The sequence below is a fragment of the Marinomonas ushuaiensis DSM 15871 genome, from assembly GCF_000521805.1.
Lineage (GTDB): Bacteria > Pseudomonadota > Gammaproteobacteria > Pseudomonadales > Marinomonadaceae > Marinomonas > Marinomonas ushuaiensis.
Genome location: NZ_JAMB01000008.1, coordinates 1 through 57,671, shown reverse-complemented (window position 1 = coordinate 57,671; position 57,671 = coordinate 1). Strand labels below are relative to the sequence as shown.

Sequence of the window (57,671 nt, the reverse complement as noted above, 5' to 3'; positions counted from 1 at the left end):
ATCCTTTGGCAACCGGTATGTTGCCATTGTGTTTGGGTGAAGCAACCAAGTTTTCGCAATTCCTTTTGGATGCAGATAAGCGATATATAACCTGTATCCAGTTAGGGAAAAGAACCACTACGGGTGACCGTGAAGGTGATGTATTAACCGATGAAGCAATACCGACACTGACTGATGAAGAACTTGAGTCAGTATTAGATCGCTTCCGAGGGGAAATAGAGCAGATTCCACCTATGTATTCTGCATTAAAGCATGAAGGTAAGCCTTTATATGAATATGCTCGTCAAGGCATTGTTATAGAAAGAAAGCGCCGTCATGTCACTATTTCTAATTTAACGCTGGTTTCTAGAACAGAAGATACCTTGACGTTAGATATTCAATGTACCAAAGGCACTTATATTCGAACCATAGGTGAAGATATAGGCGAAGCGCTTGGTTGTGGTGCTCATTTGCATTCTTTGCATCGAGTTTCTACGGCAGGTTATTCCCCTGAAGGTATGTTGACACTGGAAGAATTTGAACGCATTGCCGAGCAAGGTGAAGCAGAGTTAGGCACTTATTTAATGACGATGGATACTGCTGTTGAGCATTTGAATAGAGTGGAATTACTTTCGGAAGAAACAAGAGAAATGCTGTTTGGTCGCAGTGTGAATAATCTGACCTCATTTGGTGATGGCAGCTTAGTTAGACTCTACGATCAAGTTTCGCAGCGATTCCTGGGGTTGGGGGTGTTGAAAGGCACAATCATTAGGCCTCATCGGCTCGTAAATACAAGTGAGTTAACTAATATTTAATGTTAGACTAGCTTACTTAGGATGTCTGAAAATATGCTCGGCTATCCTTTATTTTTAAATAGCATATTAATTTGGAGATATAGATTATGGCATTAACTGCAGAATCAAAAGCAGCGTTGGTTAAAGAGTTTCAAGTAGCGGAAGGCGACACTGGTTCTCCTGAAGTTCAAGTAGCATTGTTGACTAAGAATATCGAAGCTCTTCAAGGCCACTTTAAAGCTCATATCCATGACCATCACTCACGCCGCGGTCTAATCCGCATGGTAAACCAACGTCGTAAATTGTTGGATTACCTTAAGCGTAAAGATGCAGCACGTTATACTGGTTTGATCAAAAAACTAGGTCTACGTCGCTAAGACTGAAGAGGGGCCATAAATTATTATGGCCCTTTTTTTTATAGGTTTCCCAAGGGACAGCCTGTACTTCATATGTGTTTTTCTTTTTGTTAGCGGTCAGAAATTTTAGACTAAACATAAAAGATCTAAAGAGTGCATATGAGTACTGGCTTAAAAAGAGGTCTTTGGGAGCAAGTAATTTTTTTAATGAGAAGGAATACGTGTGAGTATTACGACAAAAACTTTCCAGTTTGGTAACGATACAGTTACTCTAGAAACAGGCCGCATTGCTCGTCAAGCAACAGGTGCTGTTTTATGTACTATTGGTGATGCACAAGTGCTTGCTACAGTTGTGGGTGCTAAAACAGCACGCGCTGGCCAAGACTTTTTCCCACTTTCTGTTCATTATCAAGAGCGTGCTTACGCTGTTGGTAAAATTCCTGGTGGTTTCTTGAAACGAGAAGGTCGCCCTTCTGAAAAAGAAACACTAACTTCACGTCTAATCGACCGTCCTATTCGTCCATTGTTCCCTAAAGGCTACATGAACGAAGTTCAGGTTGTTTGTACTGTTATGTCGACCAACACAAACTTAGACGCTGACATCGCGGCTATGTTGGCAACGTCTGCTGCATTGACGATTTCTGGTATTCCATTTAATGGTCCAATCGGTGCTGCTCGAGTTGGCTTTAATGATGAATCTGGTTACGTACTTAACCCAAGCTACGCTGATCTAGATGGCTCTTTACTAGACATGGTTGTTGCAGGTACGAAAGACGCGGTTCTAATGGTTGAATCTGAAGCGCAAGAGCTTACTGAAGATGAAATGTTAGGTGCAGTTCTTTACGCTCATAAAGAAATGCAATCTGCCATTGCAGCAATCACTGAATTCGCTGCTGAATGTGCTAAGCCTCGTTGGGAGTGGGAAGCTGAAGCTGTAAACGTTGCTTTGACTGACGCTTTATCTACTGGCTACGCAGCACAAATCGAAGAAGCGTACGGCATCAGTGAAAAAATGGCTCGCTACGCTAAATTAGGTGAAGTGCGTACAGCAGCAATCGCAGCTCTTGTAACGGAAGAGGGTGAATTCTCTGAAGCTGACGTTACTGGTGCTTTTGCTAAACTTGAAAAACGTACTGTTCGTCGTCGTGTTATCGATGGTCAGCCTCGTATCGATGGTCGTGATAACAAAACAGTTCGTCCGATCAATGTTGAAGTAGGCTTGTTGAGCAAAACTCACGGTTCTTCTTTGTTCACACGTGGTGAGACTCAATCGATTGTAACTTGTACTTTAGGTACTAGTCGTGATGCACAAATGTCTGATGGCTTGGCTGGCGAAAATAAAGACAGCTTTATGCTTCATTACAATTTCCCTCCATACTCTGTCGGTGAATGTGGTCGTATGGGTGGTGTTGGTCGTCGTGAAATTGGTCACGGTCGTCTTGCTCGTCGTGGTGTCCAAGCAGTATTGCCAAGCGAAGACGAATTCCCATACACAATTCGTATCGTATCTGAGATCACTGAGTCAAACGGTTCAAGCTCTATGGCATCCGTATGTGGCGCATCATTGTCTATGATGGACGCTGGTGTTCCTCTTAAAGCACCTGTTGCAGGTATTGCAATGGGTCTTATTAAAGAAGACGACGGTTTTGCTGTATTGACTGACATCTTGGGTGATGAAGATCACCTAGGTGATATGGACTTTAAAGTTGCTGGTACTGAAGAAGGTATTACAGCACTTCAAATGGACATTAAAATCGAAGGTATCAATGAAGAAATCATGGATATCGCACTTAGCCAAGCTATGGAAGCGCGTAAACACATCTTGCGTGAAATGGCCGCTGTTATCGGTTATGCACGTCCTGAAGTTTCTCCAAATGCGCCTTCTATGGCAACGATCAAAATTGATCCTGAGAAAATTCGTGACGTTATCGGTAAAGGTGGTGCAACAATTCGTTCTATCACAGAAAAAACAGGCGCTTCTATCGATCTAGATGATGACGGTACTGTTCGTATTTACGCTGCTGATAAATCGTCTTCTGATGCTGCCTTGTTGTTGATTCATGAAATCACTGCAGAAGCAGAGATTGATAAGCTTTACAAAGGTAAAGTGGTTCGTCTTGCTGAATTTGGTGCTTTCGTTAACATTTTGCCTGGTAAAGACGGTTTGGTTCACATTTCTCAGATCGCTGAAGAGCGTATCCGTGCTGTGACGGACTTCCTTTCAGAAGGCCAAGATGTAATCGTTAAAGTTCTAGATGTTGATGCGCGTGGCCGTATCAAGCTGTCTATGAAAGATGTGACGGAAGAAGAAAAAGCAAATTACACTGAGTAATTGTTAGTGTAGTTTGATAAAAAGGGTGCTATTTATAGCGCCCTTTTTTTGTGTTTAAGGGACTAAATACACTAAGATAGAACGGTCTTGTCAAACTAACTTCGTTGTATTGCATCACTAAGTCGTTATTAAAGGAAAATAAAATGAAATTGAAACTTGTAAGTCTATTGGTATCAAGTGTTGTGTTGGTTGCATGTAGCAAAGATGTCGTAAATACGCCTGTTGCTGCAATTCCTGATTGTGTTTTTGCTGATGGCTCTAATCAAGCTGCACCTGATTGGGTTTGTGGTGCACCTATTGAAGGCGTAGCTTTATCTGCTGTTGGTTACAGTGAAAAGTCAGCTGCCGGTCCAAACTATATGAAGCAAATGGCGGCAACAGCAGCTCGAGTTGAATTGGCTCAAGTGCTTAGCGTTGATTTGCAAAATATGGTGAAGCAATACGTTGAAACGACGGGCGCTGGTGATGCGGAAACTGTGGATCGAGTTAATAGTGTGGTGACCAAGCAAGTGACAGAGCAGCAATTGATTGGCTCTCAAGTGGTTCGCCAAATGCCAACGCCATCAGGTGGTTTGGTGGTGTTAGTTGGCTTAGACCCAACCCAAGCAGAAGGCGTTGCAGAAAGTATTTTGCGTACTTCTATGAAAAATGAAGCAGCTTTGTTTCAAAAGCTAGAGTCTGAAAAAAGTTTTGACGAATTAGCGGAAGAAATCGCTAAGCGTTATTCTAACTAATTTATTATTTATTTAGTTTATCGGTGATGAGTGATATTTAGGTTGCTCATCACCGAAGATTTTTATGAACTTATACTTTTAAAGAAAGCTTTCTTCATCGAAAATTGGTGTTGGTTTTTTGTTTTCGTCAACGGCAACAAAGTTGAAGTGCCCAGTGACAGCTTTTGTTCGTTTATCACTGTCTAATTGTTCAAGAAAAATAGAAACCTCTACTTTCAGTGATGTTCGTCCTACGTGAACAACGCGAGCAATCAATTCTACCAAGATGCCAGAAGGAATCGGCTGTTTGAAGTCGATTTGTTCTGTTGATATCGTCACCATAGATTTTCTTGAAAAGCGTGTTGCTGCAATGTAAGCAACTTCGTCCATCCATTGCAGTGCAATGCCTCCAAATAATGTATCGTAGTGATTTGTGGTTCCAGGGAAAACCATTTTGGCAACGCGAGTTTCGGAGATTTCTTCACGCTTTTGAATGAGTAACTTGTTCATGTTAGTAAAACCTTTTCTTTCTATGATTCTGTTAAGTGGCATTATACTCGTTGGAGTAGGAGGTTGTGACACGCGTTTTAAGGCGGAAGCCGTTTTATCTCAATATGTGATGGATTTAAACCGTTCGCAGTTCTTTGTTATTGATTCTCCAGCAATCATAATGCCAATTAGTTTGCCTGCCTTGCGTGACCGTCAGCAAAAATTATCAAATTTTGATATTGGTTTGCTCGAATTTTTGTCTTTGCAACAATGTGATGTTGGGATTGTCGCGGGAAAAAAGAATAGTATTCTAGGTAAAGTCATGCCTGACAGTCAGCGTTTTCTGTATGAACTGGATATTATTCGAGCAATTGAGTCTTGTGATATTGACGATGACGCTTTAGCAAGTGAGCTACAACTTGTTGCAGAGAAAAAACGTATAGAGCTGCCTATTGCCTTTGGTAATGCCATTTTTAATGGTGAAGAGAGTAAAGAGTTCTTTAGCATATCAAATGGTTTTTTTCCGCTCAATGATACCACTGAGAATCAACAGGAGCTGATTAGCGCATTGAATCGATTGGTCGACATTGGGGAGCGCCTTGCTGATTTACCTAATATAAATGGTCAGGTGTTTGAAAATGATTTAAGAGTATTAATGAACAGTGAATATGCAGGAAAATTACTTTATTCACTGGCGCAGTTAACAAATTACTTGTCTCTTGTTTCGGGACAGGTTGGCACCTTAAATAAAGAAGTTTGTGGTGCACCAATGACGTATTTGAAGCAGCAGTTTGATGTTCATTACGTTGAAAAAATTCAACCTTACATGGGGCGATTAAATAGCAGTGCCTACCAAGTTTTACCTTTGCTTAATCGATTGGGAGAACTAAGTTCATCATTTAGCGTTGATATGAGACGATTTTTAAAACAATTTTCATTGAGAGATGAACATAGTGAGTGGTTACGTTATCAAAGAGCTTCTCAAATGCATGCCAAACAATGGAGTGCGTTATTTAAGTCTTGTTCTGTATCATTGAGATAGTGGTTTTAAACTCTACTGTTGATTTGTTTCTCTAAACTTTCCACGACATCGTATTGGTAAGCTGGGCCTTCTGCTAATGGTTCGAAACTTAGCGCTTTTAGGAGAGCAATATTGGCAACAGGATTTTCTCCAATATGATTAGAAAACTGCATTGATCGAGTTAGGGCGTGAGGCTTATGTTCATTTAATGTGTCTGGCGCCGACATCAATGAAGGCCCTGGTTGGCTAAATAGGCTCATCATTAATGCAAAATGAGCATTGCCTGACACTGGGTTGCCCGCTTTACTGCTTTGGGTTACCTGTGTTTCAACAATTTCTCTTATATTCATCTGTTGGCCTAGTCAGTTGGTTTACGATAATGCTATCGGCATAGACGGCTTTTTCTTAAAGAAAACAGTGAATTAATTAAATTTATTGTTATTTGAATTTGGTTGGCTGTTGGCGTTTTGTCTAGGTTGTCATTATTTTGCTTGTCGACTGATCTTAAAATGTAAATTTTTGTATGTGTGCATGCCAATTAGCATCAGGCATATAGCTCAAATTGTTCAAGCAACGTACTATAATGAATTGCAGATTATTTAATCGTCTGTATCTATATTGGGAACGGTAAGCTGCCTAACAGGTAGCGCGTTAGGGCATATAATGCATGCATGATATCAACGAACTGATAAGCAATGTTAGGAAAAACGAAGAGATAGCTCGAAAGTTTTTTGAAATTGAGCGTTGTATTTTGTCGATTGGACGTTGTGATCAGTTCGTTTCTACTTTAACCAAAGAAGTTCAAAAGCAATTTAATGTTCCGTATGTTTGGGTGAACTTGATTAATGAAGCACCTTTATCCCACCTGATAGAAAGTCTAGAAAAAGTGCCAGATTTGCTTGATCGGGTATTATTTACGCGACGTCGATCTATGATCGATATCATTAAGTCGAGTAATAAAACGGTTTTGGTTAATACTAATTTGAGCCATTGCCGTGAAATTATTCCTTCTGTTTACCGAGATATTATTTCTTCTGTTGCCATTTCACCATTAACAATTGATGGCGAGCTAGTTGGTCTATTTTGCCAAGCTGATGCGGATAGTTCACGCTATGACCCTACAACCAAGGATACTTTTTTATTGGATCAATTGGCGATTAAAATATCCATTTGTTTAAGTAATGTTACAGCAAGAGAAAAGCTTGAATATCTGGCGACACGGGATCCTTTGACAGGGCTGTTGAATCGTCGACAGTTAGAGCTAATGCTGGACCGAGAGTTTCTAAGATCTAGACGCCAGGAACGAGATTTAACCGTCGTGTTTATTGATTGTGATGCTTTCAAGTCGATCAATGATACCTTGGGGCATAATTGTGGTGACGAGGTGTTAGAATATATTGCTAAGCGTTTGTTGAAATATGTACATAAACAAGGCCTAGCTTTTCGTTTTGCTGGGGATGAATTTGTTTTTGTTATGCCTGGTAAAAGTTATGATCAAGCCATCTTGGTGGCAGAATCAATTCAAGAATATCTTCAATCTAACCCGTTAATGTATAAATCTAACCTAGTACCTATTACTATTAGCTACGGTGGTGCGAGTGTAATATCCGATGCACCGAATAATTATAAGAGTTTATTAAAATTAGCTGATGAGCGACTCTATGATTATAAAAATAACCGTAAAAGATCTGTGCCAACTAAGGTCTTTAAGTTCTTAAATAGACTTAGATAATATGTAATTTTATTACAATAATTTGTTTGTTTTTCTCGGATACAGTATTTTTCACGTCTATTTTGTTGTAAAATTTCAAAAAAATATTCATTAGGGTTCGTTTATGTCCCATGCTTTAATCGCCGACCTTGGTGGAACTAATGCTCGTTTTGCATTGGTCCCCATCCATCAATATGAGCCTCTAGAAGTTAGGGTGTTGCCTTGTAAAAACTACGGTAATTTTTTTGACGCGGCAGCAGATTACATCGAAAATTGTAGTATCAGTATGGATAAAATTGATGCTGTTGTTTTAGCGATAGCAGGCCCTGTTAACCAACCTGTGATACATTTCTCTAATAATCCTTGGCATTTCACTCGTGAAGAGGTGCAATCTTACTTTGGTGAAAATAAAGCTATTGCCTTATTAAATGATTTTGATGCGGTTGGGCATTGCTTAGAAGTGCTTTCATCAGAAAATAAAGTGGTTGTGGGTGATCATTCAGAAGTTGATCCTAACGGTGCTTGTTGGGTTATTGGTGCAGGTACAGGGCTGGGTATCTCTTGTGTTGTACCACAAGATAATGGACCAAATATAATTTTGCCTGGAGAGGGTGGTCATGTAGACCTTTCTGCTTGTAATGAAATTGAAGACGATATTTTAAAATTTCTTAGAACGCGTCATAAGCGAGTGTCAGCAGAGCGAGTTCTGTCTGGAATGGGCTTAGAAAATATTTATGAAGCTCTGGCTCTGCGTGAGGGTGTTGAAAAACGGTTAACGGCATCGGAAATTGGTGAAGTATTAAAATTTGGCGATGATCCTATAGCAATCGCTACTTTAGAGCAGTTTTTTGTATTTTTAGGTCGGGTGATTGGAGACCTTGTGTTGTCTGTGGAGTCTCGCGGTGGTGTTTATATTGCGGGGGGGATTGTCCCTCGATATTTAAATGATATTCATCTCAGTGGTTTTCGTGATGCAATGCAAGACAAAGGCCGTATGAAGGCGTTTGTTTCTCCTATTCCAACCTTTGTTATTATGTCTGAATATCCAGGGTTGATGGGTTGCGCTTGTTACGCGTCTTATCTTGTGTCAAAAGACTAGTTTAGTTGGAGAGTAAAGAATGAAGGCAAGTTTAAAAGCCTGTGATGTAGTTATTTTCGGCGGCGGTGGAGATCTTGCTATGCGCAAGTTATTACCTGCTTTATACCATCTTGATATGGATGGTTTGCTCGCTCCAACAACACGTATTATTGGTGCTTCGAGACGAGAAGTAAGCACAGAGGAATACCAAGAAAAAGTACGTACTGCGCTTGATGAATTTGTTCCTTCAAGCATTGGTGATGAGAAAACCTGGCCGCGCTTTAAAGAGCGTTTAGGTTATATTTCTGTTGATGCCCAGCAAGAATCTGATTTCTCTCGATTAAATGACAACAAAGTCGGTGGTGATGATCGCGATGTTGTGTTTTATCTTGCTACATCGCCTGATCTATTTGGTTCTATTTGTACGTCTCTTGCGACGCATGGTTTAAATGCAGAACGTATGCGAGTTGTGCTAGAAAAACCGCTTGGCCGAGACCTTGTTTCGTCTCGTGCAATTAATGATGAGGTAATGAAAAACTTTACCGAGCAACAAGCATTTCGTATTGACCATTACTTAGGTAAAGAGACAGTACAAAACTTGTTAGCGATTCGTTTTGGTAATACGCTTTTTGAACCTTTATGGGACAGTGCGCATATTGATAATGTGCAAATTACTGTTTCTGAAACAGTGGGTGTTGAAGGTCGTTGGGGGTATTACGATAAAGCTGGTGCCATGCGTGATATGGTGCAAAACCATTTGATCCAGTTGTTATGTTTGGTTGCTATGGAACCACCAGGACGTATGGACGCAGATTCTGTGCGTGACGAAAAAATTAAAGTGCTGAAAGCATTGCGACCGATTGCTGGTGCAAATGCCTATACCAAAACGGTACGTGGTCAATATGCGAAAGGCATGATCAAGGGTAAAGATGTACAAGGTTATTTTGACGAAGAGGGCAGTAGTCCAGATTCTCGAACTGAAACTTTTGTTGCTTTACGTGCGGATATCGATAACTGGCGTTGGGCTGGCGTACCATTCTACTTAAGAACGGGTAAACGTTTAGGTCAACGTTATTCAGAAATTGTTATTCAGTACAAAGCCGTACCGCACAGTATTTTCAGTGATGAAAGTAATCGTCAGTTACAACGTAACCAATTAATTATTCGCTTACAGCCAGAAGAAAAAATTTCTTTGACTGTAATGAACAAAGTGCCTGGCGCAAGTGAAGGTATGAACCTTCAACCTGTTGACTTAAATCTTAGTCTAACTGAGGCCTTTAACGATAAGCGTAGCCCAGAAGCTTATGAGCGTTTGTTGTTAGACGTGATGCGTAATGATGCGACTTTATTTATGCGCTATGACGAGGTGGAAGCTGCTTGGAAATGGGTGGATGGTATAATGTCTGCTTGGAGCCAAACGAGCGAACGGCCTAAAGAATATGCCTCTGGCTCTTGGGGACCTGCTGCCTCTATGGCCTTACCAATTAAAGATGGTCGTAACTGGCACGATTATTAAGTTTAAAAACAAAAGGAAAATACGATGACTACTTCTTATACTGCAGAGCAGGTAATGACGGCGACGCCTGTTGTTCCAGTTATTGTTGTTGATAATGTAGAGCAGGCTGTTGCTCTAGGTAAGGCTCTTGTTGCAGGCGGCGTGCCTGTTCTAGAAGTTACATTGCGTACACCAGTTGCCTTAGAAGCGATTACTGCACTTCGTAAAGAAGTGCCAGATGCTATTGTTGGTGCGGGAACTGTATGTTCACGTGCTCAATACATTCAGGCGATTGAAGCTGGCTCACAATTTATTATTAGTCCTGGTATGACAGCTGACTTATTGGCTGTTGGGAAAGAATACGATGTTCCTTATTTACCTGCTGTAGCGACTATCTCTGATATTTTGTTAGGGATGGAATACGGTTATGATCGTTTTAAATTCTTCCCTGCAGAAGTTAATGGCGGCGTAAAGGCTCTAAAAGCATTTGGTGGCCCATTGTCACAGATTAAATTCTGCCCAACAGGCGGTATTGGCGCGAACAACTTCCGTGAATATCTGGCCTTGCCAAATGTGCTTTGTGTTGGTGGTTCTTGGATTGTTCCAACGGATCTAGTGCGTGACGGTAAATGGGATGAAATTACGGCATTGGCAAAATCTGTCTCTCAGTAAGTTTTAGACCAAATAAATTTTAAAAGGGAAGAGTTAGAGCTCTTCCCTTTTTTATGGCCTATTTTTTACTTTTTGTCTAAATAGCCATGAGCTTCTTCTGGTTGTTACAAATTTTCTTCTGCAAACTCAGCAAGTCTGCTGCGCTCTATACCATTCACATGCATTACACTGGCGTATTTAAAAGATTTTGATTTCTCTACTAAATAAGTCAATCCAGAGGTGAGTGGTGTAATGTATTTATTATCAATTTGTGCCAAGTTTCCTAAAACGATGATTTTTGAGTTGGTACCGATTCGAGTGACAATGGATTTCAATTGGAATTGGGTGAGTCCCTGAGCTTCATCTATTATGATCAAGGCATTATTAAACGAACGGCCACGCATAAAGTTTAATGACTTGAACTGAATGTTTGCTTTTTGTTTAACGTAATCAATGCTGCTGAAAGAGTGTTCATCTGCGCCGTGGAGGATTTCTAAGTTATCGTCAAAAGCCGCTAACCATGGCGCCATTTTTTCTTCTTCTGTACCAGGCAAAAAGCCAATGTCTTCAGCCATAGGCGGTGTTGATCGAGCCACAATGATTTTATTGAAGCGTTTTTCTTCCATCGTGACTTGAAGCCCATAAGCAAGAGCCAGTAAAGTCTTCCCTGAGCCTGCTGGGCCTGTCATCACCATCAGGTCTGAATTCTCATGGCGTAATAAATAAAACGCCATAGCCTGCTCTAGGTTACGAGGGTGAATGCCCCAAAAGTTCTGATTCATCAAGTGTTGCTTATTGATGTCGAGTAAATAGACGTGTTCTTGATCAATATTGACAACAAAACCTATGAAATCTTCATCGTCAATGACAAACATATTTAAATAGATGTTAGGAAGGTGGTTTTTATTGATGACGTGAACTGTGTAGCGTCCATGAGCTTCTGTTTTTATGCTGTCCAGTGTGGACCAGAAGCTGTCAGTAAACTGAATATAACCTTTACTCATTAAATCGAGATCATCGAGCACTCGATCTTTTCTGTAATCTTCTACTTTCTCCAGTCCAGACCCTTTTGCCTTGATTCGCATGTTGATGTCTTTTGTGACTAAGCATACAGAAGATCTAGGGTGAGTAGCTTGAAGGCTTAAACCAACATTTATAATGCGGTTATCGTTGACGTGATCATGGTTACCGTTTAAGAAAGGGATGTTGTCCGTTAGCGTTATCTGTTGGTCTGGAAAAACAGCTAAGGAGCCGGCACTGTGTTGGTCGCCGTCATGATCATTATTTGCTGTTTGAATTGGAACGCCAGCTTGCAGTTCTTTCGGTGTTGCGTCGCCGACTATTTTATCTATGGTGTTAATGGCGATGCGAGCTTCGCGGCTGACATCTTTCTCACGCCTATCTTTAATAACATCGAGTTCTTCGAGAACCGTCATGGGAATGACAACTTTATGTTCGGCGAAGGCGTAAATGGCTAAAGGGTCGTGTAGTAATACATTAGTATCAAGTACGTAGATTTTTTCCATAGAGCATGACTCCTGTTGTGAGCATGAAGTTTTCTTTTGAAAAGGAAATGAACGAATGAGATAAGAGATGCTGAGCGTGCAGAAAGAGTTGTTAGATGGAATGTTAAGTATTTAATTGGGGCAGTGTTGTTCCCGATTGAGGCGGGTAAGTGAGCAATATTTTGGTTGGTTATGGTTTTTTGCAAGCTATACCTCACTGTCATTATCCATAATCTAATTAAAGTGTATGACAGTTGTGTTGCTTGTGCTTGTTTTAAGAGAGGTTTTTTAGATTTTTTTAGTTATAAAAAAGCCGCTGTTTGTGGCAGCGGCTTTTCGAAAGCTATTTTTGATGAACTATTCTTATGACTTGAATAAGTACTTATTCGTCAAGGAAGCTTCGTAGGTGCTCTGAACGGCTCGGGTGACGAAGCTTACGTAATGCTTTTGCTTCGATCTGACGAATACGCTCACGAGTTACATCAAACTGTTTGCCCACTTCTTCAAGTGTGTGGTCAGTATTCATATCAATACCAAAACGCATGCGCAAAACTTTCGCTTCACGAGCAGTTAAGCCAGCAAGAACGGTCGTTGTGGATTCACGTAAGCCTTCGATCGTTGCGATATCAATTGGAGATTCAGCGCCATCGTCTTCGATGAAATCACCCAAATGGGAATCTTCATCATCACCGATAGGTGTCTCCATCGAGATAGGTTCTTTCGCAATTTTTAAGACTTTACGAATCTTATCTTCAGGCATGTCCATACGAGCGGCCAATTCTTCAGGCGTCGCTTCGCGTCCCATTTCCTGGAGCATTTGACGAGAGATACGATTTAGTTTGTTAATCGTTTCAATCATGTGTACCGGGATACGGATAGTGCGAGCCTGATCGGCAATCGAGCGAGTAATCGCCTGACGGATCCACCAAGTAGCATAGGTCGAGAACTTATAACCACGACGATATTCGAACTTATCAACCGCTTTCATCAAGCCGATATTACCTTCTTGGATAAGATCCAAGAATTGTAAACCACGGTTTGTGTATTTTTTAGCAATCGAGATAACCAATCGTAAGTTTGCTTCAACCATTTCTTTTTTGGCGCGACGAGATCGAGTTTCACCGATAGATATACGACGGTTGATCTCTTTTAATTCTGCAATTGTTAAGCCAGTGTCTTTTGTCACAGCGCGAAGTTTGCGTTGACTGCGCATGAACTCAGATTCGTTTTCTTCAAGAGCTGCGGCGTAGCTTGCGCCGGATGCGATTTGCTCTTTTAGCCATTCAGAGTTGGTTTCGTTGCTTGGGAAGCGTTTTAAGAACTCAGTTCTTGGCATTCCAGCTTTACGAACACAAACTTGCATGATTAAACGTTCTTGATCACGTACTTTTTCCATACGAGAGCGAACGCGATAAACAAGATCATCAAATATTTTCGGAACAAGCTTGATTGGAGCAAAACTGATGCTTAGCTCTTCTTGTTTACTTTGAACCGCAGGGTCTTGTCTGTTACTGTTTTCTAGTAAGACTTTTAATTCGTTGTAAATGCGAGCGATATCGTTGAAACGTAGTGCGGTCTCTTCAGGATCTGGACCGTTATCTGTCTCTTCTTCTTCGTCATCATCTGAATCGTCATCATCTTCAGTATCTGGCGTTTCTTCCTCTACTGGCTCTTCAACAATGGCTTCTTCGAAAACGGGCTCTTCGCCATCTCCATCAATGAAGCCACTAAAAATGTCGCTTAAACGTCCTTCCTCTTCCAATACTTTTGCGTAAGCATTTAGCAATACATCAACAGCACCAGGGAAGTAAGAAACAGCAGCCATGACTTCACGGGTGCCTTCTTCAATACGTTTTGCAATGGCAATTTCGCCTGCACGAGTTAATAGCTCAACCGTACCCATTTCACGCATATACATACGGACTGGATCGGTTGTTCTGGTGATATCACCTTCTACGGCTGCTAGCGCAGCAGCAGCTTCTTCGGCAGCGGCTTCGTCTGTAGAATCACCTTCTTCCATCAGAAGGCTATCTTTATCTGGAGCAACTTCAGAAACAGTAATGCCCATGTCATTGATCATGGCAATAATTTCTTCAACTTGCTCCGGGTCTGAAAGGTCATCAGGGAGGTGGTCATTAACTTCAGCAAAAGTTAGGTAACCTTGTTCTTTACCCTTGGCGATCAGCTCTTTGAGACGTGACTGTTGAGTGTCTGGCATTCGACAACCTATCGTTAGAAATTCATTTGAGAGTTTAGCAAGCCGCGGATTATACCAAAAATAATCACTTTTATCTAGAAAATCATAATTTATTTGAATGAAAACTACGTAAAAGAATCATGATTTTTTTTGTCTAATTAAATCCATTAAATTACGTAGCTCTTGCTTGCTGCCATTATCCTTTATGGATTCATTGCCCTTACTTTTCAACCGTGCGATGCTGCTATTTAAGCCAAGATTTTTTTCCATGGCTGAAATCATATCAAGCACTTCTTGCTGTGCATTGGTGATTTTTAGCTTAGTTGTTGCATCCTGATGGTTTAATAATGCATAAATTGATGAAATTGTGGCTTGATCTGTCATTTCACCAAGTAAATGTCCTGTGTTTTTTTGAGGATATTTCGAAAAATATCGCCATATTTTGCAAAATATTTGTAGCTCGTCGTTTGCCTGATTGACTAAAGGGTCAGGTAGATCGATTTCTTTTGCTATATGCGGATGAAATAAGATGCAAAGAGATGCTTGTTTGATCCGGCTGAGACTTGTTGGAGCGGGTGGAAAATAAACCTCTTTTTCTTTGAATTTATTAAATTTCCCACCTTTTTTGAAGGCTGATTTTTTATTGCCTTCATAATGGCTCGGCGCACTTGTGTATTCATTGTTCGAATAGTTGTCGTATTCATCGTAAGCGGGCGCGTAATGCGCTTCATCTTGTCCAATGTGTGTAGCGTGTTCGTTTGTTGTCGTGTTTTGGGTGTCGCTCTGGTTGTTAGCTGCCGGTCTTTGCTTTGGAACGGATGTGTTACCGAGTGTTTCACTATCAATACCAGATTGCTCACTTAATTGGCGAATAAGCACAGAGCGAAATGTCAATTCTTTCGGGATCTGTTGGATCATGCTCATTGCATTGCGTGTAAATTGAGCTTCGCCTTCCTCATCACCAAGTGTGACTTGATTTCTCGCGTGATCGAAAAGTACGTGAGAGAGTGAAGAGGCATCTTCTAATCTATTGTTAAAAGCTTCTTTGCCTTCTTTTCTTACCAGTGAATCTGGGTCCTCACCATCTGGTAAAAATAAAAAACGGATTTGTTTCTCGTCTTTCATTACGGGGAGGGCAGCTTCTAATCCGCGAATTGCCGCAGAGCGTCCGGCTTTATCACCATCGAAGCAAAGCACTACCTTGCTAACCAATTTGAATAGTTTGCGGATATGTTGGCTGTTTACTGATGTGCCAAGAGTGGCAACAGCATTGGTAATGCCGTGTTGTGCCAACACGATGACATCCATATAACCTTCGACAACGATTATTTGGTTGAGGACTGGCGTATTTTGTTTGGCTTCGAATAGCCCATAAAGCTCCTGGCTTTTTTGAAAAACAGGTGTTTCAGGAGAATTTAAGTATTTGGGTTTTTCATCCCCAAAAGCTCGTCCGCCAAACGCAATAACTCGGCCACGAGAGTCTCGAATAGGGAAGATAATGCGATCACGAAAACGATCGTAATAATGACCTGGCTGATCTTTTTTCTCGATCAGCATGCCACCATGAAGGAGTTGCTCTTGGCTTTCCGCTCTTGTGCCAATACGTTTTAATAGGTTATCCCAGCCAGATGGGGCATAACCAAGGCCAAATACTTTTGCTATTTGACCTGATAAACCTCGGTCTTTTGAAAGGTAATCGGTGGCTTTTTTCTTATCTGGGTGTTGTGTGAGTTGCTCTTGGTAAAATTGTGAGCTTTCTGATAAACGCTTTAGTAATTCGGCGTTTTGTTCGTAACGATCTGGTGCACCTTGCTCTCTCGGAACTTCCATTCCTGCGTCTTTGGCGAGCGTTTCTATAGCATCAACAAAATCAAGATGATCGTGTTCCATGACGAATGAAATGGCATTGCCGCCAGCACCACAGCCAAAGCAATAATAAAACTGTTTGTTAGGATTTAGGCTAAAAGAGGGGCTTTTTTCATTGTGAAAAGGGCAGAGTGCACTGTAATTTTGCCCTGTTTTTTTTAAGCTAATACGAGACGCAACCACGTCGGTTAAGTCGGTTCGAGCTAAAAGCTCATCAATAAACTGATCAGGAATGCGTCCCGCCATCGAATTAGCCTAGTTGTGCTTTTACTTGTTTACTGATTTGCGCCATGTCGGCACGGCCTTGTACTTGAGGTTTTACAATGGCCATTACCGCACCCATTTGTTGCATTGAGCTAGCGCCTGTTTCTGTAATTGCCGCTTTGACAATCTCACCCACTTCGTCATCAGTCAATGGTGTTGGCAGGAACTCGCTGATAATGACCATTTCTTCTTGTTCGATTTTGGCTAGGTCTTCACGGCCACCATCAATAAATTGTTGGTTAGAGTCTTTGCGTTGTTTATTCATTTTATCTAGAACAGCCAAAACTCGAGCATCGTCTAGTTCAATGCGTTCGTCTATTTCGATTTTTTTGCATTCAGATAGAATCGTGCGAATCACAGTCACACGTTGCTTTTCTTTAGCGCGCATTGCTGTTTTTAGCGTATCTGAAATGTGTTTTTTTAATTCTGACATGAGATCCTCTTTACTTTCTAGTAGGCAAATATATAAACAAAAAAAACGGCTAGTTAATTAACTAGCCGTTTTTATAAGCCTAAATGCATTGTGCGTCTAGGCAAACATTTGTTTTTTAGCAAATTGCCAAACGGCAGATCGACCTAGTACAAACGTTGGAATTTTTTCTGCTCACGAGAAACTTTCTTAGCGTGACGTTTAACTGCTGCTGCTGCTGCACGTTTGCGAAGAGTAGTTGGTTTTTCGTAGCATTCACGACGACGAACTTCAGCTAAAACACCTGCTTTTTCACAAGAGCGTTTGAAGCGACGTAGAGCGATGTCAAATGGTTCGTTATCTTTTACTTTTACTGCTGGCATGTTTTTACCTTCAAATATGTTTTTTTAAGTTTAAGTATTCACAAAAACGGCGTGAATCATACCCGTATTTAATGGGCTTTCAAAGCGCGCTTTTGTTGAACAGAGTGAGATCTATAAAAGATCGATTTTTCTTACTCTGGACAGACTGTGGTCGCGTCTGTAACTGTATATATTTTTTCAAGAGTTGTGTTTGATCCACCATATTTGCTTACATTGGAAGCTATGTGTCAAACGAGAAAAATCACCTGCCTTTTAATTTAAACATTGAAAACGCGCGCATTATAATGCTTCTGGCCTGTCTTGTCTAACTTCATTCACGATTACTCGTTTTTAAGTGACTTTCGACTCTGCAACCATGTCGACAGATAAGGTACAATGCGGCTAAATGACTAATGAGATTACTCTGATGAAAGTGTTGGGATTAGAAACCTCTTGTGATGAGACCGGAATCGCGATTTATGATACCGAAAAGGGTTTGTTGGCTCACAAAATATATTCTCAAATTGCCCAGCATGCTGAATACGGCGGTGTGGTACCTGAGTTGGCCTCCCGTGATCATGTTCGAAAGACCTTACCCTTGATTGATGAAGTATTGGTTGAAGCTGGTATGAAAAAATCAGAATTAGATGCCATAGCTTATACAAGCGGACCGGGTTTGGTTGGGGCTTTGATGGCGGGTGCAACCATTGGACGCTCTTTGGCTTATTCGCTGGAGATTCCTGCCTTGGGTGTTCATCATATGGAAGGTCATCTATTGGCGCCAATGCTAGAAGAGTCCCAACCTGAAATGCCATTTATTGCTTTGCTTGTTTCGGGTGGGCACACACAATTAGTACGAGTGGATGCCATTGGTGAATACCGATTATTAGGGCAATCATTAGATGATGCCGCTGGTGAGGCTTTTGATAAAGCCGCAAAGATGATCGGTTTACCTTATCCTGGTGGGCCTCAAATTGCGGCGCTAGCAAAACAAGGTAACCCTAAGTCCGGTTTGAAGTTTCCTAGGCCGATGACAGACCGTCCAGGTTTGGACTTTAGTTTTAGTGGTTTAAAAACGGCATTTTTAACCGCTATTCATGCTGCATTAGACGAAGACCGTTGTGACGAACAGTTTAAAGCTGACGCGGCTTTAGCATTTGAAACGGCTGTTGTTGAAACTTTAGTTATCAAGTGTCGTCGTGCATTGGAGGCGGAAGGGTTGAAACAGCTTATTATTGCCGGCGGAGTGAGTGCCAACCAACGTTTACGTGAGCAACTTGAAAACCAGTTGAAGAAAATGAAAGGTAATGTTTTTTATGCACGACCTGAATTTTGTACAGATAATGGTGCCATGATTGCTTATGCAGGCGCTCAGCGCCTTTTGCATGGACAGTCTTCTGCGTTAAGTCTATCGATTCGTGCTCGCTGGCCTTTATCCGAATTACCACCATTAAAGGCGTCTTAAAATGAAAGATTTAGTGTTTATCGAAGGTTTAAAAACTCAAGCGGTTATTGGTGTTTATGATTGGGAAAAGAAAATCCAACAAGAGTTGGTGTTTGATTTAGAAATGGAGCACGACAATCGTGTTCCTGCCGCGACGGATGATCTTTCAAAAACATTGGATTACGAAGCTATCTCAAATTTCATTTTAGCATTTTGTGCTGAGCGCCAGTTTGAGTTGATTGAAACCTTGGCAGAGCGACTGGTTGCTGAGTTGATTGAAAACTTTACGTTAAGCGCAGTGGCGCTGACATTACGCAAACCTGCTGCGGTGCCGGCTGCCAATGCCGTTGGTGTGAAAATTTGTCGACGAGTTTAATTTACTAGCGGAGAAAGTGACTTATCTAGCGCATCTATTCGAGATTGTTTTAATGCTTGCCCTAGTTCTGAACCACTGTAGCCTTGTTTCATTAGGGCGGACGCGTTAATCGCAGCAATGGTTTCGCGAAGCGTTTGCCAGTCTTCTATTTTGCTGTTCGTTAAATTGCTTAGAACCTCAATTAGTAACACAAATGGTTGAGGTTTTTTTATAGCATTGACTGACATTAACCAATTTTCCCAGTTCTCTGCGCTCATCGGGATGTGTTGATTCTCAAGGAAAGAGCGTACTTGTTCTGCAATAATCTTAAATTGATTTGGACTGCGTATGCGTTGATGTAATTGTCCAAGCGCTTCTTGTTGTGTGTGTCTTCCAAGAACTGCCCAGCGTTGAGCTGGAGTCCATTTATTCTGATTGAGTATGTTTGTTTGCTCGGTGCTGCTTATCCAAATCAGTTCAGGGAAAAGCTTATTGAGTGCGTTTGCTTCTTCAAGGACATCAAAAAAAATATCAGCGTGTTGAGTGTTCAATGCTTTTTCAAGTTCTTTCCAGATTCGTTCTGCACTTAATGTGGCCAGTTCGCCTGAGGCGCTGATGGTTTGCATTAGCGTCATGGTTTCTGGTGCAATTTTGAAATCTAGGTGATGAAAGCGGGCTGAAAAGCGAGCGACACGTAATACACGTAAAGGGTCTTCCACAAAGGCATTCGAGACATGGCGTAATAGGCGATCTTCTAAATCTTGCTTGCCACTGAATGGATCAATCAGCGTGCCGTCTTTGTCTTGTGCAATGGCATTGATGGTCAAATCCCGTCGTTCTAAGTCTTCTTCTAGGCTGATGTCTGGGGAAAAGTCGCATATAAACCCAGTATAGCCTTCGCCTTGTTTTTTCTCTTTACGAGCAAGGGCGTATTCTTCTTTATTGATTGGGTTTAGGAAGACGGGAAACTGTTTACCAACTTGTTGATAACCTTGTTGTTCAAGTTGCTCAGGTGTGGCGCCAGTGACAACCCAATCGTGATCATCGACTGGAATGTTGAGCAATTGATCTCTCACGGCTCCGCCAACGAGATAGACTTGATAAGAGGTCATTATTTAGGGGTGGCCCATTTCACATTGTTCTGGAAATGTGGCGCACCATTGGCTAAAGCCACCATTTAATGAATACACTTCTTTAAAGCCTTCTGCGGCAAGGTATTCTGCTGCGCCTTTACTGCTGTTGCCGTGGTAGCAGCAAACAATGATAGGTTTAGTTTTATCTGTGCTATCAATAAAGCTTTGAACGTTATCGTTTGTTAGGCTGATAGCATTGGTTACGTGGCTTGTTTGAAAGCTCGCTAGATCACGAATGTCGACAATAACGGCGTTATTTTCAATGATAGGTAGGGCGTCTGTAATATCGATGCAAGTATAGGTCATGAATTTTTCCGATTAATAGTGCAAGGTGTACTAAAACGTTGCATATCGTCTAGGCGTAAAGCGGTTAAACTTCCTCCCCAGACGCAGCCTGTGTCCAGTGCATGAATATGGTCTTTTTCAGTATTACCTTCGAGGGCAGCCCAATGTCCAAATACGACATGGCAACCTTCTGGAATTTGAAGTGGATAATTAAACCACGGTTCGTAGCCTTTTGAGGCGGTGTTGATGGCTTCTTTCGATTTTAAATCCAGTTTGCTTTTTACGTTACAAAATCGCATACGAGTTAAATAATTGGTGATAGATCTAAGGCGATCCATACCTTTTAGGTCGTCACTCCATTTGTTTGGTGTATTACCATACATGGCGGAAAAATATTCATCAACACTGTCTGATTGGAGTTTGTTTTCAACTTCTTTCGCAAGTGCTTGAGTGGTGTTTAGATCCCAGCAAGGTGGGATCCCAGCGTGTGCCATAGCAACATTGAATGTTTCATCATAATGAAATAATGGTTGTTGGCGAAGCCAGTTCATTAAATCATCACGGTCGCTTGCTGTGAGTATTTCGGTCAGCGTGTCACCGCGTTTCAAATTGCCATGTCCATAAGCCACTGCGAGTAGATGTAAATCATGATTGCCGAGTACAGTGATGGCGCTATCACCAAGTGATTTTATAAAACGTAAGGTTTCGAGTGATTCTGGGCCTCGGTTAATCAAGTCACCAGCAAACCAGAGTGTATCTTTTTCTGGTTGGTAGTGGATTTGCTCTAGAAGCTCGATGAGTGGCGTTAAGCAGCCTTGTAAATCGCCAATCACATAAGTTGCCATAAAAACCTCAATGCACCTGATTTGGAACAAATAAAGTGAATGGGCGCACGAGAGCATCAAATTCAGTGCCGTCGTCAGCAATGAATTGATAGCTACCTTGCATGCTGCCTACTACGGTATTCAAAACAGTTCCACTGGTGTAATGAAATGATTCTCCTGATGCTAAATGAGGATATTCACCAATTACGCCACTGCCTTTCATTTCTTGTACTTGCTCATTGCCATCGGTGACGATCCAATGACGAGTTGTTAGCTTGGCTGATTCTGTTCCGCAGTTTGTCATCGAGATATGATAAGCAAAAACATAACGAGAATCAGACGGTGTCGATTGGCTTGCTAAATATTCAGTACGAACAGAAACCACGACGTCGTATTTTTGCATTTACTCTTCCTTTTTAAGGACGTAGTTAGTAATTCTTACGAAGTCTTCCACATCTAATCTTTCAGGACGTAGGCCTGGATCAATATTGAGCGCAGCAAAATCATCGTTATCCAGTACGCCTTTGTAGTTGTTGCGCAGTGTTTTACGGCGTTGCTGAAAACCAACTCGAACTATGTCTTCCAGTTTCTTAATGTTGTTCACGGGATAGGGCAAGGTTTTATGAGGGGTCATTCGAACAATGGCAGAATCTACTTTTGGTGCTGGGTCGAAAGATTCAGGTCCAACGATGAAGAGTGATTCTACTGCGCAATAATACTGCGCCATGACACTTAGGCGGCCATAAAGGCTATCGCCTGGGCGTGCAGCCAAACGATCAACGACTTCTTTTTGAAGCATAAAATGCATGTCTTCAATCACATAGGCTTGGCTAAGCAGATGAAAAATAAGAGGTGTTGATATGTTGTATGGCAAGTTACCTACAACACGAATAAATTGTTCATCTGTTTTTAGCGAGGTGAAGTCGAATTTCATAGCATCTGCTTCATGAACGGTTAGTTCAGGAAATTTAAACAGATTTACTTTTAGAATCGGGATCAAATCACGGTCAAGTTCAACGACATCCATTTTTTCAGTAACGCTAATAATGCCTTCTGTTAAGGCACCTTTACCAGGGCCAATTTCAACAATGCATTGTCCTTTTTTCGGACCAATGCAAGCCACAATACGACGGATCACACCGTGGTCGTGAAGGAAGTTTTGGCCGAATCTTTTTCTCGCTTTATGGGATTGCTGTTTGCTCATGTAGAAAACTTTTTCGCGTTATTTGCCATGTTAATAGCATGTTGAATGGCCACTTTTAGGCTGCCGTTATTTGCTTTGCCTGTGCCAGCTAAATCAATCGCTGTGCCGTGGTCGACGGATGTTCTTATAATAGGTAAGCCTAGTGTAATGTTTACAGCGTTACCAAAGCCTGAGTATTTTAACACAGGTAAACCTTGATCGTGATACATGGCCAAAGCGCAATCCGCATTGTCTAAGTATTTAGGTGTAAATAGGGTGTCAGCAGGTAATGGGCCGATTAAATCCAAGCCTTCTTGGCGAAGTTTATCCAAAGTTGGAATAATAACGTCAATTTCTTCTTTGCCTAGATGGCCATCCTCACCTGCGTGTGGGTTTAAACCACAGACTAAAATTCTAGGTTGTTTGATAGCAAATTTTTCTTGCAGGTCTTTATTGAGAGCTCTTATCACTAGACTAATGCTTTGTTCTGTAATTGCAGAAGAAACATCTTTGAGAGGTAAGTGAGTAGTGACTAAGGCCACTTTCATGACTTCTGTCGCCAGCATCATAACCACATGTGGAGATTGACACTGCGCTTGGAAGAATTCGGTATGACCAGAAAAATGGACGCCTGTTTCACATAAAATACCTTTATGAACTGGAGGAGTGACAATCGCGTCAAACTCACCATGAATACAGCCTTCGCCAGCTTGTCTCAGGGTTTCTAATACATAAGGAGAGTTTGCGATATCGAGAATACCAGCTGTGCTTTTTATCGCTTGCTGAATAGGCAGTACAAAAATGTCACCTTTTTTATGAAAAGGCGTATCGCAGGCTTGTTCTATCGAAATAATATTAGCGGTTAAGCCAAGTGTTTTGGCTCGGCTTTTCAGTAGTTCAGGATCAGCAAGAACGACTAAGCGAGCAGGGAAGGCCTGTTCGCTTAGTGCGCTGATAATAATATCTGGGCCTATGCCTGCTGGCTCTCCAGAGGTAATGGCAATAATGGGAAGAGGTTTTGTCGTATCACTTACCATTATATTGCTCGCTTATTTAGACTTTCTGTCGATGAAGGCATCAGCGCGTAATTCGTCTAACCAGTTGCCTAGTACGATGTCTTGTTTTTGTGCTGTAAGAGATGTTTCGGCATTTTGTCGTTTTAGTTGGTCGCTAATATCGGCTTCTCTACGACCTTCGACTTGCAGAATATGCCAGCCAAACTGTGTACGGAATGGTTTACTGATATCGCCCACACTAGTTTGATTCATCATGGTTTCAAATTCTGACACCATGGTTCCGGGTGTTACCCAACCAAGATCACCACCTTGTAGTGTTGAGCCTTGATCTTCGCTGTATTCCTTCGCTAGTTCAGCGAAGTCTGCACCACTGCTTAACTGTTTGTATAAATCATCAGCAAGGCTTTCTGTTTGTGAAGTGTTTCTTATCTCATTTGCACGTACCAAAATATGTCGGGCTTTGGTTTGCTGTTGCAGGGTTACCGATGGTGTGCGTTTATCAACTAGCCATAACAGGTGGAAACCTGCGTTACTTTGAATAGGCCCAATGAGTGGGCCTTTTTCTGATTCTATCGCGCGTACAAAAAGAGGTGGAAGCTGGTTGACTGGGCGCCAGCCTAAATCGCCGCCTTCAATCGCAAATTGTCCATCTGATTTTTCGACCGCTTGCTCGATGAAATCGTTTTCTGTGAAGATTTTCTGAGCAATGTTTTTGATATCCATCTCCGCTTGTACTGGATTGGTCGCTCGAAGAAGGATATGACGAAGGTGAACCTGATCTTTTTCCTTTGTGATACTGGTATTTGAACTCAGGTAGTCATCAATTTCCTGGTCTGAAATGGTAATACGTTTTCTAATGATTTCGCGTTTGACGTTGTTGATTAAAATCTCTTGTTCAATCTGATCGCGATAGCGTGAATAATTGACGCCTTTACTCGCTAAAACATTTTTTAAGCCAGCCAAGTCCAAATTCATATTTTTAGCGACGCCAGTAATCGCGTTATCCACATCTGAATTGGATGCTCTCATGCCTATTTTTCTTGCGTAATTTACTTGTAACGTTTCATCAATCATTTGATTAAGAATTTGACGATGAATGTTTTCTGTCATTACGCCGCCAGGGACACGGTCTTTAACGATCTGAAAACGATTAAGAATGTCACTTTCTAAAATAGGCTGTGAATCAACAATAGCAACAATTCCGTCAATTTTTGTCTGTGCAGCCTGTACTGTTTGAAGTGGTGTAAGTATTAATAGTATTAAAGTGAAAAAAGAAAACAACTTCATGGTTAATATCCAACTTTTCCTTGGTTCCAGTAGGTGTCAGCAATGCTGCTGGTATCATCGTTAGTGCTACCTGCAGTGCTTAAACCACGTAAAGTAAATTGTAAAAAGACGCCTCGATCAGATTCATTATCGTCATCAATCCAGTCTTGATAGCTCAATGATACTTTGAGGCAGCAATTTTCATAGCCTAAGCCGGTGATTTGCTTAGTGGCTTCGTCTTCTAAGAAATCATAAGTATATTGCGTATACATTGACCAGTTTTGATTAAGAGGAAAAACCGTTCCAATGCTTGCTTGGTTTGCATCGTCATCTGAATCTGTATTATTAAGTGAATACAGGTAGCTTAAGTTGATTTTAGTATCATCGATAGGTTCTAAATCGGCAATAAATTGCACCAAATTCACTTCATCTTTATCTAAATCATAATTTAAATTATTAGTTAAGCTGTAACGGTCACCACTGTAACTGACCGATGTTAGTAAATCACTATGTTCTGAATCATCAATTGCTGTATTTTCGTCTGTGTCTCCATCAATATCAACATAACGATCTTCTAAGTAGAAAATTTGTCCTGCTTTGAATGCCCATTTCTCGTTATTGCTTTGATCATAGATACGACTTTCTAAGCCCAATGTGATTTGTTCTGTATCGCCGATTCGATCGTTGCCACTAAATCGTTTGTGACTAAATGCCTGTGAATAGGTCAAGGTTGGATCGCTAGCATCGAAATCTTCGATATTGTCTTGATCTTCAAAAGGAGCATTCAAGTAATTTAATCTAGGCGTGAGTGTTTGGCGCCATTGGTTATCACCGACATCTAAATGACGTTCAAATGATATTGATGTATCAAGGTAACTACTAACATGACCGATTGATTCTGAGCTGTCGGAATCTGTCGTATAGTCATGTTTATTATAGTCTCGATATTGAGCTAGAACACCAGGCGAAATGCTTCCCCAGCTGTTGCTGAAATCAATGCTGATGTCTTGGTTTATCGCAACTCGTTCACCATCGAAATTATCTTCGTCTGGGTCATAGAAATCCGTATATTGTACTTCAATATCATAGTCTAGGTAGGTTGTGCCAAATCCGTAAGAGCTCGTTATACGAGGCAGCCAATCGAACGGTTTATCCTCTGAGTCATCAGGTGTTTGATAGGTAAGATACGTTACTTTGTTGAGGAAGTTGCCATTGTCTAAACGAATATAGGCACTACGTTCATAGTGATCTTCTTCACCTATCGACGTGGTGTTTGCTTCTGGATAAAGGTCTTTTGTAGGGTTGTCTTCTAGCGTCATGCCAGTACTAAAGTAAGAATTGAATCTCTGATCAGAGGTTAGTTTGCGTAATGTTTGTGTGCCTTCATTGTCATTTTCAAACGTGGATTGTTCGTAGGTAGTTTCGCCATAGGAGCTTAAATGGCGGATTTCTAAATCGACACCTTCGCCTTCATTCTGAATATAATTTGGTGTAATGGTTGCATCTAGACTGGGAGCGATATTCCAATAGAAGGGCGCTGAAAAACTCAGTCCATCGGTATTGGAATAACCAAAGCTAGGAAACAAAAAACCGGATTGGCGACGGTCATCTATCGGAAAACGTAACCAAGGAAAATAGAAAATAGGTATGTCGGCAATACGAAGTTGCACATGTTTGGCGGTTCCAAAACCACTGTTTGGGTCTAATTCTATTGAGCTACCATACAGTTTCCAACTTTCGCTATTGGGTTCGCAGGTAGTAAAAAAACCCTCTTCAATAAAAATGACACCATCTTGGTTGTTTGAGAGTGATTTAGCTTCTACCCGTGCCCCCGTGTCGTGGCTTAAAAAACTAGCATCGGTAAACTCTGTTGTATTGTTGCCATTCTCTGAGATGTAACTGCTTGAACTGCGAATGAGTTGATTAGCATTGCGTAACGTGACGTTCCCAGTCGCTTTATAATATTCGTTTGGAACGCCTTCTATCTCGTCTGCGGATAATGTGGATTGTGGCTGAATAATCTCGGCAGCACCTTGAAGGTGAATAATGCCATGTTGATCACGCACAATTAAATCCGCCGCGAGATTGGTGTTTAAAGAGTTGGTCGCTTGCCAACTACTGATGTAAGAGCCTTGACAATAACGGCTGAGGCTAGCTTGTTGCTCAGTCGTTAGGGATTCTCTAGGAACCCAGTCCCATTGATTCTCTTGTGCGTGTGCAAGCGGCAAGATGAAAAGACTTTGAAAAAATAAGGCGTAGGTGCGTAAATGCTTAGCCATGCAGGTATACTTGTTACCAAAATTATTGTCCGAAATCGGATACTGCCCGCAAGCGGGTCCATGTTGTGAGACAAATGATAATCTAAGCAGGCCCATAGGGGCTACCGATTCTGGAGAAATATCTTTATGTGGAAAATTGTTTGCGCCATTTTAGGCTATATTTTAGGTGGTTTTTTTCTTGGCCTTATAGGGTTTATTGTTGGCAGTGTTATAGACAGAGCACAAACTGGCGGTGCATTTGGCAATATTGGTAACCGCGCTAATATTGCGTTACAGCAGCAAGCCTTCTTCCGAACTTTATTTCTTTTGATGGGGCGTTTGGCTAAATCCGATGGTCAAGTATCAGAAGCTGAGATTCAATTGGCGCAAACTGTTATGCAGCGTCTACGTTTATCGCCTGCGGCCCAAGAGCAAGCTAGACAGTTATTTAATGAAGGTAAGTCTGCGAATTTTGATTTTGTTGCCGAGCTTAACCACTTTAAGTCAGTGGTTAGTTCCGGTGACTTAACACGAACGCTTCTAGAAATTCTGTTGGTTTCAGCCTATGCAGACGGACATTTCAGTGTTGAGGAGAAATCTTTCGTTTCTCAGGTCTGTGCAAATCTTGGTATTACTGTTGCCGAATTTGAAGCCTTGCACATTCAAGTTAAGCAACAGGCGCACTTTAGACAAGGTTATCAATCTTCTCCAGATGGTATGGGGTCAAAAGATTTATTGAAGTCAGCTTACGAAGTACTTGGCGTGACGGCGGATATGAATGATGCGGACATTAAAAAAGCATACCGCAGATTAATGAGTAAAAATCACCCAGACAAACTGAGTGCAAAAGGTTTGCCTAAAGAAATGATTGAGTTGGCGAAAGAAAAAACACAGGAAATTCAGTCGGCATATGAATTAGTTAAAAATTCTCGTAAATAATCGAATCGTGAGTGCGTGTTTTTAAATAACGAATAGTAAGTAATTAAGGGCTTTCATAGAAAAGCCCTTTTTTTACGCTTGGTAATGTCTTTCTTTGGTCTCTTTGATTGGTATTTTGTTTCAAAAAACCACGAACGCGCTGCACCAAGAGTTGTTTGCTCTTTTTTCCATTGGCTCTATCAGGTACTGCATCTAACTGGATGAAATCATTGTTAATTTCGGTTCTTTGGTTGGCCGCTTGTTTCCGCCACATGGCGAATTGGCTACTTCCAGCGTTACTGTTTATATAATAATCAAGGATAGGTTGAGGGATTTTTCGAACTTGTTGGGCAAGGCTGTAATGGCTTGTCGTAGCGGGTGTTTCAATATCAATTAATATCAATGCATTTGCTGTGTCTGAATTGTTCGCTAAGAAGTTCAACGCGTACGCAGCGCCAGTTTTGTAGCCCAAAAGAGCGAACACTTCTATCTCATTGCTTTGTGCTTTGGCGATCGTCGCAAGAATTCGTGAAAATACCGTATCTTGATTTGGCAATTCCACTGCTTGGGAATTGTCTTCTTGAGTACTTATTTGTGTGTTTACAGCTTCCGCTCGCTTGGTAATGTCTGGGACTTCTATGGAGATTGTGCACCAGCTGTGTTCCGGCAAAGCATTACGCAAAGGTGCAACCGCATCTGGCCAATCTGGGTGCTCATTGTCGCTATGTAGAATAATAACGCAGCCTTGGGTTGAGCTGGTTAATGAAGGCTGGTAAAGGGTTAGAAAAGGATCTCCGTTCGCTTCTAATGTATCTAACTGATGGGTGAGCTGTCGATTTTTTAATGACGTTTCTAGCGCGCTTATACGTGATATTTGAGGCGTTGGAATTACATAAACCTTATTTTCTGCCTCTGAGTTATTTTCCACCTTGGTATTGTCTTTTGCTTCTGTATTTTCAATTGAGGCGTTTGCTGGTGCGGAATCTTCAGCAAGCGATAAATTACAAGCGCTTAATAATGTAAACGAGATAATAATGTTGAGCAGCGTTGTATTTTTATTCATTGTTTTCAATACTTCTTTTGTGTGCCTTGTTAAAATAATGACATACTTTTCAAATTATCTTTTATTGTGTCACCGCTGGAGTCAGATATGAATGATTTTATTATCGCACCTTCGATCCTTTCTGCCGATTTTGCTCGATTAGGCGAAGAAGTTGATCAGGTTCTTGAAGCGGGAGCAGACATCATACACTTTGATGTGATGGATAATCATTATGTTCCCAATTTAACTATTGGTCCTATGGTATGTAAAGCTCTGCGTAAGCATGGTGTGACAGCCGATATAGATGTGCATCTTATGGTCAAGCCTGTTGATCGTATGATCGGTGAGTTTATTGAAGCAGGTGCTTCTATTATCACCTTTCACCCTGAAGCGAGTGAACATATCGACCGATCTTTGCAAATGATAAGAGATGGAGGCTGCAAAGCGGGGCTTGTGTTTAATCCTGCGACGCCTCTGCATTATCTTAAGTATGTGATGGATAAAATCGATATGGTGTTGTTGATGTCTGTGAACCCTGGGTTTGGTGGGCAATCATTTATTCCTGGTACATTGGATAAACTGCGTGAAGCGAGAGCTTTAATTGATGCCAGTGGCTACGATATTCGTTTAGAAGTCGATGGCGGAGTGAGTGAAAAGAACATTGCAGAGATTGCCAGAGCAGGTGCGGATACCTTTGTTGCGGGTTCGGCCATTTTTGGCAAAGACGATTACAAAACCGTAATCGATTCTATGCGCCGTGAATTGGCGAGTGTACGCTAATGAAAACACCTAAACATTTTACAAAATGGTTTGAAGGATGGCCTGAATTGGTGTGCTTAGATTTAGATGGTACTTTAATGGACAGCGTTCCAGATATTGCCAATGCCGTTGATGCTTTTTTATTAGAATTTGGTGTGCCTCTCGCTGGCGAAAAGCTGGTTCGCACTTGGATTGGTTTTGGCTCGACAAAACTAATAGAGCAAGCGTTAGAGTGGGCAAAACTAGATTCAAGTAAGCAGGAAGAGGCTTACCGAATTTTTCTCATGCATTACCATGCGCATTTAGTCGATGGAACAAGTTTGTATCCTAACGTTAAAGCCTTACTTAAGGCATTTAAACATAATGGCGTACCTGTTGCTTTGGTGACGAATAAACCAAGTGGCTTTATTAAACCTATGTTAGATCACTTTGAGCTGACAGAGCATTTTGCTTGGCTGTTAGGTGGCGATACATTAGATGAAAAAAAGCCTTCGGCAATGCCTTTGTTGCATTGTAGTGAGTCCATCGAAGCGCTGCCTGAAAAGTGTTTGATGGTGGGGGATTCGATTACCGACTTTAAAGCGGCAAATAATGCCGGTTTTAAATGTGCTTTAGTGACATATGGTTACCATCAAGGCGTTGATCTTAAAGCGCTGGGCGCCGATGCAGTTATCGATGATTTAGCCGAACTATTAATCTAACGCTTCTTGCTCTGGCCAAATAAAAGCACCAAGTTATTTCCTGAACTTAGGATTTAACTTGGTGTTTTTATTTATGTGCGTTGTTTGTTTGTTTGCTAAAGGCTAGTGTGAGGTGTGGAAGGGATGAGTTTTCCATTCTCTGCCATATGAACAGTGTGAGTAGGGAATGCCACTTCGGCGCCATGGGATTCAATGATACTCATTGCTTTGAAGAGGACATCTTCTTTCACATTGTGAAAGGTTCGCCAATCTACTGTTTTCGTGTAGGTGTAGATAAAGAAGTCCAGAGAAGAAGGGCCAAATTGGTTGAAGTTCACCATGTAGACTTGATCTGTATCGAGGTCTTCGTGGTTGGTAACCATGCTCTTAATTTCAGCCAAAATAGTTGGCAAAAGACTAAAGTCATCATAACGTACACCAATGGTTTCATTGATACGGCGGTGTGTCATTCGAGACGGGTTTTCGACAGATATAAGAGAAAATGTTGCGTTTGGCACGTACAAAGGCCGTTTTTCAAAGGTTCGAATTCGAGTCTGGCGCCAACCAATATGTTCAACAGTACCTTCGATATTTTGATCAGGAGAACGAACCCAATCGCCAATGGCAAAAGGACGATCCAAGTAGACCATTAATCCACCAAAGAAGTTTGCTAATAAGTCCTTCGCAGCAAAGCCAACAGCAATACCGCCAATACCACCAAAGGCCAAAACCCCTGAAATGCTGTAGCCAAGTGTTTGTAATATCACTAAAGCAGACGTGATGATGACAGAGGCGCGTAATAACTTGCTGATGGCGCTGGCGGTTGTATAATCGACGTTGGTTTTTACCTTGTCTGAATTGACAATGGCTTTTTCGCTCTCCGAAATGCAGCGTAAAATAAACCAAGTTAACAAAACCACCACGCCGACTTCACGAACTGATGAAATTAGAGATGACAAGTCTGGGTCGATTTCTGTCCCTGATATTTCTGCCGCAACGCTTAGACCGACCAGCCAAATAAATGCCCCTGCGGGCTTTTGCACCGCAGTAATAAGTACGTTATCCCAAGGTGTTTTTGTGCGTTCTAATTGTTTATCAATCCGCATTAAAAGGCGATGGACTATAAAGTTGATTACCAAGGTGATTGATACAATCAAAAATACACGGACAACCCAGTGCATGTCGGTGTCGCCTAGGCCTAAGTATGTTTGTGCCGTTTCCCAATTCATTATGCTTTCTCTATATTCGTTGTGTTATTCATGTATGGCTTTTCATTTTTATAAGGTCGTTTTGTTTAGACTATTAAAGTAGTAATAAAGTGCCTAATCCTAAGAAGGCAACAAAGCCAGCTATGTCCGTTACCGTGGTTAAAATAACGGAGCCTGATAATGCCGGATCAATTTTTAACTTGTCTAATAATACCGGAATCAATACACCAGAAAGTGCCGCCATCAAAATATTTACAATGATAGCTAGGCCGATGACGGCACCAAGCATTGGGCTTTCAAACCACCAAAGTGTAATGACGCCAATGACAATGGACCATAAAATACCGTTTAACCCACCTACTTTGAGCTCTTTACTTAATAAAGATTTTAAATTGCTTCGGGTTATCTGCCCAAGCGCTAAGCCTCGGACAATCAAGGTTAGTGTTTGGCTTCCTGCAATACCACCCATAGAAGCAACCACCGGCATCAATACTGCCAAGGCGACAACTTCTTGCAAAGTGGCTTCGAACAAGCCAATAAAAGCAGACGCTAAAAAAGCCGTTAGCAAGTTAATGCCTAACCAAATGCCACGGGTCGCTGCACTGCGTTTTACTGGCGCGAATAAATCCGATTCTTCATTTAGACCTGCCGTCGCCATTTGTTGTGCTTCGTGTTCTAAACGCCATGTTTCCATCGCGAGTCCGGCGTGGAATCGACCTAATAAAACAAGGTTTTCATCCACAACAGGAAGGGCAGAGAAAGTAGAGCGTTCCAGTTGTTCGGCCGCCTTCGTTAGTTCTGTATCTGAACGAATAAAAGAGCACTCTTCATCAATCAAGCTGGCAATTGGTTCATGGCCTTGAGCTTTAAATAACTTGTCGAATTTCACACAACCGACCCAGCGTCCCGTTCGGTTTACCAGATACACCATGTCGGTATAACTTGGCGTTTCTTTTTTTAGCAATCTAAGAACTTCTGAAGTGCGAATGGATTGAGATGCAATTAATAAGTCATGATCAATCCAACGACCCACTACATCATCGTCGTAAACAATACCTTGTTGGTAATATTCACGTTGTTTGTTATCCATTTGGTTGAGGGCGATATCAACTAAACGGTCAGGTAAGGAATCGGTTATTTCTAGAAGATCTTCTGCATCTACATCAGTAAATAGAGTTTCAATTTCAGTATCGTCTAATTCTTTTAAAAGAAGTTGACGAGATTCACCCCGCATCTCAACCAAAATATCAAGGCGATTTGCGTGTTTAATATTCGCCCAAGCTTGTTGTCGCTGAGTAAGCGGAATGGATTCAAGGGCCAATGCGACATCATCAGGCGTTAGCTCTGAAATAGCTTTGTTGACGGACTCAGGTGAGTGTTCGTCATTGATAAGAGTTTCGATGAGGTCAGCGACTTGGCTATGCACAGGGAATCCTTAAAAAAACACTGAAAGTTGAGAGTAAAGATAGCATGCGAGCTAGTGTGTTATACAACAGTTTGTTTATCAAACAAGGCTTTGTTTTTACACGAAATTATTGAAAAGTTTTCATAATGTTGAGAAAGCAAATTGAACAGAGGGTAATGAAAGGAGTAGAACAATAGTCTTCATCGTTTAAATCCTTTAAAATCACGGGCTATTTTCTTCGATTCTTCTTTATTTAATGTTTTGAGTGAGCTTATTTTCACTGAAAATATTTTCACGAGTTAGCCCAATATGCTTTTGATGATCGACAATTATGACTCCTTTACTTATAACCTTGTGCAGTATTTTCGCGAATTGGGCGCGGATGTGCAGGTGTATCGTAATGATGAGATATCAATAGAAGCGATTGAGCAGCTCACACCTTCTCATTTGGTGATCTCCCCAGGACCTTGTACACCAAATGAAGCCGGTATTTCGATGGCGGCGATTCAAGCGTTTGCAGGAAAAATTCCAATATTGGGTATTTGCTTAGGTCATCAAAGTATTGCTCAGGTCTTTGGTGGAGAAGTGATTCGTGCTAAAAATGTCATGCATGGAAAAACCTCATTAATACACCATCAAAACACGTCTGTATTTACAGGATTACCGAACCCGCAAGTGGCGACACGTTATCATTCTTTAATAGTGTCTGAAGATACCTTGCCTGATTGCTTGGAAGTAACGGCTTGGTGTCAGAATGAAGCGGGTGAAAAAGAAGAAATTATGGGGATTCGACATAAGGCATTAGCTATTGAAGGGGTGCAATTTCATCCTGAGTCGATTCTTACCGAGGCGGGGCATGCCTTATTAGCGAACTTTTTAACACGATAGGAGAAGCTGGTGGATATTCAAAAAGCGATTGCTGCCGTTGTTGAGCGCCAAGATTTGTGTGGCGACGAAATGCGTACGGTAATGAGTGACATCATGACTGGAAAAACCACACCAGCACAAATCGGTGGTTTTTTAATTGGTTTAAGAATGAAGGGGGAGACGGTAGAAGAAATTATTGCCGCAGCCCAAGTTATGCGTGATTTATCAAGTAAGGTTGATCTGAATTTTGATCATATTGTTGATACCTGTGGAACAGGTGGTGATGGCGGTAACTTATTTAATGTATCGACAGCATCGGCTTTTGTTGTGGCGGCGGCTGGCGGTAAAGTGGCAAAACACGGTGGTCGTTCTGTGTCGTCTAAATCAGGTAGTGCTGATGTATTAGAGCAAGCCGGTATTTACCTTGGGCTAGATGCGGAACAAGTTTCTCGATGTGTTGCTGAAATCGGTTTGGGGTTTATGTTTGCACCAAATCATCATTCTGCCATGAAGCACGCTGTTGGCCCTCGTAAAGAAATGGCAACGCGTACGATTTTTAATTTGCTGGGCCCACTCACTAACCCAGCCAATGCAAAGCGTCAGGTAATGGGAGTGTTTGATCAAAAGTGGGTGCGACCGATTGCTGAGGTGTTAAAGGCGCTTGGTAGTGAACACGTTATGGTTGTGCATTCTGAAGATGGTTTGGATGAAATGAGTATTGCTGCGCCGACGTTTGTTGCAGAATTAAAAGACGGTGTTATTTCTGAGTATACGGTTTCACCAGAAGATTTTGGTATTCCATTACAGTCTATCGATACGATTCAAGCTGTAGACGCAAGTGAGAGTTTGGCGCTGATTAAAACGGCGCTAGAAGGTAAGGGGAAAGTAAACCCTGCACGAGATATTGTCGCTTTGAATGCAGGTGCTGCGATTTATGTTTCGGGCATTGCTGATACTTTGGCGGAAGGCGTTAACATCGCAGAAGATGTGATTGGTGGTGGCACAGCAAAAGTTAAAATGTCTGAGCTGGCAAGTTTCACACGTTGTTTTATGAGTTCTGACTCACTTTAACTAATAGGAGCGGCAGCACAATGCAAATAGAAACCCCTACCATTTTAAAGAATATCGTTGCTCGTAAATACGAAGAAATTAACGAGCGTAAATCTCATACTCCGTATGGAAATTTAGAAGTCGCGGCATCCGTTGCTAATGTTCATAACGCACCTCGTGGTTTTGCTAATGCATTAAAGCATCAAATTGCAATTGGTAAAGCGGGTGTCATTGCAGAGATTAAAAAAGCGTCTCCAAGCAAAGGTGTTTTGCGTGAAAATTTTGTTCCTGGTGATATAGCCCGATCCTATGAAAAGGGCGGTGCGGCATGTTTGTCTGTTTTAACAGATCATGATTTTTTCCAAGGTCATGAAGATTTTTTGGTAGAAGCGCGAGCGGCGTGTGCATTGCCTGTTATTCGTAAGGATTTTATTGTTGATGAATATCAGGTGTTGGAAGCAAGAGCCATTGGTGCTGATTGTATTTTATTAATTGCAGCCTGTTTGAGTGGTGAGAAACTTCGTCAGCTTGATAATATGGCACGTGATCTTGGTATGGATGTTTTGGTTGAAGTCCATAATCGTCCGGAGCTTGAACTTGCATTGGAATACACAGAAACAGAATTGTTTGGCATCAATAACCGTGACTTACATACTTTTGAATTGAGTCTAGATCACACATTCGAACTGATGGACAGTGTGCCTTCTGATCGCCTTATCGTAACGGAGAGTGGGATTCATACTCGTGACGATGTGGCCTTGATGCGTGAAAAAAATATTAATGCCTTTTTGGTCGGTGAAACCTTTATGCGCGCTGACAATCCAGGTGAAAAATTAGCTGAGCTGTTTCAGTCTTAATAAGTCATATTAAGATCTAGTAGAGACAGCTTTAGACACAACAGAATAATGTAGGATTGAATAATGAAAACGAATGTAAGTTGGCAAGAAGATGTGCATTTCACTGCAGAGACAGGCTCTGGCTTTAAAGTGGAAATTGACGGTAATCAAGTGGCAGGCCCAAGACCAATGGAGTTGTTGCTTGCCGGGTTAGGCGGGTGTACTTCTTATGATGTGGTTGGCATTCTTAAGAAATCTCGCCAAGACGTTGTAACTTGCGTGGCTCAAATTGAGGCTGATAGAGCGGATGTGGTTCCGGCTGTTTTTACAGAGATCCGAGTTCACTTTGTGGTAACTGGCCGTAAGCTGAAGGAAAGTGTTGTTGCTCGTGCTGTAAAGTTATCTGCTGAAGAATACTGTTCTGCTTCGTTAATGTTAGAACGAGGCGGTGTTAAAATCGTCCATAGCTTTGAAATAATTGAAGCGGAATGAGCGGTTTGAAATAGAGTGGTAAGGATTTTAAAAAAGGCCTTAGTTTTCATTAAGGCCTTTTTATTGAATATCGCTACTTGCTTGGCACTTGTTGAGTGATACAGTGAATGTTTCCACCACCTAATAAGATGTTGCGTGTTTGAATGCCAATGATTTGATGATTAGGGAAAGCTTCTTGTAGCAATGTCTTGACATGCTCGTCGTGTTTTTCATCAAGCATGGGGACAATGACGGCTTGGTTGCTAATCAAAAAATTTGCATAAGATCCAGCAAGGCGCTCACCGGCATGACGTACCATAAAGTTACTGTCTGTTAAGTTTTGAGTTTCTTCTTCAGAAACAAACAAAGGACCTGGCATGGGTAATTTGATGATTTTTAGGGTTCTGTCTTTGGCATCTTTCGCTTTACTCAATATATTATAAGCTTCTTGACTGATAGCATATTGAGGATCGTTTTGATCTTCGCAGTACGTGAGAGCAACAACACCTGGTCGAACTACATGCATGATATTATCTACATGGCCATTGGTTTCATCGTTGAACAGGCCTCGTTTGAGCCAGATAATGGTTTCAACGTTGAGATGGTTTTTTAGCAAGTTTTCTATTTCGGTTTTACTTAGGCCTGGATTTCGGCTTGGGTGAAGTAGGCATTCTTCAGTTGTATATAACGTACCTTCACCATCTACATGAATAGATCCGCCTTCTAGAATAAAAGGAGCTTTGTAAACATCATCGCCTGTGACTTCGGCCATTTTTTCAGCGACAGCATTGTCTTGTTCCCAGTTGTCGTAGAGACCGTCTAATTTACCTCCCCATGCATTAAACTGCCAACTATTCACCCGGCGTGCGCCTTGGTCATTCACTACATAAGTACCTCCGATATCACGCATCCAGCTGTCATCAGAAGGTATTTCAAGCACTTTAATATGTTCAGGAATAGCTTGGCGAGCTTGCAGGAAATGATCAGAACCAACAACAAAGGTAACGGGGGTGAATTGTGCAATAGCTGATGCTACAGCGATAAATTCATTCTGTGCTGGAATGCCTTTCTTACGCCAATTGTCTTCACGTACTGGCCATGCCATCCACACTTGTTCTTGTGGTTCGTGTTCTCCGGGCATGCGAAAACCATCTGCTTTTGGGGTGGAGTTCAATATTTTGGCCACTTTTTATATCCTGTTTATTCTTTATCTAAATTGGGTGTGGTTTTGTCTATTTTATAGCTGAAAAGAAGGTGCCGTATAGATTTATATTTTAGTATGAAGAAAGAGGGTGAAATGCGTTTAATGTGTTCTATTAATAATGGTGTCCCCACCAGGACTCGAACCTGGAATAGCCGCTTAGGAGGCGGCAGGTATATCCTGTTTACCTATGGGGACATTGTAACTTGTAGGCGGTTATTTTATACGTTAGTGATTTAGGAATGCAATATGGGCAGAAGATATCATGTTGATTTCCATCGTATTTTAAGCTCGACCTAAGGTTTGTTTGCTGCTTATTGGGCGTGTAGAGCCTCTGGAAGTGTAAACTTTATTTTTACTGCTGTGGCCTTGAAGAAGCTCAAAAAGATATTTGTTACGTTTTTGTAGGGTGTTCAGGACTTGAGCGTTTGTATTGTTTTGCGTTTTGCATTTTTTAAGCAGGGCTTCACATTCTTGCATGAGCAGACGTACTTCATCCATAGAGCTGTCTTGAAGGTTTAGCCAGTCTTTGAAATCTTGCTCTGTGGGTTTTTTTCGATCTAGAACATCAAACTTAATGAGCACGTTGACTCTTTTTTCATTAAGTTGATTCATTTCATCAAGAAGGGTTTGTTTCTGTTCTGATAAAGAAATAATTACTTCGCTGTCTGATCCTCCATATGCCAAGCGTTCTTCGTCAAGAAGCAAAGAGAGCTTTTGTAGCGTCTCTTTGCTTTTGATAAAAATCGGGGCAATAGGGATCATAGGGCAAGCCATTTAAAGACTGCGTTAGTGCAGTCTAGAATAACGAGTCCATAGAAGCCATGTTATGCGCTAGCTTCTGTGTATCTATTTTATAATCGCCTGCTGCAATAGCGGCTTTTATTTGCTCAACTTTATCCATATCAACATTTGGTAAGTCGTTGATTTTAGAGTGTTGGTTTTGCAGCGTTTGGGCTGTTCCGCTTAGTTGTACAGTGTCTTCAGCTAATACGCCGCCACTCTGTACTGTATTTTGCTTTTCTGTTGCATTGCCTGCTACATCATCTTTATGCGAACGTTCGCTTTTGTTGATGCTGCCTTGGTTTGATAGACCTGTAAAATTTATTGCCATTGGGTTTTTCCGCCCTTTTATGATTTGCCTGTCTATATTGTCGGCTGGGTCTACATAAACTTTAGTAAAAAGCTGCAGAAAAGAACAATTAATAAGTTGCCGATTAGTTTATGCCTAGTAGTTTACAAGAACCTCACTGTTAGATACAACTTTGGCGTATATAATTCGTTCGGAACTGGTGTTTTGTACACGGATTTGTTGTCCTTTCGCGCCATTCTCTAAAGCAACGCCATTCATCCTAACTGTAATACTTTCACTACTTGCCGTTATTAATACCAGATCACCTTTTTTCACAAGAGTTGGTTGGTTGGTTAAGCTCTCAGTAATAAAGGTATTTATACGTAAATTACGAGACGCAATAAGGCCATAAGGTGGATTTTTCTGAGTGAAAACTTGTCCTCTTAGGGTAGATAGGTCGACTTCACCTACGTCAGTGTTCGACCTGCTAATGACTTGTCCACGATTGATTGGATTAATCGTTTTTATTGCTGGAATCATAATCGATTGGGTAATAGGTATATAGGATTTCCAGGTAGGAGAATCACAACTGATCTCATAATTCGTGCGTTTAGTGGCATCAGGCCTTTGGTTGATGATGCGAATGATTTCGTGCTCACAATCGGGAAGATAGTTTAATGCAGCGAGATTATTAGTTGTAATGTTAATGATTGCATCTGTATATATTTCAGAGAGACGAGGAATCTCTACACTATTTATATAAGTATTGATTTGTTCTTCAACTGAGGCGGCAAATGTTGAACCAGATTGGAAACAAAAGAAGGCTATTATTAGCCTTATGATTCGCATGATTAGCTCTCTTTGTTTATTATTACGTTATTAATATGATAGAAGACAGTTAGTATTATATTTTAAATCACTTTATCATTGGATGGTGTATTTTAACAATTCTGAGGGCCACTCAGGTTGATGTTTACACATTTTGGAGGCGTTTATGGCTGGAGTTTTAGATACTGTTAACCAACGTACACAGCTGGTGGGAGAAAATCGACTTGAGCTGTTGTTGTTCCGTTTAAATGGTAAGCACCTTTATGGCATTAACGTCTTTAAAGTTAAAGAAATTCTTCAGTGTCCTAAATTGACAAGTATGCCATACAGCTCACCTGTTGTTAGAGGTGTTGCTCATATTCGCGGTGGTACGATTCCTATTTTAGATTTGGGTTTGGCAACAGGCTCAAGCCCAATGGAAAATATTGATCAGTGCTTTGTTATTATTACTGAATACAATCGACGCATACAAGGATTCTTGGTTCGTGGTGTTGAACGTATCGTTAATATGAATTGGAGTGATATTCAGCCGCCACCAAAAGGCTTATCAAATGACAATTATCTGACTGCTGTTTGTCAGGTAGAAAAAGAGATGGTTGAAATTCTTGATGTTGAACAAATTCTTTCTGAAGTGGCTCCTACTCGCCAAGATATTTCTGAAGGTATTGTCAATGATGGTGTTCAAGAAAATGCTAAAAAACACCATATATTAATTGTTGATGACTCGTCTGTTGCTCGTAAGCAAATAAAACGCTGCATGGAACAGGTTGGGTTCGAAACGACGGTGTTATGCGATGGGCGTGAAGCATTGAACTATCTAGAAGGTATCGTTGCCGAGGGTAAGGATATTACTGAAGTGTTTTCCATGGTCATTTCTGATATCGAAATGCCGGAAATGGATGGTTATACTTTGACTACAGCAATTCGTAACGATAGTCGTTTGCAGGATTTATTCATTCTTCTGCATACGTCATTGAGTGGTGTATTTAATGAATCTATGGTTAAAAAAGTGGGCGCGGATGGCTTCTTGGCCAAGTTCCAGCCAGATGAATTGGCTCGATTAGCTATAGAAGCAGTACAGGTTCAATCAGAATGATATTTCATTCTGATTCCTGTTGTTTATGGAGTTTCAATGCTCAATAGTACGAATGCAATTACACCTAACGGTTACATCCGGTTTAGAGATTATCTACAGAAAGTATGTGGAATATCGCTTAGTGATAATAAGCAGTACCTGGTTGCTAGCCGTTTAGGGAGAATGTTAGAAAGAGAAGGTTTTTCTAAGATTGAGCAGTTAGTTGATGCTTTAGATAGGCCAGGAAGTTCTAAATTAAAAGAAGAAGTTATTAACGCAATGACGACCAACGAAACGCTTTGGTTTCGAGATATACATCCTTTTACTATTTTAAAGGATAAGGTGTTGCCTGAAATGAAGACTTCTCCTTTGAGAATTTGGTCAGCAGCCTCTTCAACAGGTCAAGAGCCTTATTCAATTAGTATGGTTATTGAGGAGTTTAAGTCTTCTCGACCTGGTGTGTTAAAAGCTGGTGAAAAAATCATAGCGACTGATATTTGTACGAATATACTTCAGCATGCTAAGCGGGGCGAATATGATAGTTTAGCTATTGCACGAGGTCTTGGCCCTGATTTGCAGCGTCGTTATTTTGATAAGGTTAATGATCTTACTTGGAAAATAAAGCCGCATTTAAGTTCTCGGGTTGAGTTTAAATACCTCAATCTTATTGACTCATTTTCAATGCTTGGTAAATTTGATGTGATTTTTTGCCGTAATGTATTGATCTATTTTGCCGTTGATTTAAAGCTCGATATTTTAAAAAGAATGCATGCATCCTTGAAGCCTGGTGGCTATTTGTTTCTTGGTGGTTCTGAGGCGCTAAGCGGTCTTTCTTCTTATTTTGAAATTGTTCAATGCCACCCTGGAATTGTCTATAAGGCTAAGGTTCTGTAAAAAGTTGTATTAGCCGTTTTGACGCTTTTTAGCAATTAAATACACTGTTAATAATAAAATATAAAGCCTACCTATTTTTTATGGGTGGGCTTTTTTGTTTTTGTTGTCCCGTCCTGTGTCCCATCCTGAAATAGGTTTGCCGCTTTTTGCCGTTTCCTTCTTAGATGTTTTTAAGTCTATGAAAAATATGAGATTTTTATTTTGGCATCATAATTGCTTTATACGAGTTACATTAAGTAATGATATTTTTCATCGAGGGTTGAATGGCTATTTCTTTTGCAAGTGCATTTGCAGGACACGATAAGACGCTAGAGTTTAGAAGCGCCAGAGCTGCCGTACTTGCGAATAATATTGCCAATGCGGATACGCCAAACTTCAAAGCAAGGGACATTACGTTTGACTCTCTTCTTAGCAATGAAAGTAGCAAATTGCAGCTTGCGGGGAGTAATGCTCGCCATATGTCTGCTGAAGGTTCTTTGTCTGAATCGGATGGTGGTCTTCTGTTTCGTAATGCGAGCCAACCAGCATTAGATGGAAACAACGTAGATATGCAAAGAGAGCAGGCAGAATACGCGCAAAACTCATTGCAGTTTGATACGAGTTTTATGTTTTTAGATAGAAAAATCAGCGGCATGCGAAAAGCACTTACAGGAAATTAATAATGTCTTTAAGTAATATTTTCACCATCTCCGGATCTGCAATGAGCGCTCAAACAGTACGTTTGAATACAGTCGCAAGTAACATGGCAAACGTAGACAGTGCCGCAAGCTCAGCAGATCAAACTTATCGTGCACGTAAGCCTATTTTTTCTCAAATGATGAATGATAGCATGCGAGATTATGGTTGGAGTAATGCTGGCGCAGATAACAGTGGTGCTGGTGTTGGTGTGAAAATAGATGGCATTGTTGAGTCAGACGCACCGTTGCAGCCTCGTTACGAGCCAGACCATCCAATGGCTAATGATGAAGGGTACGTATTTTACCCGAATGTAAATCCAATAGAAGAAATGGCGGATATGATGTCGGCCTCTCGATCTTTTCAAACGAATGTAGAAATTATGAACTCGGCAAAAAGTATGATGCAGAAAATGCTCACACTTGGGCAGTCGTAGGAGCTGACAGATGGCAAATATATCTGATACTAAAGGTCTTGGTAATCTGATATCTCAATACGGAACAGATTCGGCGAAGGCAAAAGCTGGCATTGAAAAGCCAGAAGTCTCTACAGAGGATACGGGGGCTTTAGCGGATCAAAATGTGTTTTTGAAGTTGTATATTGAACAGCTTAAAGGGCAGGATCCAACGTCACCGCAAGATGCGAATGACATGGTTGCACAAATGTCTCAGTTTAGCTCCCTAGAGCGATTGACTGGCATTTCAGATCAGCTAGAAATTATGGCGACATCCTTGACGTCTAATCAAGCATTGAGTGCTTCTACCCTAGTTGGCAAGTCTATTTTACTGGATGGTAATAAAGCCAAGATCACAGAAAATTCAGATGATATTCAAGTAAAAACAGTTATTCCTGATGGTTCTCAGACGGCGACCTTGAAAATATACGATGCTGATAATCGTCTTGTTCGTAGCTCAGTTCTTAATTCTGGTGATTATAAATGGGATAAGTTAGATGATGACGGAAAAGTCTTGCCGCCTGGCGAATACCGCTTTGTCGCTTCATCAGCAGATGCCGAAGGTGAAATATCTGCTATGACAACACAGCTTCCTACCCGTATTCAGGGTGTCACTATCAATGGTGAAAATGGAACTATGTTGAATGTGGAAAATCACGGCAAAATCAAACTTACAAACGAATTAGAAATTTTAGGGTAATTGGGAGAGCATTATGGGATTTAATACTGCGTTATCTGGCATTAAGGCTTCTGCCGATTATTTGAGTGTTACAGGTAATAATATTGCCAACGCTGATACAACAGGCTTTAAAAAGTCGCGTATTGAATTTGATGATCTCTACAATACCAGTGTTTTGGGTGCTGGCAGTGGTAACAGTATTGGTTCTGGTGTGAGCGTAAGTAAGGTTTCTCAAGAATTCTCATCTGGAAACTTATCTTATACAGATAACAATTTAGATATCGCCGTTGATGGTCAGGGATTCTTTGTCTTAGATGCTGGTGTTGCTCAGTCTTATACTCGAGCGGGTAATTTTAAGCTGGATGAAAATGGTTATTTGGTGACAAATACAGGCAGTCATGTTCAAGGTTTTAATGCTGTAGATGGTGTAGTTGGTGGTAATTTGGATGACCTTTCTATTCCGACTGATCGAATTCCGCCAGAAGCTACGACAGAAATGGAATTAAAAGTAAATTTAAACTCTAAGAGTGAAGATATTCCAGCTTTCATTAAAGCAGATTTTGATCCGTTAGACCCTGATACCTATAATTACACGCAGACTCAAGGTCTTGTAGATGGTAATGGTAATAACCATATCGTTACGTATTACTATGCTAAAAGCGAGTTGCCAAACACCTACAAAGTGCATGCAACCGTTGATGGTAATATGACGGATGATACAGGTGCAGCCTTTTTAGGTGAGACTTATGCCACTTTTAACTCTGCAGAGGGTGGAACAGACTTTAATGGTGATGGCAATGAAGAGAGGGCGTTTGAGCTTCTTTATATTGGCGATAAAGAGCCTACCTCTGCTGATATTGAAGCAGCAACAAAAAATCCTTTAGCCATTGCTGGAACCTTGGGTGGCGTAGCTATTGCTTCGACACTTGAAGCTGATAGCATTCGAAATTCAAAACAGGTTGCGCGTGAGGTGTTTGATGCGCTGGAGCCTGATACTTACAACTATGGCAATACAAGAACGGTTTATGACAGCCTTGGTGAGTCGCATACTTTGGGCTATTACTTCATCAAGCAAGGTGAGGAGAACACTTATGAGTTGCGTGTCACTATGGATGGTGAAGAAACTTTCACTGATCCTCTGACGGGAGAAGATACTCGTTTCTTAGAGAAGAATACGTCTGTTTCTTTTGATGCGGCAGGTAATCTATTGGGAGCGTATCGTGGTATTCCACCGTTTGGTATTCCTCAGCCTATCTCATTAGAAATTGTAGGAGTGGATCCAACGAATCGAGGTAGTATCACGCCTTTGGATTTGGCTGGCTCAACACAGTATGCCTTGGAAAATACAGACAATTTTGAGCAAGATGGTTATTCAGCGGGTGAATTACAAGGGGTGTCATTTGACGCTGATGGTTTCTTGGTTGCCAATTACACGAATCAACAAACGGCAATTCTTGGCCAAATAGCGTTGGCAACATTTGACAGTAATGACGGTCTTATGCCGTCAGGGCATACATCTTGGCTGGCAAGTAAAGGTTCTGGTCCTGCTGATGTTGGTCGCCCGAATAGTGGAACATTAGGTAAGATTCAAGGAGGAGCATTAGAAGAGTCTAATGTTGATTTAACGTCTGAACTCGTTGCGCTTATTGAGGCACAGCGAAATTATCAAGCAAACAGTAAAACATTAGAAACAGAAAATACTGTGACACAGACGATAATTAACCTCCGTTAATTTTCTGGAGAGAGAAGATTTTACGCCAGAACAGCTTTGCTGTTCTGGTTTTTTTTTGTCTTTTTTTATACTTTTCTAAGTTGGTACGGTTTTTGATAGTAGTTATCTAAGCAATATGAATTTTCTTAGGAGTCTCGTAGTGGATAAGGCCTTATATCTAGCAATGAGTGGTGGTGTACAAACCATGAATGCTCAAACAATACATGCTAATAATCTAGCCAATGTAAATACAACGGGCTTCCGTTCTGATTTTGAACAAGCTCGTTCTATGCAAGTATACGGCGATTATCATCCTAGCCGGGTGTATGCAATGACTGAGAATCCGGCGACACGATATACGGAAGGGAGTTTGATAGAAACTGGTCGAAATCTAGATGTTGCAGTGGCTGGTAAAGGCTTTATTACTGTCTACGATGAAAGCGGCCAAGAAGCTTACACTCGTGCGGGAGATCTACAAATTAATGCTGCAGGGCAGTTGGTAACCGGACGAGGTTTGCCAGTTGCAGGTGTTGATGGACCTATTTTTCTACCTCCTATTGATAGTATCAATATTACAGCTGACGGTTCTATTTCTGTTGTTCCTCAAGGTGGCGCTGGTAATGAGGTGGCGGTTTTAAACCAAATTAAATTGGTGAACCCTGATGCTCAAAATTTACGAAAAGAAGAAGATGGCCTAATTCATTCGCGTGATGGTCAAGCGTTCGAAATAGACCCTAATGTTCAGTTGGCTTCTGGTTTCGTTGAGAGTAGCAATGTGAACGCGGTTGAAGAAATGACTCATATTATGAACCTGTCTCGACGCTTCGAAATGAATGTGAAGATGATGGATACGATACGAAATAATGCCGACGCTTCTGCTCGAATATTACAGCGTAACGCTTAAAGACAATCGATTAGTAAAGAATAACGGAATTTAAAAGAGGCTTTTATGAATTCAGCATTATGGGTAAGTAAGACTGGCTTAAGTGCAATGGACAAACAGTTAAACGTGGTTGCCAATAACTTGGCTAACGTTTCAACAACCGCGTTTAAGAAGGACCGAGCGGTCTTTGAAGATCTAATGTACAAAACAGTTCGAGCTCCGGGTGGTTTAAGTGCCCAGAATGCTGAATTGCCGTCTGGGTTGCAGCTAGGTACTGGTGTTAAAGTTGGTGCGACTCAAAAAGATTTTACAAATGGCGATTATAACATGACGGATAGGCAGCTTGATGTGGCTATTCAAGGTAAGGGGTTCTTACAGGTTTTGCAGCCGGATGGCACAATTGGTTATACCCGTGACGGTAGTCTTCAATTAAATAGCCAAGGGCAGATTTCAACGTCTGGTGGTTTGGTTGTAGAACCTGGTATTCAAATAGATCCAGGCGCCATTGAAATTATGATTGCTGAAGATGGTGTTGTTTCTGTTCGAATGTCCGGTGAAGCGGATGCTCAAGAGGTTGGTGCTATTAATATTGCGGGTTTCATAAATCCAACGGGGTTAGGCGCGGCAGGACAAAATGTCTTCACAGAAACAAATGCAAGTGGGCCACCACTTGTGGGTGTTCCAGGTACAGATTCTTTGGGCACTCTTGCTCAAGGTATGTTGGAAGCATCAAACGTGAACTCAATTGAAGAACTCGTTAATATGATTACAACGCAAAGAGCCTATGAGATGAACTCTAAAGTCATCTCTGCTGCAGATGGTATGATGAGCTTCGCAATACAGCAATTATAGTAACGTGTGGAATATGATGAAAATTAAATTTGCGCTCTTAGCATTATTAAGTATTTCTTTGACGGGTTGCCTGACTTGGGATATAGACCAGCAAGCAGTTGCTAACGCGGCTGCAGCAGGGGCGGCAGGCGCTGTTACTGATGCTGTGATTGATGCGGTAACAGAAGATGGCGAGGATGCTGATGAAGAAGCAGAGTCTGAATCTAATGGAGAGCGCAAAGGCTTTGTTCCAGATGCGAATGACCCATTAAATGGGCCTCAAATTAGCCAGTCGATACGATCAGATGATCCTTATTACACACCAGTCTATCCAAATGGAATAAATCCTTCTCAAGCACCTACTGGTGGCATTTATCAAGTCGGTATGGGAGATGTGTTTTTTGGTGATCAAAAAGCGAGTAAAGTTGGCGATATATTGACTATTAATTTGAACGAGACGACGACATCTACAAAAGCCAATGCAGCAACTGTTTCTAAATCTTCTTCAGCGACGATTGAAAACCCAACTGTGCTAGGAACTGAATTGAACGTAGACACAATTGTTCCGCAGCAGGGAACAGATTTTTCTGGTAATGCATCGGCGAATCAAAATAACAGTTTAAATGGTACTATCTCAGTAACAGTTTTTAAGGCGTACCCTAATGGTCTCTTGGCAGTACGTGGAGAGAAATGGCTACGCTTAAATCAAGGTGATGAATATATACGTTTTTCAGGCATTGTTCGTAAGCAAGATATTTCTCCAGATAATACCGTTGAATCAGAACGTGTGGCGGATGCAAGAATTACTTATTCTGGTACAGGTGATGTTGCAGCAGGAAGTGAGCAAGGTTGGGTAAGTCGATTACTAAACTCCAGCGATATGCCTTATTAATTTTATATAACAGACGAGAGATTTTGAATGCTCTCATAGGTGATGCAATGAAACACATAGCACTAATAGCTTTATATTTCCTATCTTTCTCTGTACAGGCTGAACGTCTGAAGGATATTGCTAGTGTTCAAGGTGTTCGAGAAAACCAATTGTTTGGCTACGGTTTGGTCATTGGTCTAAATGGAACGGGTGACAGTACGGCTTTCACGAATCAAAGTTTTGCTAGCATGTTGTCTCGTTTTGGCGTGACATTGCCAGAAGGCGTGAATGCCACATCCAAAAACGTTGCGGCGGTTTCATTGACTGCAACTCTGCCGGCGTTTTCCAAGCCGGGGCAAAAAATTGATGTAACGGCATCATCTATTGGTAATGCGAGCGCATTGCGTGGCGGAACCTTACTACTGTCTACCTTAAAAGGTGCGGATGGCGCGGTTTACGCCATTGCTCAAGGTAATTTGGTTGTTGGTGGTTTAGGGGCTAATGGCACTGACGGCTCTAGAACGTCTGTTAATGTCCCTACGGTTGGTCGTATTCCGAATGGAGCAAGTGTCGAACGTATTGTTGCTAATAGTTTCAATACGGGTGACTCACTTACCTTTAACCTTAATCGTCCTGATTTCACAACGGCAAAACAGGTTTCTGATAAAATCAATAATCTTTTAGGGCCTGGAGTAGCGACAACATTAGATGCCACGTCAATACGCGTTTCTGCGCCAAGAGATCCAAGTCAACGCGTAACATTCCTATCCATTTTAGAAAATCTTGACGTTGAAGTCGCAGAAGAGCGAGCACGTATTGTTGTGAACTCTCGTACTGGAACCATTATTATTGGACAGCATGTTACCGTTTCGCCGGCGGCGATTACGCATGGCAGTCTTACTGTGACTATTAAAGATGTTCCTCCTGTAGTTGGTCAAGATGGCACAATAACAGGCGGTGAAACCATTATCTCGCCTCGTGAGGGTATTGAAATCGGAAATAATAGCGGGCACATGTTTGTGTTTGACCCGGGTGCTTCATTGAACGATATTGTTCGAGCGGTTAATCAGGTTGGCGCTGCGCCCGGTGATGTTATGGCCATTCTGGAAGGCTTAAAGCAGGCTGGTGCCATTAATGCTGATCTAGTCGTGATATAGGTTTATATATGAATTCAGTTCCATCAAATCAGACTTTTTTCGCCGATTTTTCTTCATTATCAGATTTGAAGACAAAGGCGCAAAAAGACCCAGATGCTGCTTTAAAAGATGTTGCCCAGCAATTCGAGTCTATCTTCATCAATATGATGCTCAAGAATATGCGCAGTACCAATGAGACGATTGGTGCTGGTCTTTTTTCTAGTGCTCAAACCAAGCAATATCAAGAGATGATGGATTCGCAAATGTCACAAAGCATGGCGAACTCTGGTGGTATTGGATTGTCTGAAGCGCTTATTCGCCAATATCAAACGCAGCAAAGCCAAGTAAGTTCACCTGAAGCAAAAGAGCGAGGGGATACGGATTTCCTTAATCAAGTGGCAAAACAAGACCTAGTCAGAATTCAAGCGCTTGCTCAGCGGGCTTCTGTTGAGTTTATTCAGGCAGCTCAACAAGAAGCGGCTCAACAAACCACTCAAAATACTTCAGAAACTGGTGGGATTTCAGTGCCATCGGCCTTGTCAGTAGTATTTGAGTCACCAGATGAATTTGTAGAAAGCCTTTGGCCACATGCTCAGCAAGCTGCCGAGAAACTAGGTGTTAACCCTAAAGCGATATTGGCTCAAGCCGCTCTTGAAACGGGTTGGGGGAAATACCCTATTGCCAAAGAAGATGGTGCCGCTAGCTTTAATTTGTTCGGAATTAAAGCTGATAATCGTTGGACAGGTGATAGGGCGGTTGTGAATACACTGGAGTTTCGAGATGGTGTCGCAAAGCGTGAAAAAGCCGCGTTTCGTGCTTACGATTCGTTCGGTCAGAGCTTCAATGATTACGCCAATTTTTTAAGTTCTAGCGAGCGGTATAAAGATGCCTTGAAGTCTGGAGATGACGCATCAATGTTTGCCGCTTCCCTTCAAAAAGGTGGCTATGCTACCGACCCTAAGTACTCAGAAAAAATCGATAGCATCCTCTCAAGCCAGTGGTTCCAAGGCCTTTAATAAAAAAATGATTAAACCTCAGTGTTGGTAAAGTTCTTGCATATATGGCTTTATGGCGTCAAAAACTATCGAAGTTATTTCTTGAACAACGTGCTAGAGGTGTGAGCTATGAGCTCAAATTTATATACAATTGGTTTGACTGGTTTACAGTCTAGTAATGCCCGTATTAATACGACAGGGCAGAATACGACCAATGTCGACACCGAAGGTTATAGCCGCCAAAGAACAGAAACAACCAGTTCACCAGCTGGTGGTGTCGTTCTACGTGATACATCACGACTTGTAGATCATTTCGTTAGTTCTCAAGTTAGAACTGACGCCGCTAATTTTGCTTACTATGACACTTATAACTCCATGATGAGTGTTGCTGATAATCTGCTTGCTGAAGACAGTGTTTCTTTAACCGCTTATATAAATGAAGCGTTTGGTGCTCTTCAGGCGGCAAATAATGACCCTACTTCTTCTTCATTACGAGACCTTGCCCATTCCAGCCTTAACGTTTTGGTCGATCAATATAAGACTCTTTCTGATGTTGTAACGCGTCAAGAGCGTCTAGCCAGTGAGCAATTGTCAGTTTCTTTGACCGACTTGAATTCAATCACGACCAAAATATCTAAATTGAATGGCAATATTTTGAGAGAAGAGGGCTTATCTATTTCTCCTGCCAATGAATTAAGAGATCAGCAAGAGCTTTTAGCTAAAGACCTTTCTAAATACTTAGACATCAAGGCAGAGTTTACTGAAAAAGGGTTGATGACTATTCATTTACGAAATGGCCAGCCATTGGTCATGGATCAAAACCCAACAGAGCTAAAAATGTTGGCTGATCCATTAGATCCGAATAAAATCAAATTGATGGTGGATTTTGGTGACCACAATGTGGCTTTGAAAATGGATGGTCTTGGCGGAAGTATTGGTGGTTTAGTCGATTTTCGTTCTCAGTTCAGTGCTTATGCTGATCGTACGTTAGGCCAGCATGCGATTTCTATTGCTGATGCAATGAACGTCCAAAATGCCAAAGGTGTTGATGGTAATGGTGACTTTGGCGGTGACTTGTTTACTTTAGGTAAAATAGATATTTTTACCACGAGAGATAACCTTCATAAATTACCTGATATTTCTGTGCGAGTTTCTGCTGGTGACGCAAATGACATTACCAAAGATACCTATGAACTTGCTAAGACAGATGGCGATCGATTTGCCATCACCAAATACGATATCAATGGAAAGGCATCAGGTCAGCAACATATTTTTGACTTCTCTACGTTAACACCAAGCAGTGAGGGGTATTATTCCATTGAAGGTTTGGGTATCGATCTTCGATTAAAAGATCCAGGTGATATTGATGAAGGTGATGTTTTTCGTTTTGCACCAACACAGCGAGCTGCAACTAATTTGGAATTGAATGCGAAGAATGGTCAAGCTTTAGCATTTAGTGCCCCTGTTGGAGTGAGTACGAATTCTGACAATTTATCGGATGCAAAAATTTCTTTGACCTCAATAACAAATACCGACCCTAAATCGTCCGCTTTTACCGCCGATGCTAAGCTTTATCCAAGCGCTCCACATAAGATTTATTTTACGTCTCCAAGTTCGTATGTGATTCAGGATGCATCAGGTACTGAAATAGCTAATGTTACCAACGTACAGCAATATAGTAATTTGCTTGAACAAGCTGGTTTGGCGCAGGAAGCGGGTTTTGATGTATCTGTTTCTTCTAAACCACAGCGAGGAGATGAATTCTCCATGAGTATTGATCAAGTTGGACCTGCGGATAACTTTAATGGTATTGCGTTAGTGGATTTGCAGAATCAATCTTTGGTTGCAGGTGAAGCAAGTTTGTCTAAATCATTTGCTGGCTTTATTTCTTATGTCGGTAGTAAAACATCCGAAATTGCAGGTCATGCGGAATCAAGTGAAGTGATTTTTAATGATAGTATGGCCAGACGAGATAGATTGTCAGCCGTCAGTTTAGATGAAGAAGCAGTCAACCTATTGAAGTATCAACAGTCTTATTCTGCTTCCGCTCAAGTTGTAACAGCGGCTCGAACTACATTTGAGACATTGCTTGGGATTATGAGGTAAGTTTATGCGAGTAACCAATAACTTAATTTATGGGCAATCTAGCCGAGCTATTAGCCAAGCGAATGAAAAAATACTCAATGCTCAAGAAAAAATTTCATCACAAACTGACATTGTAAAACCAAGTGACAACCCGGTTGGCGCGAGTCAGGTCTTAATGTATCAAGGCAATACGCATCAGTTAAAGTTATTTGATGAATCCATCAAAATGGCGGTAGGAAACTTAGAGTATCAAGAAGTTGCTTTAGACAGTATTAATGGCTTTATGGATGACGTGCGTACGTTATTTATCCAAGCACAAAATGATATCAATACTCAAGAAGACATTAATGCCATTGTTCAAGAAATTGAACTGATTACAGAGTCTATGGCTGAGTTGATGAATACAAGAAGTGCTGATGGAAGCTATGTCTTCTCTGGTACAGATACGCAAGGACCTCCATTTGCTATAAGCAGTCAAGGTCGTTATGAATGGGTTGGTAATGAAGGGCAAAAATACGCTCAGATCTCGGAAGATATGCGCATACCTGTAACGGACTCAGGTAAAAAATTGTTCCAAGATATTTGGACGAATCGTTCGTTTTCATCTGATTTGTTAGCCGGTGATGTAACACTTACTGCCAAGGTAAAAAATCAAGGCGATTTTGATCAATTTATGGAAGATAATTACGACCCTGAAAACCCATCAGAGAATAATTATCTTCTAACTACTTTCCCTATTAATATTGATCTTGAAAGTGTAGAAGGATTTATTTCTGACTCAAGTTTTACCAATTCGAATGACAAAGCAGATCAAGATAGACGCAGGGCGTTCGATGGTGAACCCGGTACATACAGTATAACGAATAGCGCTGGTGAAGTGGTTTCTTCTGGAGACTATACAGCAGGGAAACCGATTTCTCTTGGTGGTATGTCATTCCTTGTGAGAGGTGAGCCAGGTGCGGTGGTTGATATTTCTTTGGATAAACCAAGACGTGACAATGTATTAAATGAGATCAATGATACACTGGCGATTCTTGGCGACCGAGACTCAACTCATGAAGAGCGTGAGCAGTCATTTTTTGATGCAACAACTAGTATCAATAATGCTCAGCAAATGATTCGAGAAGGGCGCTCGTCTGTTGGTGCAAGATTGAATATTCTTCAAGATAGAGAAGACTTTAGTTCAGCAAATCAATTATCGAATGCTGTTGCTCAAGATCGAATAGGCGGTTTAGATGTCGCCGCAGCTGCAACAGAATTGGCTATGAAAGAAGCTGCGCTTAGTGCTTCGCAGAAAGTATTTTCACGTATTAGTAATTTATCTTTGTTTAATCAGATGTAAGTTCTGGGGTATAGAATAAAAATGTCGGCGTTTAAAATTGAATCTTGTTTTGGGGCTGATATTAATGTTGGGTATTTCGATATGGATGAAATACTTAGTATCTTAGAACTGAAAAGTAGCGTGTTAGGTAGCAAACGCGTTAAGAGCCTCATAACTATGCATGGTCGCAAAGACCGTATTGTCGGTGTAGCTATGAGGCAAGTAGCATTTGATATATTGCGGCCCACGTTAGAATCACCATTCCTTCCTTATGATCCTTATTTTTCAAACGATGAAAAACTATTAAGTTCTAGTAGAGAGCGACTTTATGATGCACAAGAAAGGTTTCTTATCTTATGTATCTCCATGGCTCACGGTCGATCAGTTAGAAGTCTAAGAAAACTTTATCCAGACCTTAATACGAAAGAGTTACGTAGTAAGCATGGTAGAAAACAAAATTTGTTTCGTTATTTTAGAGAAGAATTAAACGAATACACAAGAGAGTACATACTTACTTATAAAGGCCGCATGAAAAAATTAAACGAGGTGGGGCTTAATAAGGAAAATGATAAAAAACATGAAGAAAGTGTTGAATCACCAGTTGAGACCGCAAAACCTGTCGTTACGAAAAAGCCACCTCTAGAAAACAAACTTATCCCAACTTCTTTTGATGATGAAGTGTCTACAGCACTTAAAATTTTTAAAGATGGTCACTTATTATTGTCAGCGCAAATTGAGCGATTTAAACGTGGAGAGCAATTAGAAATCACTGAGCTTATGCGGTTCTGTCGTCGCTTGATTGAATCTCACACACGTAATAATTTCTCATTAATGGCTATCCGTCATATAAAAGATCCCTCTTCCTATTTAGAGCAACATGCTATGGGGATGGCCGTTCTTGCTATTCATTTTGCGAAAGCAATGAAATTGGCTAATGCTTATGTGGAGGTGATTTCTCTTGGAGCCTTATTGTTTGACTTAGGTCGATTCCGTTTACCAATGGCTATGGTGACGAAAACAACAAAAATGACAGAGGGTGAGTTTGATTTATTTCGTAAGCATATACAGTTCGGTGAACAAATCTTACAAAAGAGTGAGAATATTCCAAAAGCTGTATATCAAATGTTATTGGATCATCATGAAAAAATAGACGGTTCAGGTTACCCATCTGGAAAACAAGGATCGGAAATATCCGTCTATGGAAAAATGGCTGCGATTATTGATGCTTATGATGCGATAACTTCTGAACAGCCGCATAAGCATTCTATGGGACCGATCAAGGCGTGCCAGAAAATGCAGAAAGAATCAGGTCTGGCGTTTGATAGCGAATTACTGGTTGTATTCTTGAAGCACATTGGTAGTGTGCCTGTTGGTTCTTGTGTGTTGTTATCTAATGGGCGTGTAGGTTTTGTCCTCACGTTAAATAAGTTGTTTCAGCCTTCTTTAGTTCGACAGGTATACAGTTTTACCAATAAGGCTTTTATAGAAACTTCTGATATCGAATTGAATAAATCAGCTAATCTACGAAGTGAAGTGGTCATTGAAAAGGAAGTTGACCCTCAAGCTTTAGGTTTGCAGTTTATTAATCATATATCATGACTTGTAATTGGCTTTCCTTTAGCATCGACTCTTTAGTCCCCATTCTTTAGTCCCCATTCTTTAGTACCCATTCTTTAATTTATATTTTTAGTACGAAAGTCGAACATTTTTATGACCTTTTTTACGCCGTTTTTTTCAAAACTTTAGAGTTCAATACGATTTAATTTAATTTATTTGAAAATATGTATTTTTATGACTTTTTTCACATTTTTTTGCCTTTATTTTTAAAGTTATTAGTACTCAGTTCGATAACTTTGAGTACCGCTTATTTTGAGTTTATAAAAAATAAAATGCTTAAAAAAAGTTAAAAAAAAGTTAAAGGAAATCGTCAAGGTGTCGATAACTTTAATAAGAGACAAAAGCCAAATATTCAATTAAATCAAAAGGTTGTCTCGTTTTAAAAATATTCTTAGGAGAGAAAAAATGGCTTTATATGTAAATACTAATGTGTCCTCGCTGAATGCTCAGCGTATGTTAGATAGCTCTAGTCGAGAGCTAGATACGTCGTTCCAACGCTTATCATCTGGACGTCGAATTAACAGTGCAGCGGATGATGCTGCAGGCCTTCAAATTTCTGATCGTTTGACCTCTCAGATTAATGGTTTGAACCAGTCTGTACGAAATGCAAACGATGGTATCTCGCTAGCGCAAACTGCAGAGGGAGCCTTGGACGAAACAACAAGCATGTTGCAACGTATGCGTACCTTATCTATTCAGGCAGCAAACGGATCAAACTCAGATAAAGACCGTGTGGCTCTACAACAAGAGATGTCGCAACTGTCTAAAGAGATAAACCGAATTGCAGATACAACTACATTTGGTGGTACAAATTTACTAGACGGTACTTATCAAGGTATTTTCCAAGTTGGTGCCGATGCAAACCAAACAATCAGCTTTACTATGGAGTTTGGTGGTGCAAATAATTCTGTTGATTATCAAACAAATAATGGTTTTACCATGTCAGGCCTTTCGAATCAGGCCTCTTCTCAAGTAAGTGAAACAAGTGCATCAGTTTCAACCGTAGTTAATGCACAGAGTATGATTGCGATTGTTGATTCCATGATTTCTGCAGTTGATTTTAAGCGGGCAGAGCTTGGTGCAATACAGAACCGTTTCAGCTCAACTATCACCAACTTGAGCAATATATCTGAAAACGTATCAGCTGCTCGTGCTCGAGTGCGTGATGCCGATTTTGCTGCAGAAACGGCAAATCTAACCAGTACGCAAATTTTGCAACAGGCGAGTAGTACTATTCTTGCTCAGGCGAATCAGCGTCCTCAAACTGCTCTATCTCTATTGGGTAATTAATTCAAAAAAGATGATGTGAAGTGGCACTAGAATGTTACTCATGCAAAAGGTTCGAGTGTTTCTCGGAATATAGGCTACTTCTCTCTCCTAGAGGTGCCTCTTAAGCCGGGTGGATTTTTTCACCCGGCATTTTTTTACCTAAATTATGGCTTGAACTCTATTTTTTAGCTGATTTTTGGGTATTTGGAGATAGTTGAGGCTTATGTCATAGGCGGTTATAGAGAATTAGGTCTGTATGAATAACGGAATTCCTATTTCCAACCGGCTTTGAGATGAGCTTCTATTGATGAATTCATAGTTCAGATATTGTGAATTTTATGATTTCTGGAAAGAAGAGAGACCTTTGTTTCTTTTTACTTGGTGTAGAGCGTTATACGCGTTTTTTAGAAATGATTTTTGGGGCTAATCGATTTTTTATGAGGGGTAATAGTGATGGTTTTTGTTTCGTTAAGTGTATCCCTCTATATCGATGGCTCTATGTTCATTAAGAGATATGTTTTAGGTGAAACGCCAGTAGGGTGAAAGCAATAGTCTATTTTTTTATGAATATTTGGATCGAAAATATAGGCATCATTTTGTCTTTTTTATGACAAAGGCTTTGTGTCCATCAATGGATAGCTTACGCCATGATTTTGGTTTTATTAGGTTTCATATTTTATGGCTATGGCGAAATGATCGTGAAAAGTATATGGCGAAAATGCTATGGCGAATGTTGGTACCGACAGTTTTATGGCGGGCTTTGGTGTCATTTTTTCGATGGGGAATCGCATGAATAGCGGGTTGCTTCATGGCACCTTTTTGTCGATGTGCTTTTCTGAAAGCAAGGGCTGTATTTGATAAATATTCGGTTATGAGTGTTGGCATCATTTTGTCTTTTTTATGACAAAGGCTTTGTGTCCATCAATGGATAGTTTACGCCATGACTTTGGTTTTATTAGATTTCATATTTTATGGCTATGGCGAAATGATCATGAAAAGTATATGGCGGAAATACTATGGTGAATGTTTGTACCGACAATTTTATGGCGGGCTTTGGTGTCATTTTTTTGATGGGAGATCGCATGAATAGCGGATTGCTTCATGGCACCTGCTTGTCGATGTGTTTTTCCGGAAGCAAGGGCTGTATTTGATAAATATTTGGTTATGAGTGTTGGCATCATTTTGTCTTTTGTATGACAAAGGCTTTGTGACCATCAATGGATAGTTTACGCCATGATTTTGGTTTTATTAGGTTTCATATTTTATGGCTATGGCGAAATGATCATGAAAAGTATATGGCGAAAATACTATGGCGAATGTTTGTACCGGCAATTTTATGGCGGGCTTTGGTGTCATTTTTTCGATGGGAGATCGCATGAATAGCGGATTGCTTCATGGAACCTGTTTGTCGATGTGTTTTTCCGGAAGCAAGGGCTGTATTTGATAAATATTTGGTTATGAGTGTTGGCATCATTTTGTCTTTTTTATGACAAAGGCTTTGTGACCATCAATGGATAGTTTACGCCATGATTTTGGTTTTATTAGGTTTCATATTTTATGGCTATGGCGAAATGATCATGAAAAGTATATGGCGAAAATACTATGGCGAATGTTTGTACCGGCAATTTTATGGCGGGCTTTGGTGTCATTTTTTCGATGGGAGATCGCATGAATAGCGGATTGCTTCATGGAACCTGTTTGTCGATGTGTTTTTCCGGAAGCAAGGGCTGTATTTGATAAATATTTGGTTATGAGTGTTGGCATCATTTTGTCTTTTTTATGACAAAGGCTTTGTGACCATCAATGGGTGGTTTACACCATGATTTTGGTTTTATTAGATTTCATATTTTAT

General features: G+C 41.0%; 56 protein-coding genes and 1 tRNA gene (1 of these 57 running past the window's edge). 34 read left to right on the top strand and 23 right to left on the bottom strand.

Features of this window, described 5'->3' with window-relative positions; genetic code table 11:
• The 4 genes from truB to MUS1_RS10035 all read left to right on the top strand — a co-directional run.
• A protein-coding gene (truB, locus tag MUS1_RS10050; RefSeq protein WP_036162139.1) for a tRNA pseudouridine(55) synthase TruB crosses the window boundary here: on the top strand, positions 1–794 show its 3' portion. It extends 136 nt beyond the left edge of the window; only the last 794 of its 930 coding nucleotides appear in the window; its start codon lies off the left edge, out of view; the stop codon is at positions 792–794.
• 86 nt (positions 795–880) lie between these two features.
• The gene (gene rpsO, locus MUS1_RS10045) at positions 881–1,150 is read left to right on the top strand and encodes a 30S ribosomal protein S15 (protein WP_036162137.1); all 270 of its coding nucleotides are present in this window, start codon (positions 881–883) and stop codon (positions 1,148–1,150) included.
• A 202-nt stretch (positions 1,151–1,352) separates the two neighbouring features.
• Positions 1,353–3,461, top strand: a complete 2,109-nt coding sequence (gene pnp, locus MUS1_RS10040; RefSeq protein WP_036162135.1) for a polyribonucleotide nucleotidyltransferase — start codon at positions 1,353–1,355, stop codon at positions 3,459–3,461.
• Positions 3,462–3,604: 143 nt separating this feature from the next.
• Complete coding sequence (locus MUS1_RS10035) at positions 3,605–4,195, top strand: LPP20 family lipoprotein (protein ID WP_036162132.1); 591 nt, start codon at positions 3,605–3,607, stop codon at positions 4,193–4,195.
• 78 nt (positions 4,196–4,273) lie between these two features.
• On the opposite strand, the gene MUS1_RS10030 is transcribed toward MUS1_RS10035, so the two are convergent.
• Complete coding sequence (locus MUS1_RS10030) at positions 4,274–4,684, bottom strand: acyl-CoA thioesterase (protein WP_036162130.1); 411 nt, start codon at positions 4,682–4,684, stop codon at positions 4,274–4,276.
• Here MUS1_RS10030 and MUS1_RS10025 point away from each other — a divergent pair.
• Entirely contained in the window at positions 4,683–5,705 is a 1,023-nt protein-coding gene (locus tag MUS1_RS10025) for a DUF3080 family protein (protein WP_245595793.1), read from the top strand. The two genes, MUS1_RS10030 and MUS1_RS10025, sit on opposite strands and share 2 nt — an antisense overlap.
• 5 nt (positions 5,706–5,710) lie before the next feature.
• On the opposite strand, the gene MUS1_RS10020 is transcribed toward MUS1_RS10025, so the two are convergent.
• Positions 5,711–6,034, bottom strand: coding sequence for a hypothetical protein (locus MUS1_RS10020; RefSeq protein ID WP_036162128.1), 324 nt, complete (start codon positions 6,032–6,034; stop codon positions 5,711–5,713).
• Positions 6,035–6,351: 317 nt separating this feature from the next.
• On the opposite strand from MUS1_RS10020, the gene MUS1_RS10015 reads away from it, so the two are divergent.
• The 4 genes from MUS1_RS10015 to MUS1_RS10000 all read left to right on the top strand — a co-directional run bounded on the left by MUS1_RS10015 (position 6,352) and on the right by MUS1_RS10000 (position 10,640).
• Complete coding sequence (locus MUS1_RS10015) at positions 6,352–7,416, top strand: sensor domain-containing diguanylate cyclase (protein WP_036162127.1); 1,065 nt, start codon at positions 6,352–6,354, stop codon at positions 7,414–7,416.
• A gap of 103 nt (positions 7,417–7,519) precedes the next feature.
• A complete protein-coding gene (gene glk / locus MUS1_RS10010) occupies positions 7,520–8,494 on the top strand; it encodes a glucokinase (RefSeq protein WP_036162125.1) in 975 nt (324 codons plus the stop codon).
• Positions 8,495–8,513: 19 nt separating this feature from the next.
• On the top strand, positions 8,514–9,989 hold the full coding sequence (gene zwf / locus MUS1_RS10005; RefSeq protein WP_036162122.1) for a glucose-6-phosphate dehydrogenase: 1,476 nt from the start codon (positions 8,514–8,516) through the stop codon (positions 9,987–9,989).
• 24 nt (positions 9,990–10,013) lie between these two features.
• Complete coding sequence (locus MUS1_RS10000) at positions 10,014–10,640, top strand: bifunctional 4-hydroxy-2-oxoglutarate aldolase/2-dehydro-3-deoxy-phosphogluconate aldolase (RefSeq protein WP_036162120.1); 627 nt, start codon at positions 10,014–10,016, stop codon at positions 10,638–10,640.
• Positions 10,641–10,744: 104 nt separating this feature from the next.
• On the opposite strand, the gene MUS1_RS09995 is transcribed toward MUS1_RS10000, so the two are convergent.
• The 5 genes from MUS1_RS09995 to rpsU form a co-directional block, all read right to left on the bottom strand.
• The gene (locus MUS1_RS09995) at positions 10,745–12,145 is read right to left on the bottom strand and encodes a PhoH family protein (RefSeq protein ID WP_036162117.1); all 1,401 of its coding nucleotides are present in this window, start codon (positions 12,143–12,145) and stop codon (positions 10,745–10,747) included.
• 361 nt (positions 12,146–12,506) lie between these two features.
• The gene (gene rpoD / locus MUS1_RS09990; protein ID WP_036162114.1) at positions 12,507–14,342 is read right to left on the bottom strand and encodes an RNA polymerase sigma factor RpoD; all 1,836 of its coding nucleotides are present in this window, start codon (positions 14,340–14,342) and stop codon (positions 12,507–12,509) included.
• 117 nt (positions 14,343–14,459) lie between these two features.
• Positions 14,460–16,433: a DNA primase gene (gene dnaG / locus MUS1_RS09985; protein WP_036162112.1), complete on the bottom strand. Its 1,974-nt coding sequence runs from the start codon at positions 16,431–16,433 to the stop codon at positions 14,460–14,462.
• Between the two features lie 4 nt (positions 16,434–16,437).
• Positions 16,438–16,884 (bottom strand): GatB/YqeY domain-containing protein, encoded by a 447-nt coding sequence (locus tag MUS1_RS09980; protein ID WP_036162109.1) that lies wholly within the window; start codon positions 16,882–16,884, stop codon positions 16,438–16,440.
• Between the two features lie 143 nt (positions 16,885–17,027).
• A complete protein-coding gene (rpsU, locus tag MUS1_RS09975) occupies positions 17,028–17,243 on the bottom strand; it encodes a 30S ribosomal protein S21 (RefSeq protein WP_009835737.1) in 216 nt (71 codons plus the stop codon).
• Positions 17,244–17,649: 406 nt separating this feature from the next.
• Between rpsU and tsaD the strand changes: the two genes are divergently transcribed.
• Positions 17,650–18,687 (top strand): tRNA (adenosine(37)-N6)-threonylcarbamoyltransferase complex transferase subunit TsaD, encoded by a 1,038-nt coding sequence (gene tsaD / locus MUS1_RS09970; RefSeq protein WP_036162100.1) that lies wholly within the window; start codon positions 17,650–17,652, stop codon positions 18,685–18,687.
• Between the two features lies 1 nt (position 18,688).
• Positions 18,689–19,042, top strand: a complete 354-nt coding sequence (gene folB, locus MUS1_RS09965; RefSeq protein ID WP_036162099.1) for a dihydroneopterin aldolase — start codon at positions 18,689–18,691, stop codon at positions 19,040–19,042.
• Here folB and MUS1_RS09960 read toward each other — a convergent pair.
• Genes MUS1_RS09960 through MUS1_RS09925 form a run of 8 tightly spaced genes read right to left on the bottom strand, consistent with a single transcriptional unit; the run spans position 19,039 to position 27,007 of the window.
• Positions 19,039–20,133, bottom strand: a complete 1,095-nt coding sequence (locus tag MUS1_RS09960; RefSeq protein ID WP_036162097.1) for a tRNA nucleotidyltransferase/poly(A) polymerase-related protein — start codon at positions 20,131–20,133, stop codon at positions 19,039–19,041. The genes folB and MUS1_RS09960 overlap by 4 nt on opposite strands.
• Positions 20,134–20,136: 3 nt before the next feature.
• The gene (gene glpE / locus MUS1_RS09955; RefSeq protein WP_036162095.1) at positions 20,137–20,460 is read right to left on the bottom strand and encodes a thiosulfate sulfurtransferase GlpE; all 324 of its coding nucleotides are present in this window, start codon (positions 20,458–20,460) and stop codon (positions 20,137–20,139) included.
• The gene (locus MUS1_RS09950) at positions 20,457–21,284 is read right to left on the bottom strand and encodes a symmetrical bis(5'-nucleosyl)-tetraphosphatase (RefSeq protein ID WP_036162093.1); all 828 of its coding nucleotides are present in this window, start codon (positions 21,282–21,284) and stop codon (positions 20,457–20,459) included. Before MUS1_RS09950 ends, glpE begins: the two co-directional genes overlap by 4 nt.
• Positions 21,285–21,291: 7 nt before the next feature.
• On the bottom strand, positions 21,292–21,666 hold the full coding sequence (gene apaG, locus MUS1_RS09945; RefSeq protein ID WP_036162090.1) for a Co2+/Mg2+ efflux protein ApaG: 375 nt from the start codon (positions 21,664–21,666) through the stop codon (positions 21,292–21,294).
• On the bottom strand, positions 21,667–22,467 hold the full coding sequence (rsmA, locus tag MUS1_RS09940; RefSeq protein ID WP_036162088.1) for a 16S rRNA (adenine(1518)-N(6)/adenine(1519)-N(6))-dimethyltransferase RsmA: 801 nt from the start codon (positions 22,465–22,467) through the stop codon (positions 21,667–21,669).
• Complete coding sequence (gene pdxA / locus MUS1_RS09935; RefSeq protein WP_036162086.1) at positions 22,464–23,483, bottom strand: 4-hydroxythreonine-4-phosphate dehydrogenase PdxA; 1,020 nt, start codon at positions 23,481–23,483, stop codon at positions 22,464–22,466. The genes rsmA and pdxA overlap by 4 nt, the downstream gene beginning before the upstream one ends.
• A 12-nt stretch (positions 23,484–23,495) precedes the next feature.
• Positions 23,496–24,749, bottom strand: a complete 1,254-nt coding sequence (locus MUS1_RS09930) for a peptidylprolyl isomerase (protein ID WP_036162083.1) — start codon at positions 24,747–24,749, stop codon at positions 23,496–23,498.
• Between the two features lie 2 nt (positions 24,750–24,751).
• Positions 24,752–27,007: an LPS-assembly protein LptD gene (locus MUS1_RS09925; RefSeq protein ID WP_036162082.1), complete on the bottom strand. Its 2,256-nt coding sequence runs from the start codon at positions 27,005–27,007 to the stop codon at positions 24,752–24,754.
• A 126-nt stretch (positions 27,008–27,133) separates the two neighbouring features.
• On the opposite strand from MUS1_RS09925, the gene djlA reads away from it, so the two are divergent.
• The gene (gene djlA, locus MUS1_RS09920) at positions 27,134–27,925 is read left to right on the top strand and encodes a co-chaperone DjlA (protein WP_036162081.1); all 792 of its coding nucleotides are present in this window, start codon (positions 27,134–27,136) and stop codon (positions 27,923–27,925) included.
• A gap of 43 nt (positions 27,926–27,968) precedes the next feature.
• On the opposite strand, the gene MUS1_RS09915 is transcribed toward djlA, so the two are convergent.
• A complete protein-coding gene (locus tag MUS1_RS09915; RefSeq protein WP_036162079.1) occupies positions 27,969–28,967 on the bottom strand; it encodes a DUF3530 family protein in 999 nt (332 codons plus the stop codon).
• Between the two features lie 87 nt (positions 28,968–29,054).
• Between MUS1_RS09915 and rpe the strand changes: the two genes are divergently transcribed.
• Positions 29,055–29,726, top strand: a complete 672-nt coding sequence (rpe, locus tag MUS1_RS09910; protein WP_036162078.1) for a ribulose-phosphate 3-epimerase — start codon at positions 29,055–29,057, stop codon at positions 29,724–29,726.
• The gene (locus MUS1_RS09905) at positions 29,726–30,406 is read left to right on the top strand and encodes a phosphoglycolate phosphatase (protein WP_036162076.1); all 681 of its coding nucleotides are present in this window, start codon (positions 29,726–29,728) and stop codon (positions 30,404–30,406) included. Before rpe ends, MUS1_RS09905 begins: the two co-directional genes overlap by 1 nt.
• Before the next feature lie 95 nt (positions 30,407–30,501).
• Here MUS1_RS09905 and MUS1_RS09900 read toward each other — a convergent pair whose 3' ends face one another.
• Together MUS1_RS09900 and MUS1_RS09895 are read right to left on the bottom strand one after the other, a co-directional pair.
• A complete protein-coding gene (locus tag MUS1_RS09900) occupies positions 30,502–31,614 on the bottom strand; it encodes a mechanosensitive ion channel family protein (protein WP_036162073.1) in 1,113 nt (370 codons plus the stop codon).
• Between the two features lie 73 nt (positions 31,615–31,687).
• Positions 31,688–33,019, bottom strand: a complete 1,332-nt coding sequence (locus MUS1_RS09895; RefSeq protein WP_036162072.1) for a magnesium transporter — start codon at positions 33,017–33,019, stop codon at positions 31,688–31,690.
• 288 nt (positions 33,020–33,307) lie between these two features.
• On the opposite strand from MUS1_RS09895, the gene MUS1_RS09890 reads away from it, so the two are divergent.
• From MUS1_RS09890 to MUS1_RS09875, 4 genes are all read left to right on the top strand, one after another.
• Positions 33,308–33,886: an anthranilate synthase component II gene (locus MUS1_RS09890; protein WP_036162070.1), complete on the top strand. Its 579-nt coding sequence runs from the start codon at positions 33,308–33,310 to the stop codon at positions 33,884–33,886.
• A 9-nt stretch (positions 33,887–33,895) separates the two neighbouring features.
• The gene (gene trpD, locus MUS1_RS09885) at positions 33,896–34,936 is read left to right on the top strand and encodes an anthranilate phosphoribosyltransferase (RefSeq protein WP_036162067.1); all 1,041 of its coding nucleotides are present in this window, start codon (positions 33,896–33,898) and stop codon (positions 34,934–34,936) included.
• 20 nt (positions 34,937–34,956) lie between these two features.
• Entirely contained in the window at positions 34,957–35,772 is an 816-nt protein-coding gene (gene trpC / locus MUS1_RS09880; protein ID WP_036162066.1) for an indole-3-glycerol phosphate synthase TrpC, read from the top strand.
• Between the two features lie 63 nt (positions 35,773–35,835).
• Positions 35,836–36,243, top strand: coding sequence for an OsmC family protein (locus tag MUS1_RS09875; protein WP_036162063.1), 408 nt, complete (start codon positions 35,836–35,838; stop codon positions 36,241–36,243).
• A 73-nt stretch (positions 36,244–36,316) separates the two neighbouring features.
• On the opposite strand, the gene aguA is transcribed toward MUS1_RS09875, so the two are convergent.
• The 5 genes from aguA to flgA all read right to left on the bottom strand — a co-directional run bounded on the left by aguA (position 36,317) and on the right by flgA (position 39,344).
• The gene (gene aguA / locus MUS1_RS09870; RefSeq protein WP_036162061.1) at positions 36,317–37,408 is read right to left on the bottom strand and encodes an agmatine deiminase; all 1,092 of its coding nucleotides are present in this window, start codon (positions 37,406–37,408) and stop codon (positions 36,317–36,319) included.
• Positions 37,409–37,545: 137 nt separating this feature from the next.
• Positions 37,546–37,621 (bottom strand) — tRNA-Arg (locus tag MUS1_RS09865).
• 87 nt (positions 37,622–37,708) lie between these two features.
• Positions 37,709–38,188 (bottom strand): flagella synthesis protein FlgN, encoded by a 480-nt coding sequence (locus MUS1_RS09860; protein ID WP_036162059.1) that lies wholly within the window; start codon positions 38,186–38,188, stop codon positions 37,709–37,711.
• A gap of 34 nt (positions 38,189–38,222) precedes the next feature.
• Positions 38,223–38,537 carry a flagellar biosynthesis anti-sigma factor FlgM gene (gene flgM, locus MUS1_RS09855; RefSeq protein ID WP_036162058.1) on the bottom strand — a complete coding sequence of 105 codons (315 nt, stop codon included), beginning with the start codon at positions 38,535–38,537 and terminating at the stop codon, positions 38,223–38,225.
• 114 nt (positions 38,538–38,651) lie between these two features.
• Positions 38,652–39,344, bottom strand: coding sequence for a flagellar basal body P-ring formation chaperone FlgA (gene flgA / locus MUS1_RS09850; protein ID WP_036162056.1), 693 nt, complete (start codon positions 39,342–39,344; stop codon positions 38,652–38,654).
• A gap of 145 nt (positions 39,345–39,489) precedes the next feature.
• Here flgA and MUS1_RS09845 point away from each other — a divergent pair, with 145 nt between their 5' ends.
• The 16 genes from MUS1_RS09845 (at position 39,490) to MUS1_RS16335 (ending at position 56,677) form a co-directional block, all read left to right on the top strand.
• Positions 39,490–40,419, top strand: coding sequence for a chemotaxis protein CheV (locus MUS1_RS09845; protein ID WP_036162055.1), 930 nt, complete (start codon positions 39,490–39,492; stop codon positions 40,417–40,419).
• Positions 40,420–40,455: 36 nt separating this feature from the next.
• Positions 40,456–41,292: a CheR family methyltransferase gene (locus MUS1_RS09840; RefSeq protein ID WP_036162053.1), complete on the top strand. Its 837-nt coding sequence runs from the start codon at positions 40,456–40,458 to the stop codon at positions 41,290–41,292.
• 263 nt (positions 41,293–41,555) lie between these two features.
• The gene (gene flgB / locus MUS1_RS09835; protein ID WP_036162051.1) at positions 41,556–41,951 is read left to right on the top strand and encodes a flagellar basal body rod protein FlgB; all 396 of its coding nucleotides are present in this window, start codon (positions 41,556–41,558) and stop codon (positions 41,949–41,951) included.
• 2 nt (positions 41,952–41,953) lie between these two features.
• The gene (gene flgC, locus MUS1_RS09830) at positions 41,954–42,403 is read left to right on the top strand and encodes a flagellar basal body rod protein FlgC (RefSeq protein ID WP_036162050.1); all 450 of its coding nucleotides are present in this window, start codon (positions 41,954–41,956) and stop codon (positions 42,401–42,403) included.
• A 10-nt stretch (positions 42,404–42,413) separates the two neighbouring features.
• Positions 42,414–43,121, top strand: coding sequence for a flagellar hook assembly protein FlgD (locus tag MUS1_RS09825; RefSeq protein WP_036162049.1), 708 nt, complete (start codon positions 42,414–42,416; stop codon positions 43,119–43,121).
• 13 nt (positions 43,122–43,134) lie between these two features.
• On the top strand, positions 43,135–44,832 hold the full coding sequence (locus tag MUS1_RS09820; RefSeq protein ID WP_036162047.1) for a flagellar hook-basal body complex protein: 1,698 nt from the start codon (positions 43,135–43,137) through the stop codon (positions 44,830–44,832).
• Positions 44,833–44,971: 139 nt separating this feature from the next.
• Positions 44,972–45,715, top strand: coding sequence for a flagellar basal-body rod protein FlgF (gene flgF, locus MUS1_RS09815; protein ID WP_036162044.1), 744 nt, complete (start codon positions 44,972–44,974; stop codon positions 45,713–45,715).
• Positions 45,716–45,760: 45 nt separating this feature from the next.
• Positions 45,761–46,546 (top strand): flagellar basal-body rod protein FlgG, encoded by a 786-nt coding sequence (gene flgG, locus MUS1_RS09810; protein ID WP_036162042.1) that lies wholly within the window; start codon positions 45,761–45,763, stop codon positions 46,544–46,546.
• A 13-nt stretch (positions 46,547–46,559) separates the two neighbouring features.
• The gene (locus tag MUS1_RS09805) at positions 46,560–47,417 is read left to right on the top strand and encodes a flagellar basal body L-ring protein FlgH (protein WP_036162040.1); all 858 of its coding nucleotides are present in this window, start codon (positions 46,560–46,562) and stop codon (positions 47,415–47,417) included.
• Positions 47,418–47,464: 47 nt separating this feature from the next.
• Entirely contained in the window at positions 47,465–48,553 is a 1,089-nt protein-coding gene (locus tag MUS1_RS09800) for a flagellar basal body P-ring protein FlgI (protein ID WP_036162038.1), read from the top strand.
• An 8-nt stretch (positions 48,554–48,561) separates the two neighbouring features.
• Positions 48,562–49,548, top strand: coding sequence for a flagellar assembly peptidoglycan hydrolase FlgJ (flgJ, locus tag MUS1_RS09795; protein WP_036162037.1), 987 nt, complete (start codon positions 48,562–48,564; stop codon positions 49,546–49,548).
• Between the two features lie 108 nt (positions 49,549–49,656).
• Positions 49,657–51,633: a flagellar hook-associated protein FlgK gene (gene flgK / locus MUS1_RS09790; protein ID WP_036162034.1), complete on the top strand. Its 1,977-nt coding sequence runs from the start codon at positions 49,657–49,659 to the stop codon at positions 51,631–51,633.
• Between the two features lie 4 nt (positions 51,634–51,637).
• Complete coding sequence (gene flgL, locus MUS1_RS09785) at positions 51,638–52,954, top strand: flagellar hook-associated protein FlgL (RefSeq protein ID WP_036162033.1); 1,317 nt, start codon at positions 51,638–51,640, stop codon at positions 52,952–52,954.
• A 21-nt stretch (positions 52,955–52,975) separates the two neighbouring features.
• Positions 52,976–54,532 (top strand): HD-GYP domain-containing protein, encoded by a 1,557-nt coding sequence (locus MUS1_RS09780; protein WP_036162030.1) that lies wholly within the window; start codon positions 52,976–52,978, stop codon positions 54,530–54,532.
• A gap of 423 nt (positions 54,533–54,955) precedes the next feature.
• Positions 54,956–55,840, top strand: a complete 885-nt coding sequence (locus MUS1_RS09775; RefSeq protein WP_036162028.1) for a flagellin N-terminal helical domain-containing protein — start codon at positions 54,956–54,958, stop codon at positions 55,838–55,840.
• A gap of 702 nt (positions 55,841–56,542) precedes the next feature.
• Complete coding sequence (locus MUS1_RS16335) at positions 56,543–56,677, top strand: hypothetical protein (protein ID WP_281171195.1); 135 nt, start codon at positions 56,543–56,545, stop codon at positions 56,675–56,677.
• Positions 56,678–57,671 lie beyond the last annotated feature (994 nt).

Bases quoted from the DNA above. Each gene is read 5' to 3' on its own strand.
- MUS1_RS09960 (WP_036162097.1), bottom strand. From the start codon at position 20,133: ATGACCTCTTATCAAGTCTATCTCGTTGGCGGAGCCGTGAGAGATCAA.
- flgJ (WP_036162037.1), top strand. From the start codon at position 48,562: ATGAATTCAGTTCCATCAAATCAGACTTTTTTCGCCGATTTTTCTTCA.
- glk (WP_036162125.1), top strand. From the start codon at position 7,520: ATGTCCCATGCTTTAATCGCCGACCTTGGTGGAACTAATGCTCGTTTT.
- zwf (WP_036162122.1), top strand. From the start codon at position 8,514: ATGAAGGCAAGTTTAAAAGCCTGTGATGTAGTTATTTTCGGCGGCGGT.
- flgG (WP_036162042.1), top strand. From the start codon at position 45,761: ATGAATTCAGCATTATGGGTAAGTAAGACTGGCTTAAGTGCAATGGAC.
- MUS1_RS10035 (WP_036162132.1), top strand. From the start codon at position 3,605: ATGAAATTGAAACTTGTAAGTCTATTGGTATCAAGTGTTGTGTTGGTT.
- rsmA (WP_036162088.1), bottom strand. From the start codon at position 22,467: ATGAGCAAACAGCAATCCCATAAAGCGAGAAAAAGATTCGGCCAAAAC.
- rpe (WP_036162078.1), top strand. From the start codon at position 29,055: ATGAATGATTTTATTATCGCACCTTCGATCCTTTCTGCCGATTTTGCT.
- apaG (WP_036162090.1), bottom strand. From the start codon at position 21,666: ATGCAAAAATACGACGTCGTGGTTTCTGTTCGTACTGAATATTTAGCA.
- MUS1_RS09805 (WP_036162040.1), top strand. From the start codon at position 46,560: ATGATGAAAATTAAATTTGCGCTCTTAGCATTATTAAGTATTTCTTTG.
- MUS1_RS09780 (WP_036162030.1), top strand. From the start codon at position 52,976: ATGTCGGCGTTTAAAATTGAATCTTGTTTTGGGGCTGATATTAATGTT.
- MUS1_RS09930 (WP_036162083.1), bottom strand. From the start codon at position 24,749: ATGAAGTTGTTTTCTTTTTTCACTTTAATACTATTAATACTTACACCA.
- MUS1_RS09995 (WP_036162117.1), bottom strand. From the start codon at position 12,145: ATGGAAAAAATCTACGTACTTGATACTAATGTATTACTACACGACCCT.
- rpsO (WP_036162137.1), top strand. From the start codon at position 881: ATGGCATTAACTGCAGAATCAAAAGCAGCGTTGGTTAAAGAGTTTCAA.
- MUS1_RS09820 (WP_036162047.1), top strand. From the start codon at position 43,135: ATGGGATTTAATACTGCGTTATCTGGCATTAAGGCTTCTGCCGATTAT.
- pdxA (WP_036162086.1), bottom strand. From the start codon at position 23,483: ATGGTAAGTGATACGACAAAACCTCTTCCCATTATTGCCATTACCTCT.
- MUS1_RS10020 (WP_036162128.1), bottom strand. From the start codon at position 6,034: ATGAATATAAGAGAAATTGTTGAAACACAGGTAACCCAAAGCAGTAAA.
- MUS1_RS09800 (WP_036162038.1), top strand. From the start codon at position 47,465: ATGAAACACATAGCACTAATAGCTTTATATTTCCTATCTTTCTCTGTA.
- MUS1_RS10015 (WP_036162127.1), top strand. From the start codon at position 6,352: ATGCATGATATCAACGAACTGATAAGCAATGTTAGGAAAAACGAAGAG.
- rpoD (WP_036162114.1), bottom strand. From the start codon at position 14,342: ATGCCAGACACTCAACAGTCACGTCTCAAAGAGCTGATCGCCAAGGGT.
- MUS1_RS10000 (WP_036162120.1), top strand. From the start codon at position 10,014: ATGACTACTTCTTATACTGCAGAGCAGGTAATGACGGCGACGCCTGTT.
- MUS1_RS09825 (WP_036162049.1), top strand. From the start codon at position 42,414: ATGGCAAATATATCTGATACTAAAGGTCTTGGTAATCTGATATCTCAA.
- MUS1_RS16335 (WP_281171195.1), top strand. From the start codon at position 56,543: ATGGCGAATGTTGGTACCGACAGTTTTATGGCGGGCTTTGGTGTCATT.
- MUS1_RS09905 (WP_036162076.1), top strand. From the start codon at position 29,726: ATGAAAACACCTAAACATTTTACAAAATGGTTTGAAGGATGGCCTGAA.
- glpE (WP_036162095.1), bottom strand. From the start codon at position 20,460: ATGACCTATACTTGCATCGATATTACAGACGCCCTACCTATCATTGAA.
- MUS1_RS09925 (WP_036162082.1), bottom strand. From the start codon at position 27,007: ATGGCTAAGCATTTACGCACCTACGCCTTATTTTTTCAAAGTCTTTTC.
- flgB (WP_036162051.1), top strand. From the start codon at position 41,556: ATGGCTATTTCTTTTGCAAGTGCATTTGCAGGACACGATAAGACGCTA.
- MUS1_RS10030 (WP_036162130.1), bottom strand. From the start codon at position 4,684: ATGAACAAGTTACTCATTCAAAAGCGTGAAGAAATCTCCGAAACTCGC.
- MUS1_RS09900 (WP_036162073.1), bottom strand. From the start codon at position 31,614: ATGAATTGGGAAACGGCACAAACATACTTAGGCCTAGGCGACACCGAC.
- flgC (WP_036162050.1), top strand. From the start codon at position 41,954: ATGTCTTTAAGTAATATTTTCACCATCTCCGGATCTGCAATGAGCGCT.
- MUS1_RS09890 (WP_036162070.1), top strand. From the start codon at position 33,308: ATGCTTTTGATGATCGACAATTATGACTCCTTTACTTATAACCTTGTG.
- flgM (WP_036162058.1), bottom strand. From the start codon at position 38,537: ATGGCAATAAATTTTACAGGTCTATCAAACCAAGGCAGCATCAACAAA.
- tsaD (WP_036162100.1), top strand. From the start codon at position 17,650: ATGAAAGTGTTGGGATTAGAAACCTCTTGTGATGAGACCGGAATCGCG.
- dnaG (WP_036162112.1), bottom strand. From the start codon at position 16,433: ATGGCGGGACGCATTCCTGATCAGTTTATTGATGAGCTTTTAGCTCGA.
- flgK (WP_036162034.1), top strand. From the start codon at position 49,657: ATGAGCTCAAATTTATATACAATTGGTTTGACTGGTTTACAGTCTAGT.
- rpsU (WP_009835737.1), bottom strand. From the start codon at position 17,243: ATGCCAGCAGTAAAAGTAAAAGATAACGAACCATTTGACATCGCTCTA.
- folB (WP_036162099.1), top strand. From the start codon at position 18,689: ATGAAAGATTTAGTGTTTATCGAAGGTTTAAAAACTCAAGCGGTTATT.
- MUS1_RS09980 (WP_036162109.1), bottom strand. From the start codon at position 16,884: ATGTCAGAATTAAAAAAACACATTTCAGATACGCTAAAAACAGCAATG.
- MUS1_RS09875 (WP_036162063.1), top strand. From the start codon at position 35,836: ATGAAAACGAATGTAAGTTGGCAAGAAGATGTGCATTTCACTGCAGAG.
- MUS1_RS10025 (WP_245595793.1), top strand. From the start codon at position 4,683: ATGTTAGTAAAACCTTTTCTTTCTATGATTCTGTTAAGTGGCATTATA.
- djlA (WP_036162081.1), top strand. From the start codon at position 27,134: ATGTGGAAAATTGTTTGCGCCATTTTAGGCTATATTTTAGGTGGTTTT.
- MUS1_RS09845 (WP_036162055.1), top strand. From the start codon at position 39,490: ATGGCTGGAGTTTTAGATACTGTTAACCAACGTACACAGCTGGTGGGA.
- MUS1_RS09915 (WP_036162079.1), bottom strand. From the start codon at position 28,967: ATGAATAAAAATACAACGCTGCTCAACATTATTATCTCGTTTACATTA.
- flgA (WP_036162056.1), bottom strand. From the start codon at position 39,344: ATGCGAATCATAAGGCTAATAATAGCCTTCTTTTGTTTCCAATCTGGT.
- MUS1_RS09950 (WP_036162093.1), bottom strand. From the start codon at position 21,284: ATGGCAACTTATGTGATTGGCGATTTACAAGGCTGCTTAACGCCACTC.
- MUS1_RS09860 (WP_036162059.1), bottom strand. From the start codon at position 38,188: ATGATCCCTATTGCCCCGATTTTTATCAAAAGCAAAGAGACGCTACAA.
- flgL (WP_036162033.1), top strand. From the start codon at position 51,638: ATGCGAGTAACCAATAACTTAATTTATGGGCAATCTAGCCGAGCTATT.
- MUS1_RS09840 (WP_036162053.1), top strand. From the start codon at position 40,456: ATGCTCAATAGTACGAATGCAATTACACCTAACGGTTACATCCGGTTT.
- trpC (WP_036162066.1), top strand. From the start codon at position 34,957: ATGCAAATAGAAACCCCTACCATTTTAAAGAATATCGTTGCTCGTAAA.
- MUS1_RS09775 (WP_036162028.1), top strand. From the start codon at position 54,956: ATGGCTTTATATGTAAATACTAATGTGTCCTCGCTGAATGCTCAGCGT.